The organism is Treponema putidum (assembly GCF_024401155.1).
Taxonomy (GTDB): Bacteria; Spirochaetota; Spirochaetia; order Treponematales; family Treponemataceae; genus Treponema_B; species Treponema_B putidum.
Window position 1 is genome coordinate 1,268,113 of sequence record NZ_CP038804.1, and the last position, 57,671, is coordinate 1,325,783.

Below are 57,671 nucleotides of genomic sequence, written 5' to 3' on the forward strand. Positions count from 1 at the left end.
CTGCCGACCAAAAAAAAGAAGGAAGCGGCTTTGATCTTCCTATTGCCGTCGCAGTCCTAACGGCAAAAGAAGCGGAGAAAAATTCGGAAACAATTAAAGCAAAAGCCCAAACTATCATCCTAACAGATTATCCAAAAGATAGACCAACTGGTGTTCCAACGGATGATCTGACGGATGACTCAACAGACAAAAAATCCGTTATGATTATGGGTGAGCTTGAGCTTTCAGGCAGAGTAAGACCTGTAAGGGGTCTTATAGGAGCTATTTCGGCCGCCCGTTCTCAGGGCATCAAATATTTTATAGTTCCAAAAGAAAACGAAGCCGAGGCACTCATAGAAGACGGCATCAACGTATTCGGCGTATCGGATTTAATCGAAGCTTTAGAATTTTTCTACAAAATAGAAAACGGAGAGCTCAATAAAAAAAATCATATCGAAAAAAAAGAGACCTTACACAATACAGGCACAGCGCCTCTTTTTGTATGGAGCGGTACGGAAAAACAGGAAGATTTCGATTTTGAAAAAGATTCAAAAAAAGGACTCGGCTTGGTAAGAGGCTTTGAAGATATCCGCGGGCAGGACGGCCTAATCCGTGCACTTGAAATAGCGGCGGCAGGAGGGCATAACCTGATAGCCTACGGCCCTCCAGGTTGCGGAAAAACCCTCTCTTTGAGCCGTTTTCCACTTCTCCTCCCCGACATGGATGAAAAAACCTCCATGGAAACAACCCGCATTTACAGCATCGCAGGCCTTTTACCTCAATCCATTCAAAAGGATAGGCTCTTAAAAAGGCCTCCCTTTAGAAGCCCATCCCAAAATGCAAGTATGGAGGGCATCATAGGCGGTGCCGGAAAATGTATGCCCGGTGAAGTCTCCCTCGCTCACGGGGGCGTTCTTTTTTTGGATGAAGCGGCTCAATTTAAGGCAAGCGTTTTACAAAGTTTGCGCGCCCCCTTAGAAACAGGAAGCGTAACCTTAAGCCGAGCCGGAAGAAGCAGCACCTTCCCTGCCCGCTTTCAACTCCTCCTTGCAATTAACCCATGCCCTTGCGGAAACTTCGGAAGCTCAGGAAAGGTCTGTACCTGCCTCCCATACGAAATCGAAAAATATTGGAAAAAACTCACAGCTCCCCTCTTGGACAGAATAGATATAAGAGTTCCGGTTATGCCGCCCAAGCCTGAAAATATTTTAGCGGAAGCAAAATATTCTACCGAAACGATGAGACAAAAAATAAAAAATGCAAGGCTCATTCAATGGGAAAGATTAACATTCGTAAACAGGGAGAAAAAAGTGCAAAACATAATTTATGAAAACGCAAAGCTCTCACCGCAAGAAACGGCTGAAGTTTGCAAAATGAGCTGTGAAGCGGAAAGATTTTTTTCTGCAATTGTAGAAGCAAAAAAACTTTCAGGCAGGGGAAGCCATGCCCTCTTAAAAATATCCCGCACAATTGCCGACATCGAATCGAACCAAAATATCTCATTAGCCCATATCGAAGAAGCGGCAGCCTTAAGACAGTGGATAAAGTATCTTCCGGATTTTTTATAACCGGTTTTGACAAACCGGTTTTATTGCTGGGATTTTTTTACATTTTAAAAATAATCGATAAATAATTTATAGAGCAGACATTTAGAAGTAGATTAAGAGTTTGACTAGACAATAAAGAGCTTTTATATGGTAATAGTAAAAAAAGTATTGACAAAAAGCGGTCTAGGTGTTAGATTAAAAATAAGGGGGTATTTTATGAATATACATAAACTTATTGAAGTTGTAAATTATATGCTCAAAAAATATGAGTGTCGGCTCAATTATACAAAGCTTCTTAAAATGCTCTACCTTGCAGATCGTCAATCATACAATGATACAGGCTCTTCTATTACGGGCGATACCTACACAGCCCTAAAAGCAGGTCCTATATTATCAAATACATATAATCTTATCCGTAATAAAGGCAAGCAAAACGATCAGAGCCTATGGAATAGCCGCTTTTTAAAAGACGGGTGCGACCTTGTGGCGCTAACAGATAAGATACCCTGTAATACACTATCCGACTACGAAAAAGAAGTTTTAGATGGTATCGACTCTAAATTTCATAATTACACATTTACAGATCTTATCGAATATACTCATGCAAACTGTCCCGAATGGAAATCCCCTAAAGATTCCGCCATTCCGATAAGTATTGAATCTATTCTGCAAGCCCTAGGCAAAAGCCCCGATGAGATATCTTTTCTTATTGAAGAGGAACTATCTTTTGCTCAAGAAGAAGCTGCCCTTGCCCAACTATCGGAATTAAATGCCTAAAAAAACAGCCTTTTTAAGCAAGCCTGAAAAATCTAAATCCGGCGAAGAATTTCGCCATTTGCGTATTGTAGTCTCCGATTCCGATAAAAATAATGAGCAAATAGTGGTATCCGTTACTTCTTTAAAATTTGATAATCAAGATACAAGCTGTATAATACATCCAGGTGAGCATCCTTTTATAAAGCATAAATCTATCGTAGATTTTAAACGTACAAAAATTATGTCCACAATAGATATTATAAACGGTATCAATAAAGGCTGGCTAATAAAAAAAGAAGATATATCTGATACACTTTTAACAAGAATACAAAATGCCTTAAAGCAATCTAAATTTATATCTGCCGAGATTAAATATCTTTTTCCGTATCTGTAACAATCCAAGCAATAAAGCAGATTTTTTGAAGTACTTATTATAAGCTTGTCAATACTTTTTTCGCACCCTTGCAGGAAACCTTTGAACTGTGGTATAATTATAAAGTTATAAACGGAGGACTTTTTATGGATAAAAATGAAATATTAAATAGAGCAAAAAAATATGTTTTCGAAGAAAAGGAAGTAAAATTCGCAGAAGAGGTTAAGGCTTTAATCGAAAAAAACGATGAAAAGGAATTGTATGACCGATTTTACAGGGACTTGGAATTCGGAACGGCTGGTTTAAGGGGAATCATAGGGGGCGGCACAAACCGCATGAATCCTTTAGTAATAAAAAATGCAACCCAAGGACTTGCGGATTATCTGATTGAAGCAAAGCCTGACAAGGCTAAGGCCGGCTCTTTAAGTGCAGTAATTGCCTACGACTCAAGACGCTTTTCGGATGTTTTTGCAAAAACGGCTGCTCTGATTTTTGCGGCAAACAATATCCGCTGTTACCTTTTTTCGAGCCTCAGGCCTACGCCGGAACTTTCTTATGCCATAAGGGAACTCGGCTGCGATACGGGAATTGTAGTAACAGCCTCGCACAACCCTCCGGAATACAACGGCTACAAGGCCTACTGGTCGGACGGAGCCCAGATTACCCCGCCCCATGATTCCGGCATCATTAAAAAGGTAGGCGAGGTTTCTTCAATCAAAATGATGAGCGAAGAAGAAGCTCTTAAAAATGGAAAGCTCGTAATAATCGATAAAGAAATCGATGAAAAATACTGGGCTATGCTTAAAAAGAAAATCAGCCGTCAAGAAATTATTAAAAATATGGCTTCCAAGGTAAAGATAGTTTACACTCCCCTTCACGGAACGGGAGCTATGCATGTCGAAAAGGTTCTGGGAGAAATGGGCTTTAATGTTATAAGCGTTCCCGAACAGCGTGAACCTGACGGGAATTTCCCGACGGTAAGCTATCCCAATCCCGAAGACCCGAAAGCCTTAAAGATGGCCATGGATTTGGCTATAAAGGAAGGAGCCGATATTTTGATGGCCACCGATCCCGATGCCGACCGCTTTGCCTGTGCGGTAAAAAACGATGCAGGCGAAATGCAGCTTATAAGCGGCAACCAGATGGGAGCCCTCTTTGCGGATTATATCTGTCTTACATTAAAAGAACAAAATAAGCTGCCTCAAAATGCCGCAATAGTACGCTCGATAGTAACCTCTCCCTTAAGCGATTTGATTGCTGCCTCTTACAATGTGCAAAGCGAAGAATGTCTTACCGGCTTTAAGTGGATATGCAGTGCTGCCGAAAGGATGGTAAGCACGGGCTCCCACACCTATCTTTACGGTTATGAAGAAAGCTTCGGCTACAACTTCGGAACCGAGGTAAGAGATAAGGACGGTATTGCCTCTTCTGCAATTTGTGCAGAGATGACCCTCTATTGGAGGAGCAAGGGAAAGAGCCTCTTAGACAGGCTGAATGAAATCTTTTCTAAATTTGCCTTCTACGGAGAAAAGACCATCAACATGGTATACCCGGGAGCAGAAGGCTTAAAGATTATGCAGGATATGATGCTCAGGGTGAGAGAAAGAAATTTAAGTGAAATTGCCGGTGTGAAGGTAAAAACCATCAGGGATATTCAGGAAAGCACGGAATATTCTCCTTTAGAGCCGGCCAAAAAAACTACAGTTACTTTACCTAAAAGCAATGTTCTTCAATATTATTTGGAAGACGGCTCCATAATCTGCATAAGGCCCAGCGGCACCGAACCTAAGATAAAGATCTACATAATCCATTCCGAAAAGGTTGTTTCATCGGTTGAAGAAGCTAAAAAACAATCGGATAAAAAGATTGCCGAATTCGAAAAAGAATTTAACGGGGTACTAAACGCATAATGAGCTCTTACGATTGGATTAGTGCCGTCTATGATAAGGCGGTTTTTACGGCCTTCGATACCGAAACAACGGGAACGGAGGCCAAGGCAGAAAGAGTTGTCGAAATCGGCTGCGTAAAATTCGACATTCGCGGAGTTATCGCCCGCTACAATGTTCTGATTGACCCTGAAAAACCAATGCCTCCCGAAGCGGGCAAGGTAAATCAGATAACCGATGAGATGCTTGCAGGTCAGCCTAAATTCGCAGAAGTTTTGCCCGACTTTTTGGACTTTATCCGCAACACGGTTTTGGTAGCCCATAATGCAAGCTTCGATATAAACTTTATAAACTGCGAGCTTGAAAGGTGCGGCAAAACAAAGCTTACAAACAAGGTCTTTGACACCTTAACATTTGCACGCGAAACCCTTCCAGGCTTACAAAGCTATGCCCTGCAAAACCTTGCAATACAGTTCGGCGTTCAAGCAATAAACGCCCACCGAGCCGAGGACGATGCCAGAGTCTGCATGGAATTTTTTAAAATAGCCGTAAGCCATTTTTTTGAAAAAAACAAGGACATGCTTGACTATTATAAAAAGGATGTCGATATTTCGGAGTACCTGAGTACCAGAGATCCCGAAACTGACGGCGGAAAATTGGTTCAAAATTTGTTTTAATTAAACTAAGAGGATGATATTTAGTATTTATGATTAAAAACTTTTTTCGTCTTTATTTTAAGAGTTTATCGGTTGTGTTTAAAGCCGATAAGCTTCATTCCATTTTGCTTTTGACAGTAATTCCGCTTCAAGCACTTATGCCTTCACTTCTTATTTATTCTGCAAACAAAATCATAAATGCCGTAGCGGAAACAAACATAAATGGGGTTATCTTCATTTTAATTGTGTGGGCCGCCGCTTTTTTGTTATCAAATATTTTACAGCCCGTATATACCACTATACAGGGCTTTTTAACCGACAAACTTACACTGTATTTAAATACTTCGCTTATGAATAAATCGAGAACAATATCGGAACTTACAGTTTTTGAAGATAGCTCGTTTTATGATGACATTGATATTTTATGCCAAGAAGCAAGTTGGCGCCCCGTAAACTTACTCGTTTTCGGTGCAAGTATAATAAGCTGTATCATCACGGCAGTTTCTATGCTTGTTTTACTTGCCGATTTCAGTCCATTTATTTCACTTTTAATGTTTATCGCAATTATTCCTCAAAGCATTGTTTTTTATAAAATACAAAAAGAAGCCTTTGAAGTGTTAGTATCAAATACACCGGATTCAAGAAAGCTAAGTTATTACTTAAGTTCATTACTTTCAAAAGAGAATATAAAAGACGTACAGTTATACGGTCTCTATGATTTTTTCATAGATAAATACAAAGACACCTTTAAAAGAATAAATAAGGGAATAAAGTTAAACCGTGTTAAAAAACTTGCAGCTTCCGTTTCATTTTTAATTGTGAGTACGGCAATCAGTGTATTCGTCTTTAATACGATTATAAAAGGCACATTTTCCGGAACCTTTTTGGTCGGAAGTATTTTAATTTTTTCGTCAAGTATCTTATATACAACGCAAAGCATTTCCCGTTTGGTAGAAGATTCAAGTTTATTGTATGACACGCTTTTATATATGCAAAAGTATTTTGATTTCATCAATTTACCGCCGAGTAGTAAAGGGCAAAATAAAATAATTAATTCAAACTTTAATAAAATTATTTTTGATGATGTTTCATTTAAGTATCAATCGAATGAAAATTTTGCTTTACAAAACATTTCTTTTTCAATTACTAATGGTGAAAAAATTGCAATCGTAGGTGAAAACGGAAGCGGTAAAACCACGATGATGAAATTGCTTTGTAAATTCTATAAACCTTCTTCAGGTGCAATAAAATTTGATGGAACTTCAATTGAAGACTATGATGTTATTGAGTATAGAAAAATTATCGGTGCTGTTTTTCAAGACTATGCAAAGTTTGATTTAACGGTTCGTGAAAATACGGCTCTTTCCGATTTAAAAAAAATTACAGATGATGACGAAATTTTGCTTGCTTTAAAAAAATCCGGTTTTGATGAAACCGAAAATTTAGAACAGCTGTTAGGAACTCAATTTGAAGACGGGCGGGATTTATCGGGCGGTCAATGGCAAAAGCTTGCGATAGCCCGTGCGTTTTTCGGCAATTTTGAAATTCTTATTTTGGATGAACCGACGGCTTCTCTTGACCCTCGCTCCGAATTTATCATTTATGAAAAATTCTTGGAGCTGACAAAGGGTAAAACCGTTTTCTTTGTTACGCACCGTTTATCGACTGTAAAAAAAGCTAATAAAGTTTTAGTTTTGCAAAACGGTGAAATTGTAGGCTTTGACAGCCACGAAAATTTAATGCAAACCAATGAGTATTATGCCGAACTTTATACTATGCAGGCAAGTGCATTTTGAAATTTTCTATAATAAAAAAATATATAAAGACTTATGAAAAACTCGACGGGCATATACAAAAATCCAACAAGGTTTTTATATATGCCCTAAAATCAATCGAGGCTTATAAATATTTTATCAAAAAGATAAGGCTTATTTTTTCTTTGCTTTTTTTACGAGCTTTTCAAATTCGCTTATCTGATCCGTAAAAATCTTTATGCCTTCTTTCCAGAAGTCCGGAGTTTCGATATTAAAGCCTGCACTCTTTGTTACCTTAACGGCATCCATCATACCGGTCTTTCTTAAAATATCCTCGTAAACGGAAGTAAATTTTTCTCTTTCCTTTTTATAGCGGTTATAAAGACCGAGAGCAAAAAGCTGTCCGAAAGCATAGGGGAAGTTATAAAAGCCCAAGTCGGCAGAATAATAATGTCCCTTAACAAGCCACATATATGGATGAAGCAATTTAGAATCAAGCCCGTTTCCATAGCTTTTCTTTTGAGCTTCAAGCATCAGACGGCAGCAGTCTTCAGCAGTAAGTTCATGCTTTTCCCTTTCTTCCATAAAGGAGCGTTCAAAATAAAAACGCGAAAGAATATCGATCAATACCTGACAACCGTCTTGAAGGTGAATTTCCAATAGAGCCGTCTTTTGCTCTTCATTCATTTTTTTAATTTCGCTTTCAAACAAAATGGTTTCTGCAAAAATCGAAGCGGTTTCGGCAAGGGTCATAGGATAGCTTTGATTTATCACCGGCATGTCCTTTACAACATTAAAGTGAAAGGCATGTCCCAGTTCGTGTGCAAGAGTGCTGACCGAAGAAAAAGAGCCGTCAAAGTTACATAGAACTCTAGGTTCCTTTGTTACGGGGAAATGAGTACAATAGGCTCCGCCGACCTTGCCGTTGCGTACCTCGCCGTCTATCCAGTTGGAGGCAAAGGCCTTTTTTGCAAAGTCTCCCATGTTCTTTGAAAATGAAGAAAAGTTTTCGATTACCAAGGCCTTTGCTTCTTCCCAAGTATATGTAGGAAATGATTTTGAAACCGGGGCAAAAAGGTCATAAAAAGGCAAGTCCTTTTTGCCTAAAAGCATGGCCTTAGCCTTTAAATACTTTCTCCATGCAGGAAGAGAATCTTCGATGGCGGAAATTAAGGAGTCAAGAGTTTTTTGAGTTATATTTGCCTGCTTTACAGATTTTTCGATTGTGCCGCCCTTCCAGTTACGCCTTTTATTTAAGGTTATGGAAGTTCCTTTTACGCCGTTCAAGGCTGCGGCAACGGGCTTTTCGATAGACTTGCAAAGCTCAAGTTCTTTTTTAAAAGCATTTTCGCGGACAGCCTCATCCTTATCGTAGGCCATCGCTCTAAGCTGAACCAAGGTTTTTTCTTCCTTAGTTTTTTCATCCCAAATACATGAAGCTGTGGAAGTCATCGTGCTCTGTAATTTGCTCCAAGCCGAAGCACCGGAGCGGGCAAGATCGGCAGCCAAGGATTCCTCTTCTTCGCTCATCTGTTTTTTTTGCCAAAACAATGTATCTTCCAAATAAAAAGAAGCATATTTTAAATCCTTGTCGTTTTTTATCAAGGCCTTTACCTCTTTAGAAACGGAAGCCAAGATATTCGAAAAGCGCACTCCAAGGGGCGTAAACGGAACAAAGAGAGCCGATATCGAGTTAAGCTCAGATAAAGCTTCCTTGTTTTCGGTATCGGTTGTATACACGGCCGAAGCATAGGCATAAAGAGTTTCGGCTTCGGCATTAAACTCGTTTAAAATGTCCAAAGCTTTTACCAGCCATTTTTTTAAGTCCTTTCCTGAAAAAGCCTTTAAGTGTTTTTCAAACTTGGAAGTCAATGCAGGAATTTTCTTTTTTGATTCCGCATATTTTTTTGATTTAAAATCGGGATAAATATTTTTTAAATCCCATCTCGGTGCAGTTTTGTTTTGCATTAGTATCTCCTTATAAAATTTGTAGAAAAATTAAAGTTTAAAGAATATTGAAGCTTCTCCATAATCTCCGTTCCTATCGGTTATGCTAAGTTCAAGTTTATTCTTACCGGAAAATTTTACCCCATCCGTTGAAATCTGTATAAGAAAGGATGTCATTTGGGCATCAGGAAATTGTTCTTCAACACGCGAAAGAGTCAATATTTCGCAAAATTCACCGTTTACAGATACGGTTAAAGATTCTTTACCTATATCGGGAACAATATTTTTTTCGTTTGCCTTAAACTTACTTAGGCTCATGGGTCTAAAGTAGACCATTAAATAGTTACCTGCTCCCTTAACTTGAAAACAGTGTAAACCGTATATCTCAATCACATCCATTTTAGGATTAATTTCCAAATCCTCATCAAGGTCTATATTTTGACTCCAGTATTCAAGATAATTTTCTTTGTACTCTTTTACAGCAATAAAAAACGGATAATACTTCGGCTCAGCAGATAAATTGAATTTTCCTTCATTATTTGTTTCATCGGAATACTCAATTTCGAATTTATTGTTAAGGAGGGCTACGAGGGCTTTTTCAAGAGGATTGTCATTCTTATCGTAGACCGTTCCGTATATTTCTTTCATAAGTCATTCTCCGGTTTAGCTATAAAAGCTGATGTAATTGTATAATATAAGCACGCTTATGTCAATAATACAGTAAACCGGCGAAAATTAATAAAAATGAGCTTTTAATTCGTATGTGCGGTCTTTTAAATTTATCCATACTGTGATATACTGTACCCATTGTAGAGGCTTATATGTTAAATTCAAAAGATACGATAAAATTCATCCTGAAAGACAGAAATGCGTAAAGGAAAAAATGCAAAGTACGCTGATTGACAATTCCGAACATTTAAAACTGACTGATACACTCAAAGAACTGATCAACATCCCCGGTATTACCCGCATTGACATTGCAACCGGCTACTGGGATATTCCCGGCACACAGCTGATTGCAGAAGAACTTCGGGCATTCTTAGAACGCTCAGAGGATGCGCACCTGCGTATACTTATCGGGAAGGATCCGTATCTTTTTGCGCAATACAGTGCCGACGTTAAATATAAAGACGCCGATTATCCTCAAGATTTTATCAGAACCGATCTTGCCGATTTAAAAGTGAAATCGGAATATATTCCCGCTGTGCAGCTTTTACTGGACTTTTGCAAGGAGCAGCATGAAGGTCAACATGACCCCAAAATAGAAATTCGTATTTTCCGCGGTCTAAGCGCGGATGATAAGCAGCAATTCTTCCATTCAAAGTGCTATATTTTTTACGGTGAAGGAAGAGCTTTCGGCATTATAGGCAGCAGCAATTTTACAGGAAAAGGATTACAGGAAAATTCCGAACTGAATTATTTGGAAACGGTACCCCAGATTATCACTGCAAAACCGGATGAAATAAACAGGTCGAAAGGTCATATCTCATGGTTCAATGAAAAATGGGCATTAGCTTCCGATTGGACGCAGGAGTTTTTAGAAGAAGTGCTAAGAAAATCGGAGATAGGGATAGAAAGTGAAAAAACAGAACGCCCCTCACAATCTCAACATGAATTACCGTGTACCATCCTTTCTCCCTATCAAACCTATATTAAATTTTTGATCGATCAGTTTGATGAAGTAATAAACGGAGACGGCAAAATCACTCCTGATGAATATATCCCTCATGATGAGGAGTTCAAACAGCTTACCTATCAAAATCAAGCTGTCAATCAAGGTTTTGCAATTATGAAGAGGCACCAAGGCTTTATCCTTGCCGATGTAGTCGGACTAGGAAAAACTTTTACTGCATTGATGATTGTGAAACGGCACTTGATAGAAACGAACTTTACTCATCCGGTGTTAATTATCACCCCGCCAGCTATTCACCAGAGTTGGCTCGATTCAATCAACTATTTCGACAAAAACGAAACTTCTCAGAAAAAAATTAAACAGCGTATTAACCTTACCACAATCGGGCGTCTTGATGACAGCGGAGAAAGTGATGATTATGCTGACGGAAATGATTTTGATTTAGTATTAAAAAAAGAACAATACGGAATGATTGTAGTTGACGAAAGTCACCGCTTTAGGAACAGCAATACGCTCATGTATCAAAAACTTGATAACTTAATAGGAAGTATAAATCCTCAGCCCTATGTTATGCTTCTTTCGGCAACCCCGCAAAATAATGCTCCGTATGATCTACGGAATCAGATTTATTTATTCCAGCGTGAACATAAAAATGCAACCCTGTGTAACCTCGGCGAATTTGGAAATGATCTTGAACGCTACTTTAAAGAAAAACAAGACCGATACAAGCAGTATATTCAACGGTATAAACTTATGAATGGGATAAAAATTCAAAAGACACCGGAAGAATTAGCTCAAGATAAAAAAAATCTTATTGCGGACAATAAAGATATACGGAAACATATTGTTGAACTGTTAATAATCCGCCGAACAAGAACGGATATTGAAAAATATTATCAAGACGATGTAAAAACTCAAGCATTGAAATTTCCTAAAATAAATAAACCGATTGAAATACCCTATGAGATGAAAGGCGAATTAGGAAATCTTTTTAACAGTACGATAAATATTATTGCCCCGCAAGTTAGTCAAATTGATACGGATGAGGCTGGAAATCAGATTTTTTCACTCGGTACGGAAGCAGGAAAAGACGGCCTCGGTTATTACCGCTACAGAGCGATTGAATTTCTGAAAAACAAAGAGCATCGTGCATTATACGAAGTAAAAAATTTAACGGTAAGTAATACGGCGGAACGGTTAGCCCAGTTGATGGAAATGTTGCTGGTTAAACGGCTTGAAAGCAGCCAAGCAGCCTTTAAAGAATCTTTGCATAACTTATCCCGCTATACTGAAAATATGATTAGGATGTGGGAAGTAAATCGTATTTTTATTTGTCCCGATTTGGATGTAAATAAAGAACTCGGCAATAATGCTATTAAAAACAACGATGAATTTAAGCAGTGTCTTGACATGCTAGCAGATAAAGCGAAAAAAGCGAATAAAAGAAATTCCGGCAGCGAATATGAAGGTTCTAATAAAGAATATAAAAGAGCTGATTTTGATGAAAGCTATATAACCTTGTTGCGCAATGATTTACAGCTTATCAAAAACTTATGTTCAAAATGGGATGTTCAAACAGCTGATCCTAAAATGAGTACTTTTATTTATGAAACAGCTAATCAATTCTTAAATAAAAGAAGAAATAAAAATAGAAAGTTAATTATTTTTACCGAATGTATTGCAACTCAAAAAGCATTGGTTCAAAAATTATACGAAATGCCGATACCGCATTGCAATGTTCTTTCAATTACGTCAGCAAATCGTGATGATATGAAAGATATTATTGCGGCAAACTTTGATGCAAATTACAAAGGTGAAAAACGTGATGATTACCAGATACTTATTACCACCGATGTCCTTTCCGAAGGCGTAAACCTGCACCGTGCTAATTCAATTTTAAATTATGACTCGCCGTGGAATGCAACGCGGCTTATGCAGCGGCTTGGGCGTATTAACCGTATCGGTACGGAAGCAAAAGAAATATGGAATTATAATTTTTATCCTTCAACATTGGGTGATGCACAAATAAATATTAAGAATAGAACATATATAAAATTGCAAACCTTTCATGAATTATTCGGTGAAGATTCACAAATTTATTCAACAAAAGAAGAAGTAAGGCATTTTGATCCGGTAATATACGAAACATCCGATGATGAAGAATCTCCGCTTATGCCGTTTATTGCAGAATTACAAACATTTCAAAAAGAGCAGCCGGATGAGTATGCCAAACTAAAATCGATAGACAAGCCTGTTATTTCCGCCATACAAAATCAACAACACGGATCATTTGCTGCGATGCACGAATATAACGATCGGCATGAGTATATGCAATCATTATTATATTTTTCGTCCAACATTAAGACTCAGCAAGTTAGCCAACTGGAGTTTTTTGAAGCCTTAAAACCGCTGATACAACTTGAGACACAACAGTCTGAAATAAAGATAGATACCATAACAGCCTGTAAAAGATCGATTATGGAATGCTATGAAAAAGATAAACAAAACTCAGCATTGATTATTAGGCAAAGAAATAGCAAACAGAACAAAGAGATAACGCAAGCGCGAACTAAAATACAAGAATTATACACAAGTATTAACTCCGTTGAATTGCATAACATGCTCGATGCCATTTCTGATGCCATTATGCACCATAATTCGGCATTAGCAAAAAAAGTATTAAAAATAGACTTTGACAATACTGGGCTATTCGATAATAAGGCAGATGTCATTAAAGAACTCTATCAATTAGCGCATCAAAATAAACCTGAAACCGATACATACACTGCATTATCAATAGCACTTATAACGGAAAGATAGAGAGGAAAAAACTTGTATGCTAGAAAAAAAAGATGAAATAATTATTTATAATACTGAAGACGGTAAGACCAATGTAAAATTATACGCACATGACGGTATGATATGGATGAATCAACAGCAGATTGCTTTACTTTTTGAGAGTTCTAAACAAAATATCAGTTTACATATTGCAAATATTTTCAAAGACAAAGAACTGGATAAAAAAGCAGTTGTCAAGGATTACTTGACAACTGCCTCTGACGGCAAAAACTATGAAATTACGTATTATGCGCTGCCTATGATTTTAGCTATTGGTTTTAGAGTTCGCAGTAAACGCGGCACACAATTCAGGATGTGGGCAAACCAAAATTTGACTGAATTTTTACATAAAGGTTTTGTACTAGATGATGACCGCCTTAAAAATCCGGATGGAAGACCTGATTATTTTGACGAACTGCTGGAGCGTATTCGTGATATACGAGCATCTGAAAAACGCTTTTATCAAAAAGTTCGTGATTTGTTTGCCCTTTCTTCTGATTATGATAGTTCGGATAAAGCAACTCAAAATTTTTTTGCTGCTACTCAAAATAAGCTCATTTATGCAGTTACACATAAAACTGCTGCTGAACTTATTTTAAGCCGTGCTGATAGTTCAAAGCCTAATATGGCATTAACAAGTTGGAAAGGTAGTATTGTTAGAAAACAGGATATCTATGTTTCAAAGAATTATCTTACAAAAGATGAACTTGATGTATTAAATCGAATTGTCATTATTTTCTTAGAGACAGCTGAATTGCGTGCAAAGATGCGCAAAGATTTGACAATGCTTTATTGGAAAGAAAATTTCGACAAAATTTTAGTTGATAATGGCTTCTTACTGTTAAATGACAAAGGCGTTCGTTCTCATCAACAAATGGAAAAGAAAGTTGAATCCATATATCTTGAATTTGATGCAAAGCGTAAGGCTTTTTATGCTTCTGAAGCCGACAAAGCGGATGAGCTTGAATTAAAGTCTCTGGAAAATCTGGAAAAAAAACTAAAAGAAAAGAAATAATATTGTTAAGGAGCACACTATGACTGACTTTCGCACTATTTTTGAACAAACCTATCCCGGAAAAGACAAAATCTACGAAGATATAATCCTTCCTATTTTCAAAAACGCAACGGATTTACGGAAAGCAACACCGATTGCATTGGCAGAAGCCGATAAAAAGAATGTTTTACAGGCTTCAATCATAGCACAAGTTGCAGGGACATTTCCCGTAACATTTGCCGATGTAGAAGTACAGTCGTCGGTACACCTCAAACGCAACCGTGTTAGTATTCAGAATTGTATCCGCAAAATTATGGAAGATAATAGCTCAGCGCTTATCTTTTTCCATTTTGCTGATAATCAAAATGAATGGCGGGTAAGTTTTGCACACCGAGCAGAGACACTGCAAACGAGCACAAGTGCAAAACGGTATACCTATCTGTGCGGGATAGAACATCCCTGCCGGACTATTGCAGAGCGTTTCCAATATTTGGCAAAAAAAGCCGATTCTGCTGCTATAACCGTTGAGGATATGTTGAACGCATTTAGTGTAGAGGCATTAAGTAAGGAATTTTTTGCCGAGTATAAGGTTTTCTACGAAGATTTTGTGCAATACATTACCGGTAAACGCTATATCAAAGCAAAAGGAAAATCGGGCTATGAGAACAGAGCTGTAGCCGGAGCAAAAGTTCATACAAAAATCTTTGCGCACTTTCAACGAATAGGCAATGGGGATGAACAAAAGGCAGAAAAGAAAGTCCGTGATTATATCAAAAAGATGATGGGACGGCTCGTATTTATTCAATTTTTACAGAAAAAAGGATGGCTCGGTTGCACGGACGATAACTGGAATGACGGCGACAGAGATTATTTACAACATCTTTTTGAACGCTCAAGCGAGAAGCAACAAAATGATTTTCTTTCTACCGTACTTGATCCGCTCTTTTTCGGTATGCTGAATACTAATCCTGAAGATCGAGCTCGTCATTTTAAGCAAAAGGGTTGGGATAAAACACTACTTGATCGTTTTGGGAAAGTACCGTATTTGAATGGCGGGCTTTTTGAAGAGGATCCGGAAGACAGTGTTCCGGTTATTTTTCCGGCGGTATTGTTCGGTAATCCTAAGCAAAGGGAAATAGAACGGATTTTCCGTAGCGGTCAAAATAACGACTATCCGTATGATGCAAGCTGCGGTCTTTTAGATTTTTTTGCCCGTTATAATTTCACTATTGACGAAACCGATCCGGAAGATCGGGAAGTCGGCGTAGACCCTGAAATGCTCGGGAAGATTTTTGAAAATCTTCTGGAAGATAACAAAGATAAAGGTGCATTTTATACTCCGAAAGAAATTGTACAATATATGTGCCGAGAAAGCCTTATCGCATACCTTGCCGAAGAAATACAGGATGAACCGGCAATGCGTGATTTAGTTCTAAAGCATGAAACGGCTAGGATAAAGGATAAGAATGCGGCATTATCGGCACTTAAAACAGTTAAAATCTGCGATCCTGCAGTAGGTTCGGGGGCTTTCCCGATGGGTATGCTGAATGAACTTTTTGCATGCAGAATGTTACTGGAAGGAGATAGTTCAGATGAAGAAAATCGCTCACGCATTAAAAAAGACATTGTTCGTGAGAATATCTATGGAGTCGATATTGAAAAAGGAGCCGTTGATATCGCCCGTCTGCGCTTTTGGCTTGCTATCATCGTCGATGAAAAAATACCGCTCCCTCTTCCCAACCTTGACTATAAAATAATGCAGGGTAACAGCTTATTGGAAAGTTATGAGGGTATCTCCTTAGAAAATTTACTGCACCGGAATAAAAATAATCTCTTTGACAATACGGAAGAAAGCATAAAAGCCCTACAAACAGCCATCATCGATTATTATCAGCCTAAGACGCATAAATCAAAACAGGCTATGAAGCAGCAAATTTCTCAACTTGTTTATACCTTGCTCAGTGAACAAGGAAGAAGCAAAGAACACGATAAGCTGGCCGATCTAAAAAAGATATCGATTGATGCAAACAATCAATTCTTTTTATGGCATACGTGGTTTAGTGAGGTGTTTAACCGACCGTCAAAACAAGGCTTTGATATAGTAATTGGGAACCCGCCGTATATTGATTCGGAAACGATGATAAATAACGGGTTAGAGTGGGAAAGAAAAATATTGCATGATAAGTTTAAAAATCTAACGGGAAACTGGGACATATATATGGCATTTTTCGAATTAGGTCTTTTTCTAGGAAATATACTTGTATTTATTACTCCTGACAAATGGTTATCAAAAAACTTTGGTTTAAAATTTAGAGAGGTTCAAGTAAAAAAAAGATTATCTTTAATTACAAAGGCTGATCGCAAAGTTTTCAATAGTGCAACGGTTGATGCAGTAATTGCGCTTTTTACACAAGAGTCAAAAGAGCTTCGCGCGTGTGAATTTTTGTCTGAAAAAATAATTAAAAGGTTGTCAAATAAAAGCATTAAGGATATTGAGGCACCCTTCTTAATTGATTTTATGTTCTCAGAAAATTCAGCTCTTCTTGATAAAATTGATAAGGTTGGAAAACATATTAGTAATTATTGTCTATGTGAAGGTGCTTGTTCTACTTCAGATTTTTATATTGTAAAGGAACTAATCGAAACATATCCTGAACCAGATTTAAATAAATATTATAAATTAATTAACACAGGAACAATTGGAAAATATTATAATAAATGGGATTTAAAACCTATTTCATATGGTGAAAAATATAATTTTCCTGTTGTAAATAAAAAGGAATTTGAAAAAAAACTTGGTAAAACATATATCGAACGTGCAGCCTGTTCAAAAATAATTTTAAAAGGCTTGAATTTACTGGAAGTTTGTTTAGACGAAAATGCAGAAATCATTCCTGGAAAAACTACAATGGTAATTTGTTCTGCAGATATAAACTTGTTAAAGTTTATGATGGGGTTATTAAATTCACCTTTACCGTTTTTTTATATAAAAAACAAATACTCTTCTAGCAGCTATTGTGGTGGAATTACATTCACAAAAAATATGATCAATGACTTACCCCTTTACGTTACAGAAGTACAAATGCTTCCGATTATTAGAATTGTGGATAAAATTTTAGAAAATAAAAAAATAAACCCTGAATTTGACATAAAAGATTTACAGAAAAAAATCAATTCTTTAGTTTATGACTTATATGGTATTACAAAAGAAGAAAGTGAAATCATTGAAAAGGTTTAACTCAAAATGATTTTTATTGCCAGATACATCGCCTGTATATCAAAGCACCGTTAGGAAACTAGATATATTTCGGCGAACTTTAACCTGCACTACAGTACATGTTCTTTTGATGGTAATAGAAGCATGCGGCTACCCTATACTCTTCTACACAAATAAAGGAAGACCTTTCATGCCGGACTCTTTTTTCAAAGTACTGGAAGAAAACAATATTGAAATCAGCTGGATATAAAAAAAACAAGTCTTTTGATAACATCCATATCAAGTAGCTATAGCTGTTTTTCAACTACAAAGACTGGAAATCAAGTTAATCCAATATTCAGAGTTTTCTGACCCATTCTTATAAACTAATATTATTCATCATCAAGTCTGAATTCCAGTTCATAATTTTTTATATAAGCAACTTCTGCCTTTGTTAGCCCATAAAGCGGGCACACTAAATCATCTAATTCGTCGATTAGTTTTTTTGATTTTCTGATTTTATATTCAAAATAAAAATCTCGATTAATTTTATTTTTTTCAATGTCAGTTTTGTATTTAAAATATTTATTGTTGATTTGAGATATTGTTTCTCTACTAACTTTTTCTAAATCAGGTAATGGAAACATTTCTAATTCTGTCAATTTTATATGTAATCCATCTGTATAAACTTGCTGATAAAACCAAAAAAGATTCGTACTCAAAATAGCAACTATAATTTTAGAATAATCTGAAATAACACAATATGTTTTATCTTGAGTTGAGCCTGTAGGAATATCAGAAACTACATTAAAATATCTTCCACCAGAAACTCTGTAATAAAAAGGGACTCCTTTTACATCTGTAAATGACTTGATATTTTTATTTGATGAGAAACATTTTTGCAAAATTTTCTTTTCAGAATCATTTGATATTTTTGCATATCTTCCTGGTAGTTTTAACTCTTTTGAATCAATAAATTGAAGTTTATCAATAATATCTTTAATAGAATCTGTATAACGTCGCCGCTGCAATTTTGTTGTGTAGATATGGCGATTTGCAGTAAGCGTTTTTGTAAAGAAGAAAACAGATGTTCTTATACAAGCAGCATCAAAAATCTGTTTTGGTCGGTTTGAATATGAGGAAACTTTTATCGTCTCGCAATTATTTTCAAGCAGATTGTGAAGAGCCATCATAGCATCACTGGAAGTTATAGCCATTGGAATAATAAAAGCTAAGTTTCCGTTTTTACATAGAATATTATATCCAAGATTTACAAAAACTGCAAAAGTGTCCGTAGAGCCTTTCAGACCTCTTGCTGTTTGCGAAGCTTCATAATATCTTTTGTAATTTTCTTTATCGGTATTAGAAGTTTTTGCCCCATACGGCGGGTTCCCAATTACTATATCAAAGCCTTGTTTTGACGGTCATCAAAATCGGTCAATAATAAATATGATATTGTAGCCACAGTGAACTTTTACAGTTTTTAGGTTCAAATAAGCCCGTATATACCATATATCTATATAGAGTTTGTTTTGATATTTCCAATTCTTTTGCAATTTTTGTTTTCTCAACGCCCAATGACATTTGTTCTATAATCCAATTATGACAAGCTGCACATTTCGGATTTAACCGGCAGCGCTCTCCTTGCTTTCGTCCAATCTGTTTGCCTTTAGATTTAGCACAAGCGAGCGCCTCCTTCGTGCGCTGGCTAATTAAATTCCGTTCAATTTCTGCACTTAGACCGAATGCAAAGGCTAAAACCTTACTTTGTATATCGTCGCCGAGACGATAGTTGTCTTTGATTGTCCATACCCTGCATTCCTTTTTCATGCAGATATTCAGTATTTCCATAATCATAAACAGGTTACGGCCAAGCCGTGAAAGCTCTGCGCAGATGATAAGATCGTCTTTTTTTACCGTTTTTAAAAGCTCGCCCAGCTTACGCTTATCGTAATTTTTACTGCCGCTGATAGTCTCTTCAATCCACCCGTCGATGTAAAGTTTTTCTCGCCTACAAAAATTGTTGATTTCAAACTTTTGGTTTTCCACCGTCTGCTTATCCGTGCTTACTCTGATGTATCCGTATGTCATTGTGCTCCTCATTCCATAATGTGATATGTATATTGTTCACAGTAGTCCTTTTACATGCAAGAGCTGTGTACGGAATGAGGCTCACCTCAAACCGCTGATTTGATTATATTCTCAACCCCAATCAAAAATTTTATATAGCTGTTTTGTACTTTGTTTTCTATTATCAAGAATGTTAAAGATGCCCCTTTGACAATTTTAAAACTGATGCCTATAATATAAATGATGGAAGAATCGAAAAAAAAGAATGAGACCTATACGGAAATCCTCAAAAACGCAAAAACGGAATTTTTGCAAAAGGGCTTTGAAAAGGCATCCATGCGTTCCATTGCTGCAATGACGGGTATAACGGCAGGAGCCTTGTATAAGCACTTCCTTTCAAAGGCGGCAATCTTTGATGCCCTCGTACAACCGCTTATTACGCAAACCTTAAGCATCGGTACCGATTTTTCCAAAATAGCAATGCATTTATACGAAACTAAAGACTTTTTATCAACAAAGGAAGCAATACGCGACTCTTTGCAGAATTTATGTACACTTGTGTACAGCCGCTTCGACGAATTTAAACTTTTGTTTAACCGCTCGGCGGGAACAAAATACGAAAACATCCGCCACGAATTCGTAATGGCGGATGTTACAGCGTGCAAAAAATTCATTGCCGACTTAAAAAAGCGAGGTATAAATATAAACCCTTTAGACGATGACAGGCTTCACTTAATTTACAGCACCGCCTTAACACCGCTTTTTGAAATCATCACACATGAATATTCTTATAAAAAAGCCCTATCCTTTATAGATATCTTAACCGATGTAATGTATTTTTGCTGGAATAAAATTATGCAACCGGAGGCGGAAATAAACAAAGAAAATTGATTTTTCCTCTTGACAAATTTTTAATGTATGGCTATACTAACAATTAGTAAACAATGTTTACTAATTGTTAGTATTCCAAGGGGACTGTAAAATGAAACTGGAACGTTTGCATATATTTTTTAAGAAAATCGGTGAATTTCAATTAAAATACCGATGGCTTTTACTCATTTTATTAGCAGCTATAACAGTATTTGCAGCGATGGGCTTAAAAAAGTTTAGAGCCACATCAATGACCGAAGAAGTTTTTGTAAACCTAACTCCTCAAATGAAAGAAAATGAAGACAGGTTTAAAGAGCTTTTTGGAAGCAACGACACTATAGTCCTGCTTATAGAATCCGATGATGTTTTTAAACCTGAGGTTTTAAAAATGATTAAAGAAATCGGAAGTGAACTTTTAGAAAAAATTCCGTACTCCGATTCGGTTACTTCCATTACCGATATCGATATAAGCGTCGGAACGGAAGAAGGAATCGAAATAAGAAATCCCTTTAAAGACGGCATTCCTGAAAATCCTGCCGAGCTTAAAAAGGCAAAAGACTTTATCCTATCCAGAAAATCCATCGTAAATAAACTTGTTTCAAGCGATGCAAAAGAAACTTGGCTTATTCTTTCGCTTAAAGCAACCCCGAGCAGAGAAGAATGGATGAAAACTTCGGATAAGGAGCTTATGTATATCATGGGAGATATCGCTATCGATATTGTAACAAATCCCAAATATAAAAGCTCTGCCTACACAATAAAGCCTGCCGGTCTTCCCTACACTGAAACGGAAGAGAAAATTGTTATGAATGCAGACATAAGAAAATGCGTAAGCCTTAGTTTTATGTGTATGATAATTCTCCTAGTTATTTTTGCACGTTCATTCCGAGGCACTATAGTGCCTATCATCGCCACTACAGGGGCAATAGTTTCAGTTTTAGGTTTTATGGGGCATTTAAATATTGAAGGAAGTTCAGAGATGCTTTCAGTTCCCATTATTCTTGCGATGGCTCTTTCGGTAGGCTACGCAATTCACCTTGTAAATTCTTTTAGAAACAGTTTTTACGCAATAGGAAAACGTAAAGAAGCCGTTATCGATTCGATAGAAAATACGGGCTGGCCTCTGTTTTTTACGGTTGTTACAACAGTTGCTTCCGTTTTATCATTTTTGACGGTTGACCTCGAACCGATGCATTGGATGGGGCTTACAAGTGCAGCTATGGTTTTTGCAGTTTATATTTATGTCAGCATCTTAATTCCCATTTTGATGAGTTTCGGAAAGGACTGTCCGCCTGAACAAAATAAGAGTGCAATAAGATATAAAAAACTGGATTCTTTTTTTGAAAAGTTCGGCGGTTGGGTATTAAAAAAACGAAAACCCGTTTTGATTGTTTTTGCACTTGTAACGGTCCTTTGCCTTCCGGGTATTTTTATGATAACCGTAAACATGGACAGCTTTAACTTTATGGGAACCAGAATTCCTTATGTAAAACGTATTTATGAAATTACACATTCCCAATTGGGAGCTTATTTTAACTACAATGTGATGCTGACCTTTAAGGAAGAAGATGCAGTAAAAAAACCGGAAAACTTAAAAAAGCTGGAAGAATTAAGCCGCCACATATCGGGCTTTAAATTAACAAAGCTGAATAACGGAGTACCTAAAATATTTTCGATATTGGATGTTGTAAAAGATATGAATCAGACCATGCATGCCGACGATCCGAAATTCTATTCCATACCTGAAGATGAAGACCTTTTAACCCAACTTTTATTTTTATACGAAATATCCGGAGGAGAAACTTCCCGCTGGGTTGATGAAGAATTCCGGACTCTCCGTATGACCGTCGATGTTGCCGCTTTTGATGGAAATGAACTTGCTGCCAATTTGAAAAGCGTGCATAAAAAATGTGCTGAACTTTTCCCTGATGCCGAAGTCTTTTTAACAGGAGCTGCAGCTCATGCCGCAGAGATGAATAATAAAATAGTATATGGGGAAATATATTCCTTTTTTACCTCCCTTGCGGCAATCGGTGTTTTAATGATGATTGTATTTGGAAGTATTAAAATGGGACTGATAGGTCTTATACCTAACATTATGCCGATTATTACAACAGGTGCAATTATGGGATATTTCCATATTCCTCTCGATATGGTAACAATGGCACTTATGCCTATGGTTCTCGGTATAGCCGTAGATGATACCATCCATTTTACTAACCATACAAAGTACCTATTTGAAAAAGAAAGTTCTTATGATAAAGCGATTATAGGTTCTTTTTATTCTATAGGAAAGACACTTGCCATGACTACGATAATTTTGTCAGCTACTTTTTTAATGTACATGGCAAGCATAATAGATGCATTCCTGCGTTTAGGAATATTAGCGGCAGTAGGTCTCTTTTCGGCCCTCGTTGCAGACTATCTTATGACGCCGGTATTGATTTATATAAGCAAGCCGTTTGGAAAAGAAAAAAAATAATTACTTATACTAGGAGCATTTTTACTTATACTAGGAGCATTTATGGATATTTTAAAAAAACATATCGGTGCAATTATCTTTCCGGTGATTGTCGCAATTATCGGAGTCGCGTGCGGCATTGTTCCGTACTTTGCGATTGCATCCATTGTTACTCAGCTTATAAACGGCGTAAAGGATTACCGCGTTTTCTTACCTTATGCCGGACTTATTCTTGCAGGCTTTGCAGGTTCAATTATCGGACATTCGATATCGACTATAGGTTCACATAACCTTGCATTCAGTGTTATTGAAGACACACGGAAACGGGTGGTCGAAAAACTTAGCAGGCTTTCGATGGGGACGATAGAAGAAAAAAGCAGCGGTAAGTGGTCGCAATTTGTGGTAGAAACGCTTGATAAGATGGAAAAACCGATTGCGCATGTCATACCTGAAGTATTGGCAAATGTGCTTATTCCGATTGTCATTGTCGTTATCATTTTTATATTGAATTGGAAGATCGGTCTTGCAAACCTTGTAACACTGCCTCTCGGCATACTCTTTTCAATGCTGATGATGAAGGATTACGAAGCAAAGTCCAAGCGGTACATTGAAGCGTCCAAAAAAATGAATGCCGCCGCCGTCGAATATATTCAGGGCATCAAGATCATCAAGGCATTTAACAAATCGGCCTCCTCTTATGACAAATTTCAAAAAGCGGTGGAGGATAACAGGGATTCGATGCTCGACTGGTATTTAAGCGTATGCTTTGCCATGATAGCTGCGATGGAAGTTCTGCCGTCTACGCTCCTTATCGTATTACCGGTAGGGCTTTACCTCTTTATGACCGGAGGGATTACAATTCCTACCCTGATTATGTGCGTGCTGCTTTCGTATGCGTCGTACAAACCGCTTTTAAAAGCGATGACCTACACGGATGCGATGGCAAATGTTCGTGTCGTATTCGGGGAGATACAGTCGGTACTCGATTTACCGGAACTGGTTCGGCAGGATACCGCTCCCGCTCCTCAAGGCTATGATGTGCGGTTTGAAAATGTCGTGTTCGGGTACGGCGGAACGGCGGAGAAAACAGCAGGAGCCGCTGCCAAGGGTAACACAGCAGCCGGTGCTAAAGACGGCACCACCAAGGATGGAGCTGTCAAAAATAGAGCTGCAGGTAGTGCAGCAAATGGAGTAACGTCAACAGTGAACAGCATTAAAGTCTTTGACGGATTGAACTTTACAGCAAAGGAAGGAGAGCTGACTGCGATTGTCGGCTCTTCCGGCGGAGGCAAGTCTACCATCGCAAAACTGCTTGCAGGCTTTTGGAATATCGACAGCGGGCACATCACAATCGGCGGTGCCGATATCGGCAGTATGAGCTTGGAGCGGAACATGCAGCTGGTTACCTACGTGTCGCAGGAAAACTTTTTGTTTAACAAGAGCATTCGGGAAAACCTCAAAATGGCAAAAGAGGATGCAACTGACAAGGATATTGAATCCGCATGCAAAAAAGCAAGCATTCACGATTTTATCCAAAGCCTTCCTAACGGATATGACACCAATGCGGGAAACGCAGGCAGCAAGTTTTCAGGCGGTGAACGCCAACGGCTCACCATTGCCCGAGCGCTCCTTAAGGACAGCCCCATTGTCGTACTCGACGAAGCAACCGCTTATTCCGATCCGGAAAACGAAGCGATTATCCAGCAGTCCATCGACAACCTCGTAAAGAATAAAACCGTCATTATGATTGCGCACCGGCTTTCCACTATTGTCAATGCCGATAAAATCATTGTACTTGATAAAGGCAAAATCGCCGCAGAGGGAACACACGCAGAGCTGCTGCAAAATTCCCCGCTCTATCAAAAAATGTGGCAATCCCATATCAATAGCAGGGATAGCGCAGAGTGAAAAATAAACCGCAAAACGCTAAGATCGCAAAGAGAAATCTAAGAGGTGCCCTCTTAAATCTTTGCGCCCTCTGCGCCTTTGCGGTGAAAAATAATTGGAGTAATGCATGATACGAAATATACAATTAACGGATGCAAAAGCTATTCGGGATATAAGCGAGTTTTCGCTCGGGTATAAAACGACGGAAGCGGTAACCGAAGGGCAAATAGCAAAGCTCTTAAAAGATACACGGCACTTTATCCGTGTATATGAAGATGATGTAACACATACGGTTGCCGGTTTTATTCATGCCGAAGCGTATGAACTTTTATACAAAGAACCGGGTTTCAATATTTTGGGACTTGCGCTTTTAGCCGAGTATCAGCACAAAGGCATCGGGAAACAGCTGCTGCAAGCGCTGGAGACTGAAGCTCGTGCACGGAATTACCGCTTTATCCGCCTTAACTCCGGCGAGCACCGTACCGAAGCCCATGCGTTTTACGAACACTGCGGCTACTCATGTACAAAACTGCAAAAGCGATTTATAAAGGAATGGTAATATATGTTTGATTTATTGAAGAAGATTTACGCGATTGCGGGGAAGCAATCAAAGCGCATAACGGCGATGTTTATATGTGATATGCTGAAAAGCATGTTTGAAGGGTTGACGCTCGGCGGGCTCTGGTATTTTTTGCTGACGGTAAGCCGTGCAGTCTTTCAAGTACAGCCGGTTACCAAGAGCAATATCATCACGGTATTCTGTATTATGCTGATGAGCATAACCGGAAAAATTATCTTCGGGTATATTTCCGACCGGAATAAAAATATCGCGTCCTATACTATGGGAGCTGAAAACCGGCTCGTCATCGGGGATAAGCTAAAAAATGTGCATATGGGATATTTTTCCGAAAGCAGGCTCGGCGATATTTCAGGGGCATTGACAACGGTTATTACCGATGTTGAAACAATCGACATGATGATTCTCGAAATGATGCTTGCAGGAAGCATTCAAACGGTTATCATGGCACTGTTTGTATTCCCCTATGATATGGTAACCGGATGTATAATCTTTATCACCCTTGTTACAACGATTCTGTTTAACAACCTCTTTCAAAAAAAGACGGATGCGGTAACGGCAAAACTGACGGAACTGAAATTGCAGCTCCGTACCGATATTTTGGAATATGTGCAGGGAATCGGCGTGGTAAAAGCATTCGGAAAAACAAGCGAAGCACTCAAAAATGTGACGGAGAGTATTAAAAAAAGCAAAACCGGTTTTTTTGCCGTAGAAAAAACACTGACTCCTTCGCTGATGTTTTTTTCTTTGCTTTTGAAACTTGGAACAACCGCCATTATAGTGAGCGCCTTATACCGCTACTCCATTGCGGCTATAGACTTTGAAAAAGCGCTGATGCTGATTGTAGCGAGCTTTGTAGTATTCGGCGGTTTTGAAATCGCAGGCACTATGCAGCGGATGCGGGGTATGGCGGTGCAAAACTTGGATACGCTCTTTAAGGTTAAAAATATTCAAGCCTTGCCGGAAGGTTCTCTGCTGCCCCAAGGGAATGATGATATTACCGTCAAAAATGTTACCTTCGGATACGGCGGAAAAGAACAGTTTGAGGAAAAACTATTCCGCAACTTGGATGTGTATATTCCGAAAAACAGCACAACCGCCTTGGTCGGCTATTCCGGTTCGGGAAAGACAAGCCTTTGCCAGCTTATTGCACGATTTTGGGATGTAGATTCAGGGGAAATCACACTCGGCAATACCAATATAAAAGATTTTGCTTACGATGCTTTTTTATCTCATTTTACTTTTGTATTTCAGGATGTGTACCTCTTTGAAGACACGATAAAAAACAACATCAAGTTCGGAAAACCGGACGCAAGCGATGAAGAAGTAATTGCTGCGGCAAAGGCTGCTCAGTGTCACGATTTTATTATGGAGCTGCCCGACGGGTATGATACCGTGCTGCAGGAAGGCGGAAGTAATCTTTCAGGCGGAGAACGCCAGCGTATCTCCATTGCAAGGGCAATGCTCAAGCCGAGTTCCATCGTGATTCTCGATGAAGCGACTTCCAGCGTCGACCCCGAAAATGAAGAAAAGCTGATGAGTGCCCTTGATGAACTATTGAAAAATAAAACCGCAATAATTATTGCACATCGGCTTTCTACCATTAAAAACGCCGATCAGATATTTGTCATGGATAAGGGAAACATAGTACAGCACGGTAAACATTCAGAACTCGTGCAGCAAGAAGGTATCTACTCACACTTCGTCGGTATGCGGGAAAAAGCTGCATCGTGGCAGGTGTAGATAAAATATACAGAGGCAATAAGCCGGAGAAGATAATTCGGTTTAAAGTACAGTGATTTCAATAATTAGGAATTATAAATTATTTGGAGGTTGATATGAAAAGAATAAAACATTTGATAGCTTTTGCCGTGTTTGCGGCAGCAGCTGTGAGCTTTGCGTTTGCACAGGAATTGACGGGAAGAGAAATCATGCAAAAAGCAAGTAACAGGGAAAAGGCCGTAACCGATTCTTTTAAGATGAGGATGACCCTTATAAACTCAAGCGGGAAAAAAAGAGTTCGGGAAGTTACAGCCTATTCAAAAGATTACGGAAAGGAAGAAAAAACAGTTATGGTGTTTTTACTTCCTGCAGATGTAAAAGGCACAGGTTATCTTGCATACTCTTATGATGACAGTTCAAAAAGCGATGACAGATGGCTTTATATTCCTGCATTAAAAAAAGCTAAGCGCATAAGCGGTTCATCAAACCAAGATGACTTTATGGGAACGGAATTTACATACGACGACATGGGAGACCGCAAAGTGGACGATTATAAACACACTCTTTTAGGCGAAGAAAAAATCGATTCCAAGGACTGCTGGAAAATAGAATCCGTTCCTGTAAAAAAATCCATGTACTCAAAATATATTTCATGGATAGACAAGGAATCTCTTTTAAACATAAAGGTAGAATTTTATGATGAGCAAGGTTCTATTTTAAAGGTGCTTACCGTCAGCGGTATCGAAAAAAAAGACGGTTTTTGGACTGCAAACAAAATGGAAATGAACAACCTGCAAAAAAAACGAAGTACAATAATTGAAATTTTAAAACATGAATTTAACAAAGAGATACCGGATTCTTATTTTAGAGTCAATTCGCTTGAGGAAGGGAAGATTAGGTAATACTTTTACAAAAGGCTTTTTTTAAAAGGAGGTGTTCATCTGGATATAATCAGAGCAATATTGGACGGCATAGCGATGGCAGCCATGTTTAACGGTTCGGCGGCAGCTCTTGTAATAGCTAACCCAAGATATTTGATGGATTCATATCCTAAGGGGATTCAAAAAGCTGCACCTGAACCGATGAGTAAAAAAGAAAAACGGGTAAATAAAATATTTACGGTTATAGTAATGGGATCGTGCTGGCTTTATGGAGTAAGCAGTACATTATATGGCGGAATTCATACATTTAGGCTACTATTTTGTACCGCATATATTCATTGGATTATTGTGAATTTCGGTGATTTTTTCTTGTTGGATTGTCTTTTATTCCAAAAGTGGACTAAGTTGATTGTCATTCCGGGAACAGAAGATAACCCAATCTATCAAACAAAAAATTGGATGAAGGTTATAGGAATACCGGAGCATTTTTTGTTGTGGCCGTTTATAATAGTGCCGTTTTTTTCTCTGGTTCAAACAGGCATTGTAATGCTAATACAATTTCTGTTTTCCTTCTAAGGCTTAAATCAACAACCCCGACGCAAGCATCGGGGTATGTTGTTCTCATAAGGTGGTTGCAGTCGGCTTTAATACCCTTCGTTACGACGCAAGCGTCGGGGTATTAAACCCTCCGCACGAATAAAAGTATACAGCAGAAAACGATTTCTTACGGTAAGCTGTATCGAAAAAACTTTTTGCAAAAAGTTTTTATAGGAGGTGTGATAAACAGTTCGGCACAAATAGTGCCTCACCGTTTATCTTTCGAGTTTGCCTCATCGGCAAACGTCGCATTATTGTATGTAGTTTTGCATAAAGCAAAACTACTTGAAAAAACTTTTTTCGCAAATTGATATTTGCTGCAAAAAGTTTTTATAGGAGGTATAAAGATATGAAAACAATACGAAAATACAGACAAGCATTCTTGTTAGGTACTACATTCTGTATGTTATTTTTTGCATTAACATTTCCGTGCGGTGCGCAGGAAGCAGGAGGAACATTATCCGAATATCAAGCAGCCGATAATTCAAATGATGAAGAATTTACTGATGATTTGGAAGATGACAGCGGAAAACCGGTATTTACGGTGGGCGGAAAACTGGAAACAGCCCACGGTCTTAGATGGAACAAAGGGGCCGAGTACAGTCTGTCCCGTTCTATTGCTCAAATAAAAGGAGAAGTCCTTGCAGGTTCGGCCTATGCCTTTCTTTCAGCCTCGGCGGAATACAATTACCGCAATCCCGTACGCACGGGCTTTAAACTTAATGAAGCCTATTTCCGCTATTCGGGCGAGATTTGGGATTTAAGTTTCGGAAGACAGCTCATCAACTGGGGACAGGCAGACGGCTTTTCCCTTACCAATGTGCTGAGTGCAAAAGATTCTTCCGCCTTTTTAGCTCTTTCTTCCGATGATACAAAACTCGCGTCGGACAGTATCCGCTTGCGCTTTTTCCACGATATTTTTACATTTGAAGCGGTCGCCGTACCGTTTTTTACACCGAACAAATTACCCCTCTTCCACTTTGAAAACGGAGCAAAGGATGACCTATACCATATCGATACGCCGGACACTTTTGATATGCAAACACCGTTAGGTACCATTACCGCCCCGATAGCGTATACTAAGACGGAAAGTGCAAAACCCAAGATGTTTACCGACACGGAAGCTGCCGCCCGTTTTTCTTTCTTTTTACCCGGCATAGATTTTTCGGTTTCCGGCTTTTACGGCTGGGATAAAAATCCTCGCTTTGTAAAAAGCGGCTATGCGAAAAAAGGACTTTTTAATCCTGCAGGTACGCATCATCCGCTTTTAAATCCATACGTACCGAAAGAATTGCACACCAATTTAAATGAAGAGTATTACCGTATCGGAATGGCCGGCATTGACGCTGCAATTCCCGCAGGTGATGTAACTGTCAGGCTGGAAACCGCTTATATCGGCGGACGGTATTTTGAACCGAAGAATTTGATTTCTTCTTTGCCGATTGCACAACTGTTGGATGGTACATCGAATGCAGATGTGCAGCTTAGCTTTGATCCGGCTGTACGCAAACACCAGCTATTGGCGCTTGCAGGACTCGATTGGATTAAGAATTCTTGGACGCTTAGCGCACAGTATTTTGAAGACCTAATTTTGAACCATAAGGACGATATAGAAAGGCCGATGCACAAGGGCTTTGTCAGCATCAATATAAGCAAAACATTTTTGCGGGACACGCTCAAAGTTTCTGCAAGCGGAGCAGTCGATATAAACTACGGCAGCACATCAAGCTCTTATTCGGTTGACTATGCCCTTACCGACAACATGCATGTAATTTTGGGCGGAGACCTTTACACCAAGGGCTATGACGGCAAAGGAGACTTTGCACAATTAAACAAGATAAGTTCTATATGGGTGAAGGGACGATTTAACTGGTAATATTTCTTTTGAAAATATACACGCTGTCTGCTGCGTCGCTACGTAAAATGAGCTCGACGTATACCCGATACGCCTCCCCGCCACGGATGGCGGTGGTTATAACTTCGAGAGTTTTGCGTAAGTAAAACTCTGAGATAAAAAAGGTACAAGGACGTACCTTTTTTATCGGCCTATTTTCAAAAGTCCTGTCAGTGGGGATTTCAGATAGTGATAGCTTTTTGCGTAAGCAGCTTTGAGCGGCGGACTGCTCAATTTTGTTTTTCCAATTTCTCTCCGCCACGGACGGCGGTGATTTTAAGCGTATAAGTTTTGCGTATGCAAAACTTATTATCAAAAACTGTACAAGGAGGTACGGTTTTTGATGGAGCACCGCGCTTTTCGCTTCAATCGCTGTCCGAGAAGTGAGATAGCTGGGGTGTAAATAAATGCAAAGTTTTGGTTTCATGATTTTTCTTTAACAGTCTTATCAATTAGTTTTTAATTTTACCTCCAAGTTTTCTACCTTTTACCTGTTATATTTTTCTATTACTATATCATATTTCAATAATATTATATAATTTATTTTACAGAGCCATTTATCCAAACAAAGACATACTGTGGAAACTCTTTATAAAACTTCTCTAATCTATCATTTGAAATTGTATCCCAATTTATAAAAATTTCATTGAGATAGTTTTTTGTTTCGTTTTCAAAATTTTCTAGTAAGTCTTTATCAGAAGAATACCTTCCTCTTACTATTTCTTTATGATGCAAATATTTATATACATTAGAAATACTCCAGAAATTATTTTCAACCTTTATATCAATTTCCAAATAACCTCTTTCAATTATCACTTGAATATCCGGAAAACCTAGTTTTATAAAATAATATTTTGAATACAAACTTCCCTCTTCATTATTCTTTTCAAACAACTCATATTGGAAATATGTTTTTAGAAAACAAATCAATTGTTCATAGTTTAGATTTTTTCCTGCAAACATTATTTTATACCCTCCCAGCATTCAACTTCTTTAACTACTGTTTTTACAAATTCATATCCGTTCTCTGCTAATTTTTGAACTTCCATTGCATAAGCTGAATTTGCAGTAGCTTTTGTAGGGTCAGAATTTAATAAAATTCTTGCACCTGATTCTATTTACTCCATCAAGCCTTTTTTCATTAATAATTTTTCCAAGATTAGAATTTCCAATTTTTATTTTTTCTAATACATTAAACATTTTTGATGGAATCTGGAAATAACTACCTCCTATTTTTTCAGCCATTTTTGTACATCCACCACAAGTCCCTTCTGAATATCGCCGCATGAGCCACATATTGTGTATAGTCATATCCAAAATCTAAATTAATAGCAAGTATCACATCATCTTTAAATTGCACCTCTAAAAACCTGTTTTTTAGTAGCCATAGCCATTTTAGTAGTTTTTTTATAAATTGTCTAGTGTAAAAATTGGATTTTTCTCTTAGCTTTCTTACTTTTCATTTTTATGCCAACTATTCCCTCTTATTTTATTTCTTTAAATAACAATATCGGCATAAGTTATATGTTAGGTTCATCATTATTATCGAGAATGTTGCACGAGCTAGTCCTATCGTTCTTACATAGATACCTTTCATTGAGTTTGTCATAAACCCAAATACATGTTCGACTCTCGCCCATATTTTTGATTTTTTTCTGTTACTGATTTTTTGTTTTTTACTAAGAGCTCTGCCTCTTGCTCCTCTTTCACAAATTTGTCCTGCTATTCCTTTCATTTTTAAAATCCTCTCTATTTCTTCTCCTATATAAGCACTATCTGCGTATAATCTTTCATCTTCTTTTTCAACTAAATTTTTTAACTCTTTACTATCATGAACATTGGCTGCCGTTACACTTGCTTTTAATATAAGTTTACTTTTTTTATCTATTTTTACTCAGATCTTTATAACCGTAATATGAGCGTTTATGCTTTTTTGCCCACCTAGCAATCATAGTCTTTTTGTGATAATTTTGTCTTATTTTGTTCTTCTTGCCAGTGTTCAGGGATTTTTCCGTTTTTGATTTGTTCATTCTCATATTGTATAATCTTTGTAAAATTATTATTTTAAACATCATTACATAATCGTATGCCGGTCTTCCGACTAAACCTTTTGTTTCTTTGTTCAAAGCTTTTTTTTAATATTGGTCTAAATATTTCCCAATTTATTTTTTCGTTTAATTTTTCAAGACTATCGCCTAACTTGCTTAATACTCTTAGACGATCTTCTTCATCAAATAATCCTTTTTGTTTCATACCTCAGTTTATCATCTTTTTAATACTTTTTAAAGGGAGTTTTTAGAGGTACCCTTCAGTTTTTTGAGGTTTTCATTAGATTTATTTGGCTTTTTTTAGCTTAATAAGCATAAATGCAGCAAAAACAATCATGCCGACAGCAAGAACTTGGATGTATGTCATGCTTTCTTTTAAAAATAAAAGGCCGATCGTGAGGCTTGTAACCGGCTCTAAGGTGCTCAAAATTGAAGTGTATTTTGCCCCGATTTTGATAACGGCTCTTTGATATAAAAAAGTCGCTCCTATGGTTAAAATACAGGAATAGAAAATAAGAAGCCCAAACTGAGGAAGACTAAAATTAAATGAAATTTTTTCCGGCAAAAAAAGAGAAAAAATAAGAATCATAAAACTGCCGAATAAGTTTACATAAAACAATACTTTCACAAGATTAATCTTTTTAGCCTTCTCCAAACTAAATGAATAAAAGCTGTAAGTAAAAGCAGAAATACCGGCATAGATAATACCTCTTGTACTTGAAACATCTTTAAAATCGCCGAGAAAAAATAAGCCTAATACCGCACAACTTATACATATAATTTCAGATATTAAAGGCCTTTGTTTTAAAATAAAGGCAGAAAAAATAAAAATTATTACGGGATATAAAAAATGTATGGAGGTTGCAGCTCCCGAATTTATATATTTGTATGAGGCGAATAAGGTTATACTTGTAAGAGCAAAAAATATAGAAGAATATAAAAGAACAAAAAAATCTTCTTTATTTAATTTCATATCAATTTTTGAAAATTTTGAATAAATAAAGATAAAAATCAAGGATAAAGACATCCTGTAAAAAGCGGAGCCTATAGGATTTAAACCTAAATCGAATAAAATCTTTGTAAAAAGCGGCATGAGCCCAAAGATAAAGGCTGAAGCCGCAGCATCTATAAAACCTGATATTTTAATTTTGGATACCTCCTGCTTCTTTTGAAAATAGAGCCGCCTGCTGAGGCGTTTCAAAAAAATTAAACCTCAACGTACATAAAGTACGCCTGCGGTTAATTTTTTCTCTCTCTCCGTCGCGGATGGCGGTGATTATAGCTTTGAGCTGCGGACTGCCAATACTTGCTTATCATTATAATATAAAAGTAAACAACTATCAACTCCGCCATGGATGGCGGCGGTTCAAGCTTGCAAGTTTTGCTTATTCAAAACTTGCTATCAACATCCGCACTTCCCTGTACGGATGTTGATGACACCGTAAAAAGGATCTCCGCTTCAATCGCTGTCCGAGTGAGATAGTTGGGTTGTGAATAAATGCAAAGTTCTGATTTTATGCTGTTTTATTATCTCCGAGCTTTCTATTTTTATGTATATACGCAGTTTATTAATTTGATACTTGCAGAATTATTATAAAAAATTCTAAAAATCTCTATATGCATTCCTACTTAAATTTCTCTAATAAAAACAAAATAACGGTAAATATTATAACACTAATAAATAAGAAGATACAGAATCCAATAAATCTTTTAATACCCAATTTTTTTCCGTTTAAATGTTTTTGTTTTAAACTATTTAAAACTTCATCCTGCGTTATTTTTTCATAAAAATTATTTAAAGCTTCATGTGTTGCAGGACTAGATATACCGTATACACAATCTTCAATTATTTTTATCTCTTCTACCATATTTTTTGAATATAAATACTCCAGCATTTCAGCATACGAACGTTTCCAAAATCTATATGTCGGAACTGCATATATGATTGCAGAAACTAAGAAATAAATAAACATAATTACAGTCAAAATATTAGAAATCATTTCATTTTTACTCCTGTGAAAATTTAAATTTATCTATAGTTTCTGAACTGATTAGCGAGCATACCTTTATCAAGAGGAATACTATATTCGCCACCTATAGAAAACGGTTGTATTTTGGCATTACCACCAGAACCTCCAACTGATAAAGCAGTACCGCTAATATCAGTAATCTCCTTAGACATAGGCGTAATAGTTATGGATAAGTTCCATGTTCACATACCCGATAAATGACCCCATGCCTTCTTTTGAATAAAACCCAAAATCAACCCCTTTACCTTTATCATAAGAAAAACAGATTCCGACTTCAGCAGTAGCAGCAGTTCCACCTGCAAGAGTTCCGCCTGTACCTAATTGAAATATGAATTTCCCATCCGGATCCACATACTTAACAGGATTATATAGCTCGAAGCTGCGCTGCGAATACCCCGCATAGTGATACACATGCAAGTTTACCGTGTTGTATACGCCTCCCATGCCCGGCAAATTCTCATTATGTTTCTTAGCATCATCATCTATCAGTGCCGTTATTAGGGGAGGAAAGACACTTTTGTCAGATAAAAGTGTCTTTACCTCGAAACGTTGTTGGTTGTTACCCTTCCTATCTTCAAAACTACTGCTTAAGGGCTCTGCCCTTAAGAATCCCGAAGGTTCCTTATAACTTTTATTATTGCACAAAAGATAAAAATAAGCAAGTATCGGCACCACTCATTCTGCTTCAATCGCTGTCCGAGAAGTAAGATAGTTAGGTTGTGAATAAATACAAGGTTTTAGTTTCATAGTTTATGTTAACTCAATAATTTTGTAAAATATTATCAAAACACAAAGGAATCTATTCAGTGATAAACATTTAAGCTGACTGTATGATATATTTCACTAATTGGTTACAAAAATAATCTTACTCTTTCTTATATAAATCTTTGAAAGGCAAAGTCCAATTTTCCCCATAATAATGGGTATATGAAATTTCAAAATCAATATTTTCCAAAGTTGATCCTGACAATTTTTCGATTTGAATAATTGCTTCACATTTTAAAATAATCGTACTGATAGGAATAGGATAAAGCCCCGCTTTTTGTCCATTTAGTTTTAAACACATTAAAATTCTATCAACATAATTAAGAAATTCATCTTCAAAGACAAAATATATATAAGTTCCGTCTATAGTATATTCAAATTTTGGTTTATACAAAGAATCTTGAAGCTGTCCGTTTTCTATTTTTATAATATGAAAAATATTACTTTCATCTTCATACAGTAAACAATCAGAGGATTCTGCAATACAGTGTATAAATGATGGAATTAATGAATTTCCTTTTATCCTTTTAAATTCATTTATAATTTCTTTTGGTGCTATATGCTCCTTAAAATCAAAATAAGTGTCCTCAGATAATAATTTTACATATACCGCATTTTCATGGACTTCACATCTGCTCATAATAAACAAGATAAGTATGATGAGCATTATAATTAAAAGGAATAATTATTTTTTTATATTTTTATACATATATTATCTCTCATACTCCTCAATTATTTGACTGAGTAAATCCAACGTATCCTTATCTATACCGGAAGTTGTCGGAACTTACCCCTCTGCTTTTGAAGATAAATGATTAAATAATCCATCTGTAAAATTAGCTTCAACAGGATTTAGAAAAAAAACCAACCCAAAACTTATAGCAGCAAAAACTAATTTGTTTGTATCTTCTCCTTTATATTCTTTAATCCATCCAACAACTTTTACTGTTATATCGGTTATGTCAATTACTTTTTTACCGGACAATCCGGATACGACAAAAAGAAATAAAAATGCTATCATAATTATTTTCCTACTGTAATTCATCAAAACTAGTTCTTTCATAGCACCTTGCCCTTAAGAATTCCGAAGCTTTCTTATAGTTTTTATTATTGCATAAAATATAAAAAAAACAAGTGTCGGGCACCATAGCCAAACTGTTTATTCTAACAACACACACAAATCAAGTTTCATCAAATATATGATCGTATTTTTTATACCAAAAATAAGGCAATACATGGCGCCCCATTACATATAAAAATAATAACCCCGTTAAAACCCATAATACTAATAAAACACTAACTACCATGTTAGTATAGTACCACCGTAAAACTGATACCTGAACATCTTCCATATTCTCTTTAGTAGTTAAATAATAATTACCATTTATAATATCTGCTGTATCAAAAATTAATTTTTCACTGGCATAGTACTCATCTGTTCTAGCAAGAATTACAAATACTATAGTCAATATTACAATGCATATTCCAATTTTTTTCATAATTTTACTCATTCAAAACCTCATAAAATCATTCTTATTTATTAATTCATATACTTTTTCCATAGACAAGTTATAATAAGCAATTACAAGATCTCCATTATCAAGAAACTTAGTTTCTTTCAAATCAAAAAGTAAATACTTAATTGCAGTGTTATCATAATTACGATTTATATAAAATATCTTTTTCCTTTGAATATATCCAACACATAAACATCCTCTTCTCCTACAAGTGCATAGCTTCCGGTAATATCTACTGCTATCACAAAATTAACCTGATTAGATATTATTCCGTCATTCACTGACACAAAAATAGAATAAATGCCGGGATTACCTGTATGAATTTTAATTTCGAAAATCTTATTCTTAAACCATCTAACAGCATCTTTTCTCAGTTTATAACGCAATTCAAGTGAAAAAATCATAAGCTCATTTTGAGTTTTCTTATTCCATATAAATCCTTTAGTTACACCGCCATGCTCGGTAAATTTAAAATATGAACTTCCATCATCAGAATAATATTTTCTATCAGGAAGAAGTTCTTGAGATGATAGTTTTACAAAAAAATGAAAGATCAATATAATAACAAAATATTTTTTCATAGTCAAACCCTTAATAATCTATTTATTTAGACAAAATTAACAAAATTATATAAAACGAAATAAATACAAAGTTTTAGTTTCATAATTTACTATTTTAATAACCTAATTATTAATATTTCTTTTGAAATTTATACATTTCTGAACTCAACACCCATGTTACATTTTTTACAACAGGTATATTTGTTTCGATGAAAAGTTCTTTTAGATCTTTATATGGCCCATAACTTTTCCTTTCCTTAGAATCAACTAAATAATAATCTTCTTCTACAGTCTTTCCCTCTTTATAATCAGATATATCATCAGGGAAAATATGACGCGCAATAATATATCTGTCATCATGCCATACAGCTGTAACATAAGGCGGAACACCTATTAATTTATCGTCTAAATATGTTTTCAAGGTTAAACCGTCTTCTGTAAAGCCTATATGTATATCATCGCCATTAATATGCCACACCTCATACCCATTAACCAATACAACTGTAATTGTACAATCTTTTTTGTCTATTTTAACAAACACCGTAATTCTATGATAATCTTAAAGCCTCCTCAGAAATAAAATATAAGTTAATCAACTGTCATTCATAATACTCAATATCGCGGAAAATAGTAAATGAACAATTCCCATCGTGATTATAATAAATATCAGCTTCAAGCCAGTTTCCAAAACTATCATATTTTTTATAAATAGTTTTTATTACAGATTTTCCATCATCATATTTACTTTCAATTAATTCACCATTTTTATATTTTACATCAAAAAATTTATCCTTGACTTTATTATTTGTAGTTTGCACAGCCTCAAGTATTTGTCCATCCTGATTATACAAAAACTTCCATACACCATTCTCATCTTTTATTTCTTCAAGCCGATTATTTATTAAAATAACTTTCTGATTATTATAAAAAAAATAATCTTCAGTTTTTCCTTCTTTTATTGTAGAAATTAAATCTTTTTTTCCGTCAGAGTGAACATAATAAGACTTACATTCTAATACATCGTTTGTTTTATTTATGGGAGTATACTCCTTTGAACCTTCCTGCGTTATAATGCAGTTTTCAGCCTTTTGATCATACTCAGCGCTGTAAGGAATTAAATCAATTTCAGGAATATACCTGCTATATAAAGCAGTACATCTATGATATGAGTCATACTCATATAGAGTTTCCATTTGCCCGCCTTCACCGTAAAGGATAGGTTCTATACTTGATATAAGACATCCGCTTTTGTCATACTTATAGCCTGCAACAATCAGTTTTTTTCCTATATCATCTTTTGTATAAGATTGACCGCCCATCTCTCCTCCTTCAGCATAACTTTGAAGCAATTTACCCATTCCGTATTCGGTATATGCCTTCCATACAACCAAAGTTTTATAGTTTACACCTCGTTTAACATAACTATATGATGAAGGGAGAAAATTGCTGTTACGCCCCTTAGGTATAAAAAAATTCCAATCAAGTAAAAAATTTCTTTCATAAAATTTGTCTTTATCAAAATCGGCAGATTGTCTTGAAATTTCTTGTTCAGTATTAGTTGTAATTACTTCAGTTTTTTTAGAAATTTTACCTGAAAGTTTTTCTTCATCGCTTTTTTTGCATGAAAAAAGCAAAGCAAAAACCATTAATAAAATATATAGTCTTTTCATAATCAATCCTCACTCCGACTAATCATAAGATATAGCTATTCTATCAAAAATTAATGAGATAGTACAGCCTTTTACTTTTTTTCTAAAAAACGCCTTCATTTTATTAATACTATGCGCTTTCTTAAATAAAATATCTAAACTTATTTATAATTTTATAAAAATAGATTCTAAAAGTAATTTTAAAAAAAACACAATTACATAATATGAAATTATATTTGTTATTAGTAAAAAAACAAGGGCTATATGTAATATTTTTTTATCAGTACCAACAATTTTAACGGATAAAAATATCAACATTAATAATAAAGTATGGTAACCGTATATAAGCCAATATAGTTTGTCACCTAAAAATAACTGAAAAGCAACATATCCTCCTAAAAAATCAAAAAAAATATTATTTGTATTCATTGAACCACTGACAGCATAATCGATACCCAATAATATAAAATATACAAACCATCCTAAAATGATTAATTCAGTAATAAAAAATATTTTTTTTCATTCTATCTCCATTTTTTTAAAAAATTTAACAAAAAACAATTTTTCTTTTTTTTTAAATATGAAAATGTTTTTCCAGCATTTAAAGGTGCTTTTATTTTATTTTTTTTATCAACAGCAGTAAATACTAATATATCCTTTTTAGAAAAATCAATTGAATATTTTACTACTTCTGTAACTTTTACTTCTCCAAGATCGGTATTATCGGTATATAGTCATTTAGTTCAGGCATCTCCTGCGTCGCACGGCAAAAAAGTTTCCTCGACGTATACCCGATACGCCTGCGGTTAATTTTTTCTCTCTCCTTGCATCCATCATGTCTATTTTCAAAAGCCATTGTTTTTCCGCTTCCTACCGTAAGCGGAAAAACCTCCAATAAGTTGTTTTTTAAACAGCTTTGAGCGGCAGACTGCTCAATTTTGTTTTTTAGCATTATGAAGAAAACAAAATTGAGCACCGGGCTTTTCAGGGCTCCGCTATCGCTTTGGTATCTTTCCGCAGAAATTGCTGCGGAAAGATGTACAGCGAAAGCAATTTTTATAAATTGCTTTCGCTCCCTTACAATCACTGTCCGAGAAGTGAAGTTGATGGGTAATTTCCGATTGCAATTGAATTTCATAATTCTAAAACCCACCTTTTTTCTTTTTTCCTCTATCTTCTTCAATCAAAAGCCCAGAAATAAATCCTAAAATTATCATACAAACATATGTTATTAATTTAGTTCCTAAAGAAACAATTAAATAACATGCTATGAATCTCAAAATAAATTCAGAAATTTCTTTAATTTTATATATTCGCTCTCTGAAATCTGTATCAGGATCATATATATACAAGTATTTTTTATTAAATGGACGTATTAACCATCTACCTAAAAAAAGAAAAATAAAAATCAATACACTACAATTTATTAGAACTAACAATATTTCCATAAATACCTCTTGTTTCATTGTAAAAGCAATTAATATGGATGAAATTAAAGTATAACCTATATCTATTCCTACATTCATGTCATTAGCCAATTTTGTACCGGCTTCAGTATCCTTAATCAAAAAAGAAGAATTGATGGAATACTGTTCAAAAATCTTTCCATTATCCATATAACTTATATAATTTATAGTAGTAGTATACTTATATGCATCAGTTTCTGCATTAGTTACAGTTATTTGAATAAAGGGTTCATCAATAGTGCCTTTACCAGACTGCTTAGTTTCTCTACCATCCGGATCAGTATACTTAACAGGATTATTCCCAGCATAATGATACACATGCAGATTGACGGTATTAAACACACCACCCATACCGGGTAAATTCTCATTATGCTTTTTTGCTTCATCATCTATCGGTGCCGTTATTAGGGAAGGAAAGACACTTTTGTCAGATAAAAGTTTCTTTACCTCGAAACGTTGTTGGTTGTTACCCTTCCCTATAACCCTTCCTATCTTCAAAATAGCTGCTTAAGGGCTCTGCCCTTAAGAATCCCGAAGGTTCCTTATAACTTTTATTATTGCACAAAAGATAAAAATACACAAGTATCGGCACCGCGATTGCTTCGAAGCTGAGACTATCGGCTTGCTGCACCAATACCGCTCCAATCACTGTCCGAAGGGGGAGATAATTAGGCTGTGGATAAAAATAATGGTTTATTTTCATAGCATTTTATAAAAAAACATATGTATTATTTAGTATATAATTTACTCCTCTAAGAGACATAAATAAAAACAATCCCTTGTTTGTTCTAAAACGTATAATTTCCCGATAGAAATTAATTTTTTCCCGTTCTCAGCATCTTTTAAATCATTTTTTTCATCATAAACCAAGATCTGTTGGTAATCAAGAAATCCTGGTTCCCATGCAAATAGTATATATCCATCGATTATTTCTGTATTATCATCCACTACGTGGAAACCCTCCAACCCATACATTTGTTTTATTTTTTCTACTCGTCTTTCAATTTTTGGAACTTCGATAAGTAAAGCAACCGTATCTGCTAAATTAAATTTAGATATCAGATAAAAAAGAATAACTGCCAATAATTGAAAAATTATAATTGAATATCGCTTTTTTGCAAAGCTCAATACAAATAACGAATATATGACAAAAAATGCAAAAAAAGAAAATACTATTATAGTATAAGGAATAAGTCCAATTCGTTTTTTCACATAATAAGACAGTAAGATAAAAACCAGCACAAGAATATCAATTAGAAAGTTTATATATTTATATTTTTTCATACTTTTTCAACCTCACTATGAAATCAATACAATCTAAAGATACTATCTCTAATGAAGCGATACGAACGAATAGCTCGTCCTTCTGGAGTTACAAATCCTGCAGAGAAGCCTAAGCTTTGGGCTGCCTGTGTAGCATATCCTTCTGAACATATTTTTTTAGATTTCCAAGATTGATAGATATCAAAACCTAATCTTGCCTCACCCCAGTAAAGTCCATTTTTTCCAGCTACATATCCTGCCGCATAGTTTCCAACATCTCGTGCTGATCCGAATATTTTATTTCCATCAGTATTACTTCCAAGCGGCATGCCTCTATGGCGGTGTTTATTCAAATCATCACCTTTTTTATCACCTTTCCCTATATCCTTAAAATCATACTTTTTACCATTTCTTGCATTATACATATAAGAAAATAAATCAGGTGTATTTTTTTCGAAATTGTTAAGGAAATCGCTCCCTGACATATCATTTGTATCTATAATAGCCCCCTCAACTAAGGTATCATCATCAAAAAAAGAATATTCTGTTAACATTTGCCCAAGAATATCACCAGAGCGTTTTCCATCCTTCATTATATAAATATTTTTATCAGAATTTGCTTCTCCACCAGACACAGTGTATGTTCCATCTCCATTATCATTGACTTCCAGAAACATTCCATCCGGATCTACATACTTCACCGGATTATTTCCGCCATAATGGTATGCATTAAAGTTGACAGAATTATATATTCCACCCTCACCAACAGAAGAACCTGCCATGTAGTCATTTAACGCCGGATCTCCTGACAACCACCTCGAATACTTCGGATCAAGATACCTTGCCCCATAATAATACAATCCTGTTTCCTCATCTAATTCCTTTCCCGTAAACCTAAACGGTAACTTATCGATTCCGGGAGCAGTCTCCTCTATCCAGAGTTCCCCATACGGTGTATACTCTATATGTTCGTACTGTTCACCCTTAGCATTTGTTATAAACTGTGCACTCTGTAAATGGTCTGCATGATAATAATATCTTTTTTCGGTTTGTTCCGTTGTGTCCCCATTATTATCCGCATGTGTCATAGCAGTTACTAACAGCGAGTTTCCGACAAAGATGTGTTTGCTTACTCGTAATCCATGTTCGTGATTAGGTTCATGGGCAACTTGGTGTACGGAGTAAAAGTTATTGAAATACAGTGTCTCGCTATTACTCTGTTGCGTAAATTTTAAGGCTCTCTGTCCGTCATCTCCGTAGCGGTATATTACGGTGTTTAACTTATCGTCCGATTTTATCAATAGGTTGCGTTCATTCCATGTATAATCTCTTCTGTAGCCTCCTTGTATTCCGCCTCCTGTGGTTGTGCCTCCACTTTCTAGGTTTGCAGGGTCATCTTCAGGGGGTTCTAGGTCAAAGCCGTAATCTACGCCGTAGACATCATGTTCTGCAAAGTAGGAATAGGTAAATGTAAACTCTTCCTTTTCTGTAAAGGGGCCGTCTTTTTCTGCAGTGATGTTGCCGTTGGCGTCGTAGCGGTAATAACGGGTTCCGGCTCTTATTAAGCGGTGTGCATATTTACTGTCATACTCATAATCCAGTTCATAGTTTAGTTTTGTGTCATCGGTAGTTCCTATTGAGCCTTCGGGAAGGTTTGTGGTGCTGCTCTTATTCGTCATGTTCCCTATTATGTCGAAGGCAAAGGTTTGCCTGTATTTATTTGTGTGTAAGGGATTTGACGGGTGAGGGTTATCGGGGTTAGGGTTTATTCCTCCGTATTGTTTGTGCGTGCCTTCGGCTTTTATAAGTTGATAGAGGGCATCATAGCTGTAGCTTTGACTTGTTTCATATTTGCTTGAAGTATTTATATACCCTTCTACATTACCTACTGCATCAAAGTTATAGTTTATTTTTTGGAATACCAAATTCTTATCTTTGTTTTCTGTCTTTATGTCTTTTAGCCAACGCCGTGCAGGGTCATAGTTGTATCTTGTTTCTACTCCGTTTCCGTATTTGATGTAGACTCTTTGCGCATGTTCGTCATTTTTTGAAAATATGCGGGCAATTACTGCGTCGCACGGCAAAAAAGTGTCCTCGACGTATACCCGATACGCCTGCGGTACTTTTTTGCCTAACTCCTTGTACTTACCTCGCCTATTTTCAAAAGCCATTGTTTTTCCGCTTCCTACCGTAAGCGGAAAAACCTCCGATAAGATGCTTTTATTTAATAATAACTTTCTTTTGGCGGACTGCTGACACTTGTGTATTATCATAATTATGTAAAAGTACATAAGTGTCAGCACCGCGCTTTCCGCTACAATCTTTTTGCTGCATTTGTCTTCACGGGCAAGGCTCTTCCCTCCGGTCAGAGCTTGCTTTTTGATTAAACAAACCGCAAAAAGGATTTTCGCTTCAATAGCTATCCGAAAGAGGAGATAGTTAAAATGTTTTAATAAATAGCTAATGTTCATTTTCTTCTATTTGTTTTAACAATTGCTGTGCTTCTTTACTTGCATTAAATACCGCTTTTTTTATCCAAAATAGCCCCCTTGTTTTACTATCTTTATCATCTTTTGCCAGAAGATATTTACCATATTCATATTGACACTTTTTATTGCCATTTTGTGCCCCTATCTGCAGCCAATACCAAGCACTTTCATCATTCTTATAGGTATAATATTGATATAAATAAAAAGGTGCATGTTTTCCACCATTCAAAGAAAACTCTTTAAACTCTTGCAATGTTTTATCGGAAATATGATAAGATAGTAAATCATCTCCTCTTTGCACATAGGTGACAGTTGTAGGATACATATCTTTAATTTTTTCTTCAGAAAATTTACATAATTCATAAAATTCAAGAAAGCCGAAAGAATTAAATTTCATAATAGCACAATAAATACTTAAATTGGACAATTCAATACTATCATTATAAACAGCAATATATATCTTCTTTTTTTCATTTCTAATTTGGAGAATTTTTATTTCTACTTTTATTTTAAATTCAACAGTTTTATCCCGTTCATAGTCAAAATGATAGTCTAAAAAGTCAGTCTTTAGTCTATCTATCATATGATATGTATTTTCAAATTCATTTATATCAACAATATCAATCTCTAAACAATAAATATTAATAAGATATAAAAATATTATGCTAAAACTAAATAATTGTTTTTTCACTTTATCACTTCCTTTTATCTCTAAGTTCCGATAAAATTATTTTAACTTGATTTTTAGCACTTATTTCTCTCGGACGATCTTTATAAGGTAATTTATTTTCCTCTCGAGCAATTTTATTCCATTTTTCTGAACCAACTTTTGTTATGTCAGATGCATGCACCACCTCTTCCGCTATAATATCTACTAAGGGTAAATCTTTATTATATACACGATCTAGATCTATATTAATATTAATAGCCATTACCATATCAGTAGTAGCTTGCATTTTTTTATTCACACGATTACCTTTATTATCAAGCGTTTCTATATCCGCTTCAAATATCACCGGAGAATCATTTGTAACAGTATTCCCAGCATATTTCCCTAAATCAGTAGTAATAGTTACTAAAATTTTTTGACCATTAGGTGCTTTTTCAGCCAGTAAATTGTCATAATGTTTTTTAAATGTAGGACTATCATTATATAATTTATCTATTATAGATTTAATTTCAGAATCGATTTCTGCCCACACACTTCTCCCATCCGGATCCACATACTTTACCGGATTATTCCCCGCATAATGATAAACGTGAAGATTTACGGTATTAAACACTCCGCCCATTCCGGGTAAGTTCTCGTTGTGCTTTTTGGCTTCGTCATTTACCGGCGCTTGCGGTATGTAATCATTTAACGCCGGGTCTCCCGATAACCACCTACTATATTTCGGATCCAAGTACCTCGCTCCATAGTAGTATAAACCAGTCTCTTCATCCAGTTCTTTTCCCGTAAACCTAAACGGCAGTTTATCAATTCCCGGTGCAGTCTCTTCAATCCATAACTCTCCGTATGGTGTATACTCTATGTGTTCATACTGTTCTCCTTTAGCATTTGTTATAAACTGCGCACTTTGCAGATGGTCTGCGTGGTAGTAGTAACGTTTTTCTGTCTGTTCCGTTGTGTCTCCATTATTATCTGCGTGCGTCATAGCGGTTACTAATCTTGAGTTACCGACAAAGATGTGTTTGCTTACTCGTAATCCATGTTCGTGATTAGGTTCATGGGCAACTTGGTGTACGGAGTAAAAGTTATTGAAATAAAGAGTTTCGCTATTACTCTGTTGAGTAAATTTTAATGCTCTCTGTCCGTCATCGCCGTAGCGGTATATTACTGTGTTTAACTTATCGTCCGATTTTATCAATAGGTTGCGTTCATTCCATGTATAATCTCTTCTGTAGCCTCCTTGTATTCCGCCTCCTGTGGTTGTGCCTACTTCTAGGTTTGCAGGGTCATCTTCGGGAGGTTCTAGGTCAAATCCGTAATCTACTCCGTATACGTCATGTTCTGCAAAGTAGGAATAGGTAAATGTAAACTCTTCCTTTTCTGTAAAGGGGCCGTCTTTTTCTGCAGTGATGTTGCCGTTGGCGTCGTAGCGGTAATAACGGCTACCCGCTCTTATTAAACGGTGGGCGTATTTACTGTCATATTCGTAGTCTAGTTCATAGTTTAATTTTGTGTCATCCGTAGTTCCTATTGAGCCTCCTGAGATGTTCGTAGTACTGCTCTTATTCGTCATATTCCCTATTATGTCGAAGGCAAAGGTTTGTCTGTATTTATTTGTGTGTAAGGGATTTGACGGATGCGGGTTATCGGGATTGGGGTTTATTCCTCCGTATTGTTTGTGCGTTCCTTCGGCTTTTATAAGTTGGTACAAATTGTCATAACTGTAGCTTTGGCTTGTTTCATATTTGCTTGAAGTGTTTATATACCCTTCTACATTCCCTACTGCATCAAAGTTATAGTTTATTTTTTGGAATACCAAATTCTTATCTTTGTTTTCTGTCTTTATGTCTTTTAGCCAACGCCGCGCAGGGTCATAGTTGTATCTTGTTTCTACTCCGTTTCCGTATTTGATGTAGACGCGCTGTGAGTGTTCATCATATAAGATATTGTCTACATACCTATAGGTTTCTATTCCTTTTTTGCCTATAACTCCTTTTAATTGTCCGCCCTTGTCGTAACTGTAGCTTAACACTTCTCCGTCAGGGTAGCTTATGCTTTGCATTCTGCCAAGGTAATCGGCTTCATAGTTAAACACGGCAGTTACGGGCTTTTGAAATTCTCTTCCCCTCTTTATTGTCCGTGTTTCTACCTTTACTTCGTTTAGTAGGCCGTATTCGTATTTTGTTTCTCCCGTTTCATCTTTTTTGCGGATTACCTCTCCCGCTCCTTTTTCTCCCGGTACCCCGTACTCATATTCTACATCTTCACTAAAAGGATAGTCTATTTTTATGATTCTGTCCAGTCCGTCGTATTCATATTTTATTGACGCTAATTTTGATCTTAATACGGAGTCGTTTTCATACTCCAAGCGGCCCTTATCGTCATAGTTCCATTCTTTTCTTCCCATATCAAGGCTTTCTAAGCTTATACGCCTTCCGAGCATGTCATAGTTTACTGCCAATAAGTTGTCTTTAGCATCGTAGGCTCGCAGCATCTCGCCAAGAACAGAGTATTCGTATTTTGCCTTAGTAAGAAGAGTGTTGTTTTTATCCCGTCTTTCTACTTCTTTTATGTTTCCTCTTATATCTTTTTTACTGATGTTTATGTTTTCTTTAGGGTCTATTGTTTTTGTTATTTGTAAGGAAGCGTCTATCGAGTACTCCGTTTTTTGACTGTTTCCGTCGGGAAGGGTTGTTTTTATTACGCGGCCTAGTCCGTCATATTCATAGCTTGTAGGATGTTTTAATTCGTTTAATTTTTCATATAAAAGGATTTAGCTTGAGCTTCCGCTTAATTCATTTTGTATATCTCCTCCATAGAACACGGGCTGTCCTTCTCCTTTTTTTCTTCCGTCTTCATCATAATAAACCGCTCCCGAAATGTTCCAGCCTGTTTGGGTAGAATCTATGGTTCCTTCAATGTACACTTCTCCTTCTTTGGCTGTGTAGTTTATGCGTCCTAAGCCGTCGTGGATTACCTCTTTTGAAAATATGCGGGCATCTCCTGCGTCGCACGGCAAAAAAGTGTCCTCGACGTATACCCGATACGCCTGCGGTACTTTTTTGCCTAACTCCTTGTATCTGCTCCACCTATTTTCAAAAGCCATTGTTTTTCCGCTTCCTACCGTAAGCGGAAAAACCTCCGATAAGGGGCAGCTTACAAAATTTAAAAGTTTAGCTCCCGATGTTTTGCCGAATGGCAAAACTCGAAGCTCAAAGGTGCGTGAGCAACTTTGAGCGGCGGACTGCTGACACTTGTGCACTATCATAATTATGTAAAAGTACACAAGTGTCAACACCGCGCTTTTCGCTCCAATCTTTTTGCTGTATTTGTCTTCACAGGCAAGGCTCTTCCCTCCGGTCAGAGCTTGCTTTTTGCTTAAACACACCGCAAAAAGGATTTCCGCTTCAATCGCTGTCCGAGAAAAGAGATAGTTAGGCTGTAAATACAAATAAAGTTTTGTTTTCATGTTTTTTTTATTTCCTGCCTCTGTTTTATCAATTCCAATATTTTATTTAAATATACTCTTATCAAATCTAATCTTCCTAAAGCAGTTAAATAATTTACATCAATAAATTTTCTATTCAAGAAAATTTTTTTTCATTTATTTATCTATTCTAAAATACTTAATATTGTTTTTTAGATAATATTAGGTATTTATTTATAATATTTTATTTCACGGATAATAGTATCTGTAAAATCAGTATTATCTCCATGAAATATTTGCATCTCTATCCAATTTCCAAATTTGTCGTATCTGATAAATTTATACCGTGATTTTGATTTTCCAAATACATTTATGCATCGCACCAACTCACCTTTTTCATATTCCATTTTTATAGATTCATATCCTACTCCTGCATGAGAAATTCCTATCTCGGATAAAAAAGTATTATTAGCATATTTAAATATCCATTTTTTATCAGGAGTATTAATTTTTGTGATTTGATTATTTTCAAAATAAAATTCATTGTCATTAAAAAAATAAATATTTTCTTTTTTACCTGATCTAACTATATTTATTTCTCTCTTATCTCCATTTTTATCAGCTTTATATATTTTTGCTTCTAATATATTATCTGATTGTTTTACCGGAGCGTACTCAATAACTATCATACTCGTAAGTTTCTTAACATAAGAGTCTTCATAGATTTCTATCTTTTCTATAGGACGATTATATTTATCATATTTGATACTCTCATATATATATCCGGCAACCGTCTTTCTTTTTTCATATATATAATTACCGTAATAATCATAATGTCTTTCAAAAATAAATTCTCGCTTACCTAAATTTTCCAATTTAGGTATTTCCCCTGAACTCTCACCATATTTTTCATAATCAGATATAGCCTCTCTCAGTGCCCATTCACTTTTTATAACATATACAAAAATAGACTCAGGTTTTTTTGTAAGATAAGCTAAATCATACGGAATTAAATCATTATTTTTTAATTCTTTTATTAGAAAGCCACGGTCATAAATATCATCATCCTTTTTTGAATCTAGGTTTATATTATTTAAAATCTTACTATTATCTAATTCATTGTTTTCTCTTTTTATACATGAAACCAAAAGAACCAACATAAAAATAAAAATCATATTCCTTAACATTTTCATTATTTAGTCTCCCTTAATAAGTTATTCGGGTAAAAATGGAACAGTTTTTACCTTTTCTATCTTAAATATATCAATACGGATTATAGCTGAAGAATCCGTTATGATATCATTAACAACCGTTGACGGTAAATATCCTTTTTCTGAGGTGTTATTAATTTTGATGGTATAATTATCTTCAGTATCCACAATAATTCCATCAGAATTCATGTTGACAGTATGGCCTCCATACTTATTTGAAACTCTAATGGTAATAGCATATAAGTCTTCTGATTTGCTTAGTTTTTCCAATTCGCTACCATATTCATTTAAGCTAATATTATTTAATGATTTATAAAATGACATTTTATATTCACTTAGAATAGATATGGAATTTACTAATTTGGAAGCAGTAGGAGAGTTAAATATTAAATTTTTGTTATTTCCATCATAAATATCCTTCTTAAGAGCCAATGAATTAGCGTTTTGTAATGTACGTTCACCAATAGCACTTATCGCATTTGCAATTCTAGTATATGCTGTTAAAACACAGCCATGTGAAGCAATTGTAGTATTACCCTTACCTAAGGGATCTTCTTCTCCGTTTTCTTGAACCAAAGTCGTACTAACATCCAGTATTTTTTCTCCATTCGGATCCACATACTTCATCGGGTTATTCCCCGCATAATGATAAACATGTAAATTTACCGTGTTGTATATACCTCCCATTCCGGGCAGGTTCTCGTTGTGTTTTTTAGCTTCGTCATTTACCGGAGCTTGCGGAATATACTCACCTAACGCAGGATCTCCACTCAACCATCTCGAATATTTCGGGTCTAAATACCTCGCACCATAATAGTACAATCCCGTCTCTTCATCTAATTCTTTCCCTGTAAACCTAAACGGTAACTTATCGATTCCGGGAGCAGTTTCTTCTATCCAGAGTTCTCCGTAAGGCGTGTATTCTATGTGTTCATACTGTTCTCCTCTGACATTTGTTATAAACTGTGCACTTTGCAGATGGTCTGCGTGGTAGTAGTAACGCTTTTCTGTTTGTTCCGTTGTGTCTCCATTATTATCTGCATGTGTCATAGCGGTTACTAATCTTGAGTTACCGACAAAGATGTGTTTGCTTACTCGTAATCCATGTTCGTGATTAGGTTCATGGGCAACTTGGTGTACCGAGTAGAAATTGTTAAAGTATAAAGTTTCGCTATTTGATTGCTGTGTAAACTTTAAGGCTCTCTGTCCGTCATCTCCGTAGCGGTATATTACTGTGTTTAACTTATCGTCTGATTTTATCAATAGATTTCTTTCGTTCCATGTGTAGTCCCGTCGATAGCCTCCTGTAGGTGTAGTACTTGTTGTGCCTACTTCTAGGTTTGCAGGGTCATCTTCAGGGGGTTCTAGGTCAAAGCCGTAATCTACTCCGTATACGTCATGTTCTGCAAAGTAGGAATAGGTAAATGTAAACTCTTCCTTTTCTGTAAAGGGGCCGTCTTTTTCTGCAGTGATGTTGCCGTTGGCGTCGTAGCGGTAATAACGGGTTCCGGCTCTTATTAAGCGGTGTGCATATTTACTGTCATACTCATAATCCAGTTCGTAGTTTAGTTTTGTGTCATCTGTAGTTCCTATTGAGCCTCCGGGAAGGTTTGTGGTGCTGCTCTTATTCGTCATATTCCCTATTATTATGTCGAAGGCAAAGGTTTGCCTGTATTTATTTGTGTGTAAGGGATTTGACGGATGCGGGTTATCGGGGTTAGGGTTTATTCCTCCGTATTGTTTGTGCGTTCCTTCGGCTTTTATAAGTTGATAGAGGGCATCGTAGCTGTAGTTCTGGCTTGTTTCGTATTTGCTTGAAGTATTTATATACCCTTCTACATTCCCTATGGCATCAAAGTTATAATTTATTTTTTGGAATACCAAATTCTTATCTTTGTTTTCTGTCTTGATGTCTTTTAGCCAACGCCGTGCAGGGTCATAGTTGTATCTTGTTTCTACTCCGTTTCCGTATTTGATGTAAACTCGTTGTGCATGTTCATCATCTTTTGAAAATATACACGCCGTCTGCGGCGTCGCTTCAAAAAAATTAATCCTCAACGTACATAAAGTACGCCTGCGGTTAATTTTTTCTCGCTCCTTGCATCCAACATGTCTATTTTCAAAAGTCCTGTCAGTGGGGTTGCTGAGTAATAATCTTCTTTTGGCGGACTGCCGATACTTGTTTATCATTATAATATAAAAGTAAACAAGTATCGACACCGCGCTTGCTTCGAAGCTGCGCCTATCGGCTTGCTGCACCAATACCGCTCCAATCTTTTTGCTGCATTTGTCTTCACAGGCAAGGCTCTTCCCTCTGGTCAGAGCTTGCTTTTTGCTTATACAAACCACAAAAAGGATTTCCGTTTCAATCGCTGTCCGAGAAGATGTGAGATAGTTAGGTTGTGAATGAAAATAACAGTTTATTTTCATAATTTTCAAATCCATTCTAATTCAATATCTATATCCGCTTTTTAATCTTTCTTATAAAAATAATATTTAAAATAAAAGAAATCAAAAGCAAAATTGTTGTTATATCCAACAGTGTGGAATACATCTTATTTTTCCAAATATATTTATGAGGTAATTCTCCATTTGAAAATTTACCCTGATATACTTTACCGTTTTGTTTTGTTAAAGTTCCAAAACCATCAAATTTACCATTCACAAAATTACCTATATAAGTATCTCCATTTGAAAATTTATAAACACCTTGACCTTCAAGCTTTGTATTTATAAAATTTCCAGAACATACAGCCCCATCATTATATATTATTTTACCTTTCCCATTTAAAAAACCATTTTTAAAGGTACCTTCAAAAATATTCCCTACTGACGTTTTTAATATACCATTTCCTTCATATATACCGACATTAACTTCCCCCTCATATGAAGATCCATCACTGTACAAAATAGAAGCCTTACCGATTTGCAATCCATTAAAATAATCGCCTTTGTAAGTATAGGAATTTGTTGTCATTTCGCCATAGCCATGAAACAATCCATTTTGATATTCTCCTTCATACTTATCTCCATTTGACCATATCTGAACCGCCTTACCTGAAAATAAGCCATCTTTTAAATTACCATGGTAAATTGAACCGTCAGGTAGTAAAACGTCAACAGCAAATAATGCTACATTTAAAATAAACAATATAACCATTATAATATTTTTTATCATATTTATCTCCCATAATATTTATAATTTTATTCATCTTTAATCAATTTTGGCAAAATTATATTTAAATCAGGTAATACAGTATTCAAATAATTATATGCATCATCAACTTTTAATTCTGGTAAATCAACTATGTATGGAAGTAGTTCAGATCTATCACTATAATTAAACACCATAGTTTCATTAACAGCTTTTGCAAATACCTCGGCATCTTCCACAGAAAATTTACCATTTTCATTAGGCTCTAGAATTTTATTTTTAATCATATTTGATTTAATCTCAAATTTAATACTTTCAAATTCTTTTATGATTTTCAAACAAAAANNNACTTCCCGATGCCGATAAACCGCCTCCTATTGTGTCCGATTGATTGGTATTATAATTTAAACCGCCTCCTTCTAAAATTTTATTACTTTCGAATTTTTTTTCTTCATTGCCGTATTGTACACTAAGAGTATTTTTTCCGCCCGATAATACGTCGGGATATCCGTCACCGTTTATATCCATATACCCTTGAGTTTGTTCTCCGCTTCCCGTATTATATCCCTTATTTATACCGGCCGATCCAAAACCTATATTTATATGTATGTCAAAGCTCTCACTTGAGCTTGACCCTATTATTAATCCTGTTGAAGAGGCTGAATCATTCCAAGGAAGAAGGCTGTACCCCGATCCTCCCATCCTGCTTGAATGGAAGATGTTCCCTTCAATATAGGGAGCATAATGTTCTATACGGCTTTCAAGTATACCGTCAGAATCAAAGTCATTCTTTGTATTTGATGATATGGGGCCTACTAAGGTAATATCGTTAAATTGTAAAGAACTTGCAAAATCTTTGTCCGGTAATGAGCATTCTAAATTTCCCGAGCTTAATGTTTCTTTTAATTGTTTAAAAGACGATATTTTTATTAATGCTTCCGGTTTATTTTTTGATAAGGCATCAACTGAATTTGCCGCATTTTCTTTTTCTTCATCATTTATTTTGTCTCCATTAACTTTATCTTTTATTTCTTTTTCTTTATCTTTTGCTATTTTTTCAGTATCACCGGCACTTATACCGGTTTTAAATAAGGTCTTAGGATCAAAATGTTTATCTCCATATCTTGAGTATAGACCATAATACCATAAATTGATGCCTCCATACAGGTCTTCATATCTGATTACTCCAATGGAACTTTTTTCCGGTTCGTATTTACCCGATAGATAATTCTCCTCTCCGTTATAATCTCTTATATATTCATTTTCATATACAAGTTTCCCGTTTTTTATCCTTGCTACTTTTATATTCCCGTTTTCTACAGGGAAAAAGCCTTTTTCGTAAAATTCGGTATAAATATCTATTTTACCGTAATAATAAGCTTGTAAATAATGCATCAGCTCATCTATCTTCTTTTTTATCTTTATTTTTTCATTTTCTTCTAAGCTGTTTATTTTATTAACATCAACTTTATATATTTTTTCCAAATTATCATATATATAATATGGAAAATCATACTTATAAGCTTCATATTTTTTTAATTTTTTAATAAGCTCAATTTTTTCATCTTCATATAAATCTTCACGAATCTGATATATTTCCTGCTCTATCGCCGGCATTTCTATTTTTGAAAAATAATAAGAACCTATCTTTTCAACTTCATTTTTATTAAATATAAGTAATTCTCTTGTATTACCGAGTTGTTTTATATATATTTTTTGGTTTATCTTTAAAGAGCTAAAATAATTGATAACCTTAACCTTATTTTCATCACTTACTTCATTTTTTAACTCATAAAACCCTGCGGTATTTTCCATATATAATTCGTTTAAGCCGGCCGGTAATAATTTGTAAAGCGCTGCGGTTAAAATATTTAAAAAGCTTACTTCATATTTTATGTCTTTTTCTATTTCTTCTTCAACAATTTTTTCATACTCTTTTTCAGAAATAACATCGCCTGCGGTTCTTTTTAAAGCAATAATAAACAAGTCCTGTCCATCCCTATCTTTTTCCAAGAGTTTGATGATTATATTTTTTTCTTCACTATATTCTATATTTATGTCATTTTTTCTTATTCCGTTTATATATAGTTTTAATTGTCCTTCTTCTTTTCTTATCTCATATTCTTTTCCATCTATTTTACCTATTTTTACTTTTTCTATATCCTCATATCCGTTAATTTCTTTATCTCTTGTTTGACTTTCACTCAATGTTTCACTTTCAGAATAATATCTTTCTTTGTTTTTATCAAATTGAGGTTGTATTATTTTTCCATAATAATTATATCCGAATAGATCTTCTTTTTCCTTCTGCTTAAACTTGGAAATAAAATTTTTATAAGAGAAATCCAGATTTTGAACATACTCCTCATCCGTTATTTTCGATTCATATAAATATTCTTTAAACCCTTCATCATAGTTTACCGCTTGTTTTATGTTTTCAATATTGCCTTCTCTTTGATACACTTTTTCAAATAAGGGCTTAGGTACTCTTACACTAATACAATCGTAATACTCTCTCCTTATTAATTCTTTTATTATTTGTTCATTCAATAGTTCAAGATAGTTTGCCTTTAATTTATATCTTATAACCGCATGGCCGTTTTCATCATAACCGGAATTATACTTTTCATATATATCTTCCAATCCGGTTAAATTTTCAGGTACATCGAAAGGAGGATTATATTCTACATGGGTCTGCATATTTTCAAATCGTGCATATTTTTTATATTTAATATCTATACTTGCATTTATACTTGCACCTATCAATTCTTCTTTATTACTTTCAGTTACAAAATATACATACTCTCCTTTTTTTACTTTTAAATTCTTTACATATTCTCCAAGTTCGTTGCAGTCAAATTCTTTTTTTTCACCATTATATATGCACAATTTTACATTATTCTGCTTTTCTTTTATATTTACCTTTACCTCTATTTCTCCGCTTTGTACCGCACGCCAAGCTTTTATTCCTTCTTGAAAATAATTAGCCCTTTCAGCATCGTTTTTATCTTTATCACTTATATTCAAGCCTACATTTTTTACATTTCCAAAATTTTCACCCTTAGCAAAGCCTTTTCCTTCCTTATTAAGATAATATTTTCCCCTTGACACAAAATCAATATAGCCGTCTCTATTTACATCGGTAAACTCGCTTATCGTTTCACTATGTCCCCACTGTTTCGTTCCGCCGAAACCCGCTCCGGCATCACCTAAATTTAAATTTAAATTTACATTTATATTTCCTCCTATACTCCAATTCTTATCTTTACTCTCATTTATAAATATTCCCTTAATAGACTCACTGTCAAAATGTATTTTCTCATATTTTACTTCAATTTTTTCTCCTTCGTTTATTATTTTTCCCTGATATACAGAAAGTCCGTTTCTACTCCATTCAACCATATCGGCAATTCCATCACCCGTCAAATCAATAAAATTTCTTTTACTATATCCCTTACCTTCACCGCTTGTTCCGCTTAAGCCGGTCGTAACCGATACGCTGTTTACCTTTATTCCCCCGCCTCCTCCTCCGTTTACACTATAGCTTGTATGAACGCTTTCGGCTATGCTGCCGCTCTTGCTCCATTCCTCCGTATTTGCAAAAGCAATTAACTGTCCGTCTTTTTTTAAAGCTTTCTCATAATTAAACTCATATTTATATTTTAATCTTTCCTGTTCTTCAGTCAGCTCTTCTCCTGCAGCTCCGGGAACTACTATTATATTCGATAAGAAATTTTCTAAAAAGGATTCATCTTCCTTGTAATCAAATATATACCCTCTCACTCCCTTGTTATCTACATAGCTGTTAATTCTCTTTATAAGACTTCCTTCTTTTTTTAGATATCTTCCCCTGCCTTCAATCCTTATATCTTCTCTGTTTTCGGCATAAGTTATTTCAATTTTTATTTTCCCATCTTTTCCATACTCTATACTTTTTAACCTTATTTCTTCTACATTCCCGCTCTCGATTTTGTCATATTTATATTTTATCTCGTTTCCAAATCCGTCTTTTACGATGTCTAAATAATATATGTATTTTTCCGTTTCTCCTCTTCCGCTCCATGCAGTTTTTCCATATATTTTTTTTATTCCGCTTTTTTCACTTATTACAAAAAAGTTGTTTTCCTTTTCTATCCGTCCTAATTTTATTCCTTTGTTTTCTATTTTGCTGTACCTGCTTTCTCTTTCCATTACCCAACTTTCACCGTTATAACGGCTCTTACTTCCTTCAATTATATAGGTATCATTTCCGTCATATTTAGGTAAACCCAATCTTGTATCTATACTTATAGTCTCTATTCCTTCTAAATTAAAGCCGCGTCCTAATACTCCATGTCCGCCTCCGCTTGAATATCTTACTGCCAATCCGGGTGTTAGGCCTCCCGTTCCTTCGGGCAGTTTTAAGGCTATTTTAAAATCAGCACTTCCTTCACTCGTTCCCTCAAGACCTTCTATTTGTTCTACTCCTTCTACGGCATTTGCCGCCTTTAATTCTTTTATGCTGTTTAAATTTATTTTTACAGGGTCGGGGTGCTCAGGAAGGCTCAAGGTTCCGTTTATCATATCGGTAAAATGATTTGTAACCGACACTATCATTTTTTCTTCTTCATCTATTCCTACTCTTTCTAAGGCTTCCCAACTCTTTATATTTTCGTTATAATAGTATGTGTATAATTCATCAAAGTATTCCGTTATGTTTTTATCATAAGCTATTTTGACGATACAGTCTTTTTTAAATTTTTGTCCCTTTGGCTCAAATCTATACCCACCTTCCCCTTCAGTTATGTTTTTTACTTCTCCGTCATGAACTTTAAAAAGACGGCTTATTTTTATTTCAGTTTCTTCTTCCAAAGCTCCTTCAGGTATTATAAATTTTACTCCTTCACTTTCTAAAACCCCTCCCT

At 35.8% G+C, this 57,671-nt stretch carries 40 protein-coding genes and 4 pseudogenes (2 of these 44 only partly in view); 17 read left to right on the forward strand and 27 right to left on the reverse strand.

Annotated features, from left to right (window positions below):
- From E4N74_RS06005 to E4N74_RS06030, 6 genes are all read left to right on the forward strand, one after another.
- A protein-coding gene (locus E4N74_RS06005) for a YifB family Mg chelatase-like AAA ATPase (RefSeq protein WP_255819271.1) crosses the window boundary here: on the forward strand, positions 1–1,547 show its 3' portion. Its footprint begins 202 nt before the window's first position; only the last 1,547 of its 1,749 coding nucleotides appear in the window; its start codon lies off the left edge, out of view; it ends in the stop codon at positions 1,545–1,547.
- Positions 1,548–1,742: 195 nt separating this feature from the next.
- Positions 1,743–2,303, forward strand: coding sequence for a Panacea domain-containing protein (locus tag E4N74_RS06010; protein WP_338113386.1), 561 nt, complete (start codon positions 1,743–1,745; stop codon positions 2,301–2,303).
- Positions 2,296–2,676 carry a hypothetical protein gene (locus E4N74_RS06015; protein WP_255806561.1) on the forward strand — a complete coding sequence of 127 codons (381 nt, stop codon included), beginning with the start codon at positions 2,296–2,298 and terminating at the stop codon, positions 2,674–2,676. Before E4N74_RS06010 ends, E4N74_RS06015 begins: the two co-directional genes overlap by 8 nt.
- Positions 2,677–2,801: 125 nt before the next feature.
- Positions 2,802–4,565: a phospho-sugar mutase gene (locus tag E4N74_RS06020; RefSeq protein ID WP_255819273.1), complete on the forward strand. Its 1,764-nt coding sequence runs from the start codon at positions 2,802–2,804 to the stop codon at positions 4,563–4,565.
- Entirely contained in the window at positions 4,565–5,218 is a 654-nt protein-coding gene (locus E4N74_RS06025) for a 3'-5' exonuclease (RefSeq protein ID WP_255819274.1), read from the forward strand. The genes E4N74_RS06020 and E4N74_RS06025 overlap by 1 nt, the downstream gene beginning before the upstream one ends.
- Positions 5,219–5,247: 29 nt before the next feature.
- Positions 5,248–6,993, forward strand: coding sequence for an ABC transporter ATP-binding protein (locus E4N74_RS06030; protein ID WP_255819275.1), 1,746 nt, complete (start codon positions 5,248–5,250; stop codon positions 6,991–6,993).
- A gap of 132 nt (positions 6,994–7,125) precedes the next feature.
- Here E4N74_RS06030 and E4N74_RS06035 read toward each other — a convergent pair whose 3' ends face one another.
- A complete protein-coding gene (locus E4N74_RS06035) occupies positions 7,126–8,919 on the reverse strand; it encodes a M3 family oligoendopeptidase (protein WP_255819276.1) in 1,794 nt (597 codons plus the stop codon).
- 30 nt (positions 8,920–8,949) lie between these two features.
- On the reverse strand, positions 8,950–9,546 hold the full coding sequence (locus tag E4N74_RS06040) for a carboxypeptidase-like regulatory domain-containing protein (protein WP_255819277.1): 597 nt from the start codon (positions 9,544–9,546) through the stop codon (positions 8,950–8,952).
- 235 nt (positions 9,547–9,781) lie between these two features.
- On the opposite strand from E4N74_RS06040, the gene E4N74_RS06045 reads away from it, so the two are divergent.
- From E4N74_RS06045 to E4N74_RS06055, 3 genes are read left to right on the forward strand one after another with little or no spacing between them, the layout of a single operon-like run.
- On the forward strand, positions 9,782–13,351 hold the full coding sequence (locus E4N74_RS06045) for a helicase-related protein (RefSeq protein WP_255819279.1): 3,570 nt from the start codon (positions 9,782–9,784) through the stop codon (positions 13,349–13,351).
- Positions 13,352–13,367: 16 nt separating this feature from the next.
- A complete protein-coding gene (locus E4N74_RS06050) occupies positions 13,368–14,384 on the forward strand; it encodes a virulence RhuM family protein (protein ID WP_044979494.1) in 1,017 nt (338 codons plus the stop codon).
- 19 nt (positions 14,385–14,403) lie between these two features.
- Complete coding sequence (locus E4N74_RS06055; RefSeq protein WP_255819280.1) at positions 14,404–17,601, forward strand: Eco57I restriction-modification methylase domain-containing protein; 3,198 nt, start codon at positions 14,404–14,406, stop codon at positions 17,599–17,601.
- Between the two features lie 350 nt (positions 17,602–17,951).
- On the opposite strand, the pseudogene E4N74_RS06060 reads toward E4N74_RS06055, so the two are convergent.
- A pseudogene (locus tag E4N74_RS06060) lies at positions 17,952–18,965 on the reverse strand (Eco57I restriction-modification methylase domain-containing protein); the annotation flags it as partial.
- Positions 18,966–18,996: 31 nt separating this feature from the next.
- A complete protein-coding gene (locus E4N74_RS06065; protein WP_255806571.1) occupies positions 18,997–19,650 on the reverse strand; it encodes a master DNA invertase Mpi family serine-type recombinase in 654 nt (217 codons plus the stop codon).
- Positions 19,651–19,869: 219 nt separating this feature from the next.
- Between E4N74_RS06065 and E4N74_RS06070 the strand changes: the two genes are divergently transcribed.
- The 8 genes from E4N74_RS06070 to E4N74_RS06105 all read left to right on the forward strand — a co-directional run bounded on the left by E4N74_RS06070 (position 19,870) and on the right by E4N74_RS06105 (position 30,500).
- Complete coding sequence (locus E4N74_RS06070) at positions 19,870–20,520, forward strand: TetR/AcrR family transcriptional regulator (protein WP_044979497.1); 651 nt, start codon at positions 19,870–19,872, stop codon at positions 20,518–20,520.
- Positions 20,521–20,611: 91 nt separating this feature from the next.
- Positions 20,612–22,981 carry an efflux RND transporter permease subunit gene (locus E4N74_RS06075; protein ID WP_255819281.1) on the forward strand — a complete coding sequence of 790 codons (2,370 nt, stop codon included), beginning with the start codon at positions 20,612–20,614 and terminating at the stop codon, positions 22,979–22,981.
- A 42-nt stretch (positions 22,982–23,023) separates the two neighbouring features.
- Positions 23,024–24,868 (forward strand): ABC transporter ATP-binding protein, encoded by a 1,845-nt coding sequence (locus E4N74_RS06080; RefSeq protein ID WP_255806572.1) that lies wholly within the window; start codon positions 23,024–23,026, stop codon positions 24,866–24,868.
- A gap of 106 nt (positions 24,869–24,974) precedes the next feature.
- A complete protein-coding gene (locus E4N74_RS06085; RefSeq protein WP_255806573.1) occupies positions 24,975–25,406 on the forward strand; it encodes a GNAT family N-acetyltransferase in 432 nt (143 codons plus the stop codon).
- Between the two features lie 3 nt (positions 25,407–25,409).
- Positions 25,410–27,167, forward strand: a complete 1,758-nt coding sequence (locus E4N74_RS06090; protein ID WP_044979501.1) for an ABC transporter ATP-binding protein — start codon at positions 25,410–25,412, stop codon at positions 27,165–27,167.
- A gap of 95 nt (positions 27,168–27,262) precedes the next feature.
- A complete protein-coding gene (locus E4N74_RS06095) occupies positions 27,263–28,048 on the forward strand; it encodes an outer membrane lipoprotein-sorting protein (protein ID WP_145475264.1) in 786 nt (261 codons plus the stop codon).
- A 39-nt stretch (positions 28,049–28,087) separates the two neighbouring features.
- Positions 28,088–28,603, forward strand: a complete 516-nt coding sequence (locus E4N74_RS06100; protein WP_338113388.1) for a hypothetical protein — start codon at positions 28,088–28,090, stop codon at positions 28,601–28,603.
- 370 nt (positions 28,604–28,973) lie between these two features.
- Positions 28,974–30,500 carry a capsule assembly Wzi family protein gene (locus E4N74_RS06105; protein ID WP_255819282.1) on the forward strand — a complete coding sequence of 509 codons (1,527 nt, stop codon included), beginning with the start codon at positions 28,974–28,976 and terminating at the stop codon, positions 30,498–30,500.
- Positions 30,501–31,058: 558 nt separating this feature from the next.
- Here the strand turns inward: E4N74_RS06105 and E4N74_RS06110 are convergent.
- From E4N74_RS06110 to E4N74_RS06230, 23 genes and pseudogenes are all read right to left on the reverse strand, one after another.
- The gene (locus E4N74_RS06110; RefSeq protein WP_255806576.1) at positions 31,059–31,481 is read right to left on the reverse strand and encodes a hypothetical protein; all 423 of its coding nucleotides are present in this window, start codon (positions 31,479–31,481) and stop codon (positions 31,059–31,061) included.
- A 120-nt stretch (positions 31,482–31,601) separates the two neighbouring features.
- Positions 31,602–31,763: a hypothetical protein gene (locus E4N74_RS06115; protein ID WP_158506580.1), complete on the reverse strand. Its 162-nt coding sequence runs from the start codon at positions 31,761–31,763 to the stop codon at positions 31,602–31,604.
- 244 nt (positions 31,764–32,007) lie between these two features.
- Positions 32,008–32,771: pseudogene (locus E4N74_RS12905) on the reverse strand (IS5 family transposase).
- Between the two features lie 81 nt (positions 32,772–32,852).
- Positions 32,853–33,767, reverse strand: coding sequence for a DMT family transporter (locus tag E4N74_RS06135; RefSeq protein ID WP_255806577.1), 915 nt, complete (start codon positions 33,765–33,767; stop codon positions 32,853–32,855).
- A gap of 424 nt (positions 33,768–34,191) precedes the next feature.
- A complete protein-coding gene (locus E4N74_RS06140; protein WP_145475265.1) occupies positions 34,192–34,566 on the reverse strand; it encodes a hypothetical protein in 375 nt (124 codons plus the stop codon).
- 174 nt (positions 34,567–34,740) lie between these two features.
- Positions 34,741–35,268: a hypothetical protein gene (locus tag E4N74_RS06145; protein WP_255806578.1), complete on the reverse strand. Its 528-nt coding sequence runs from the start codon at positions 35,266–35,268 to the stop codon at positions 34,741–34,743.
- A gap of 193 nt (positions 35,269–35,461) precedes the next feature.
- Complete coding sequence (locus E4N74_RS06150) at positions 35,462–36,001, reverse strand: hypothetical protein (protein WP_255806579.1); 540 nt, start codon at positions 35,999–36,001, stop codon at positions 35,462–35,464.
- A 147-nt stretch (positions 36,002–36,148) separates the two neighbouring features.
- Positions 36,149–36,424: a hypothetical protein gene (locus E4N74_RS06155; protein ID WP_255819283.1), complete on the reverse strand. Its 276-nt coding sequence runs from the start codon at positions 36,422–36,424 to the stop codon at positions 36,149–36,151.
- A gap of 118 nt (positions 36,425–36,542) precedes the next feature.
- Positions 36,543–36,860 (reverse strand): hypothetical protein, encoded by a 318-nt coding sequence (locus E4N74_RS06160; RefSeq protein ID WP_338113390.1) that lies wholly within the window; start codon positions 36,858–36,860, stop codon positions 36,543–36,545.
- Between the two features lie 167 nt (positions 36,861–37,027).
- Entirely contained in the window at positions 37,028–37,459 is a 432-nt protein-coding gene (locus tag E4N74_RS06165; protein ID WP_255806582.1) for a hypothetical protein, read from the reverse strand.
- 109 nt (positions 37,460–37,568) lie between these two features.
- A complete protein-coding gene (locus E4N74_RS06170; RefSeq protein ID WP_255806583.1) occupies positions 37,569–37,979 on the reverse strand; it encodes a DUF3997 domain-containing protein in 411 nt (136 codons plus the stop codon).
- Positions 37,980–38,037: 58 nt separating this feature from the next.
- A complete protein-coding gene (locus E4N74_RS06175) occupies positions 38,038–39,108 on the reverse strand; it encodes a hypothetical protein (RefSeq protein WP_255806584.1) in 1,071 nt (356 codons plus the stop codon).
- A 679-nt stretch (positions 39,109–39,787) separates the two neighbouring features.
- Entirely contained in the window at positions 39,788–40,063 is a 276-nt protein-coding gene (locus tag E4N74_RS06180) for a hypothetical protein (protein ID WP_249040074.1), read from the reverse strand.
- A 751-nt stretch (positions 40,064–40,814) separates the two neighbouring features.
- Positions 40,815–40,952 (reverse strand): annotated as a pseudogene (locus tag E4N74_RS12910) (RHS repeat domain-containing protein); the annotation flags it as partial.
- Between the two features lie 345 nt (positions 40,953–41,297).
- The gene (locus E4N74_RS06190) at positions 41,298–41,837 is read right to left on the reverse strand and encodes a hypothetical protein (RefSeq protein WP_255806588.1); all 540 of its coding nucleotides are present in this window, start codon (positions 41,835–41,837) and stop codon (positions 41,298–41,300) included.
- A 23-nt stretch (positions 41,838–41,860) separates the two neighbouring features.
- The gene (locus E4N74_RS06195; protein WP_255819284.1) at positions 41,861–44,287 is read right to left on the reverse strand and encodes an RHS repeat domain-containing protein; all 2,427 of its coding nucleotides are present in this window, start codon (positions 44,285–44,287) and stop codon (positions 41,861–41,863) included.
- On the reverse strand, positions 44,277–44,996 hold the full coding sequence (locus tag E4N74_RS06200) for an SEL1-like repeat protein (protein WP_044979511.1): 720 nt from the start codon (positions 44,994–44,996) through the stop codon (positions 44,277–44,279). Before E4N74_RS06200 ends, E4N74_RS06195 begins: the two co-directional genes overlap by 11 nt.
- A 508-nt stretch (positions 44,997–45,504) precedes the next feature.
- A pseudogene (locus E4N74_RS06205) lies at positions 45,505–48,411 on the reverse strand (RHS repeat-associated core domain-containing protein); the annotation flags it as partial.
- Positions 48,412–48,632: 221 nt separating this feature from the next.
- A complete protein-coding gene (locus E4N74_RS06210) occupies positions 48,633–49,595 on the reverse strand; it encodes a hypothetical protein (RefSeq protein WP_255804604.1) in 963 nt (320 codons plus the stop codon).
- A gap of 21 nt (positions 49,596–49,616) precedes the next feature.
- Positions 49,617–52,043, reverse strand: coding sequence for an RHS repeat domain-containing protein (locus tag E4N74_RS06215; protein WP_255819285.1), 2,427 nt, complete (start codon positions 52,041–52,043; stop codon positions 49,617–49,619).
- Positions 52,044–52,071: 28 nt separating this feature from the next.
- Positions 52,072–52,791, reverse strand: a complete 720-nt coding sequence (locus tag E4N74_RS06220) for an MORN repeat-containing protein (RefSeq protein ID WP_255819286.1) — start codon at positions 52,789–52,791, stop codon at positions 52,072–52,074.
- A gap of 26 nt (positions 52,792–52,817) precedes the next feature.
- Positions 52,818–53,105 carry a hypothetical protein gene (locus tag E4N74_RS06225; RefSeq protein WP_255819287.1) on the reverse strand — a complete coding sequence of 96 codons (288 nt, stop codon included), beginning with the start codon at positions 53,103–53,105 and terminating at the stop codon, positions 52,818–52,820.
- Positions 53,083–57,671, reverse strand: the 3' portion of a protein-coding gene (locus tag E4N74_RS06230; RefSeq protein WP_255819288.1) for a SpvB/TcaC N-terminal domain-containing protein. It continues 187 nt past the right edge of the window; only the last 4,589 of its 4,776 coding nucleotides appear in the window; its start codon lies beyond the right edge, outside the window; the stop codon is at positions 53,083–53,085. Before E4N74_RS06230 ends, E4N74_RS06225 begins: the two co-directional genes overlap by 23 nt.

Bases quoted from the DNA above. Each gene is read 5' to 3' on its own strand.
- E4N74_RS06015 (WP_255806561.1), top strand. From the start codon at position 2,296: ATGCCTAAAAAAACAGCCTTTTTAAGCAAGCCTGAAAAATCTAAATCC.
- E4N74_RS06215 (WP_255819285.1), bottom strand. From the start codon at position 52,043: ATGAAAATAAACTGTTATTTTCATTCACAACCTAACTATCTCACATCT.
- E4N74_RS06030 (WP_255819275.1), top strand. From the start codon at position 5,248: ATGATTAAAAACTTTTTTCGTCTTTATTTTAAGAGTTTATCGGTTGTG.
- E4N74_RS06090 (WP_044979501.1), top strand. From the start codon at position 25,410: ATGTTTGATTTATTGAAGAAGATTTACGCGATTGCGGGGAAGCAATCA.
- E4N74_RS06040 (WP_255819277.1), bottom strand. From the start codon at position 9,546: ATGAAAGAAATATACGGAACGGTCTACGATAAGAATGACAATCCTCTT.
- E4N74_RS06190 (WP_255806588.1), bottom strand. From the start codon at position 41,837: ATGAAAAAATATAAATATATAAACTTTCTAATTGATATTCTTGTGCTG.
- E4N74_RS06010 (WP_338113386.1), top strand. From the start codon at position 1,743: ATGAATATACATAAACTTATTGAAGTTGTAAATTATATGCTCAAAAAA.
- E4N74_RS06050 (WP_044979494.1), top strand. From the start codon at position 13,368: ATGCTAGAAAAAAAAGATGAAATAATTATTTATAATACTGAAGACGGT.
- E4N74_RS06035 (WP_255819276.1), bottom strand. From the start codon at position 8,919: ATGCAAAACAAAACTGCACCGAGATGGGATTTAAAAAATATTTATCCC.
- E4N74_RS06220 (WP_255819286.1), bottom strand. From the start codon at position 52,791: ATGATAAAAAATATTATAATGGTTATATTGTTTATTTTAAATGTAGCA.
- E4N74_RS06085 (WP_255806573.1), top strand. From the start codon at position 24,975: ATGATACGAAATATACAATTAACGGATGCAAAAGCTATTCGGGATATA.
- E4N74_RS06155 (WP_255819283.1), bottom strand. From the start codon at position 36,424: ATGAAAGAACTAGTTTTGATGAATTACAGTAGGAAAATAATTATGATA.
- E4N74_RS06045 (WP_255819279.1), top strand. From the start codon at position 9,782: ATGCAAAGTACGCTGATTGACAATTCCGAACATTTAAAACTGACTGAT.
- E4N74_RS06025 (WP_255819274.1), top strand. From the start codon at position 4,565: ATGAGCTCTTACGATTGGATTAGTGCCGTCTATGATAAGGCGGTTTTT.
- E4N74_RS06195 (WP_255819284.1), bottom strand. From the start codon at position 44,287: ATGAACATTAGCTATTTATTAAAACATTTTAACTATCTCCTCTTTCGG.
- E4N74_RS06175 (WP_255806584.1), bottom strand. From the start codon at position 39,108: ATGAAAAGACTATATATTTTATTAATGGTTTTTGCTTTGCTTTTTTCA.
- E4N74_RS06070 (WP_044979497.1), top strand. From the start codon at position 19,870: ATGATGGAAGAATCGAAAAAAAAGAATGAGACCTATACGGAAATCCTC.
- E4N74_RS06095 (WP_145475264.1), top strand. From the start codon at position 27,263: ATGAAAAGAATAAAACATTTGATAGCTTTTGCCGTGTTTGCGGCAGCA.
- E4N74_RS06065 (WP_255806571.1), bottom strand. From the start codon at position 19,650: ATGACATACGGATACATCAGAGTAAGCACGGATAAGCAGACGGTGGAA.
- E4N74_RS06210 (WP_255804604.1), bottom strand. From the start codon at position 49,595: ATGAAAATGTTAAGGAATATGATTTTTATTTTTATGTTGGTTCTTTTG.
- E4N74_RS06080 (WP_255806572.1), top strand. From the start codon at position 23,024: ATGGATATTTTAAAAAAACATATCGGTGCAATTATCTTTCCGGTGATT.
- E4N74_RS06140 (WP_145475265.1), bottom strand. From the start codon at position 34,566: ATGATTTCTAATATTTTGACTGTAATTATGTTTATTTATTTCTTAGTT.
- E4N74_RS06055 (WP_255819280.1), top strand. From the start codon at position 14,404: ATGACTGACTTTCGCACTATTTTTGAACAAACCTATCCCGGAAAAGAC.
- E4N74_RS06075 (WP_255819281.1), top strand. From the start codon at position 20,612: ATGAAACTGGAACGTTTGCATATATTTTTTAAGAAAATCGGTGAATTT.
- E4N74_RS06165 (WP_255806582.1), bottom strand. From the start codon at position 37,459: ATGAAAAAATATTTTGTTATTATATTGATCTTTCATTTTTTTGTAAAA.
- E4N74_RS06020 (WP_255819273.1), top strand. From the start codon at position 2,802: ATGGATAAAAATGAAATATTAAATAGAGCAAAAAAATATGTTTTCGAA.
- E4N74_RS06110 (WP_255806576.1), bottom strand. From the start codon at position 31,481: ATGTTTGCAGGAAAAAATCTAAACTATGAACAATTGATTTGTTTTCTA.
- E4N74_RS06105 (WP_255819282.1), top strand. From the start codon at position 28,974: ATGAAAACAATACGAAAATACAGACAAGCATTCTTGTTAGGTACTACA.
- E4N74_RS06115 (WP_158506580.1), bottom strand. From the start codon at position 31,763: ATGGCTGAAAAAATAGGAGGTAGTTATTTCCAGATTCCATCAAAAATG.
- E4N74_RS06150 (WP_255806579.1), bottom strand. From the start codon at position 36,001: ATGAGCAGATGTGAAGTCCATGAAAATGCGGTATATGTAAAATTATTA.
- E4N74_RS06160 (WP_338113390.1), bottom strand. From the start codon at position 36,860: ATGAAAAAAATTGGAATATGCATTGTAATATTGACTATAGTATTTGTA.